The sequence below is a fragment of the Streptomyces sp. NRRL S-1022 genome, from assembly GCF_000720135.1.
Classification (GTDB): Bacteria; Actinomycetota; Actinomycetes; order Streptomycetales; family Streptomycetaceae; genus Streptomyces.
The window spans coordinates 1-56,514 of sequence record NZ_JOIU01000020.1; the positions used below are offsets into that span (position 1 = coordinate 1).

A 56,514-nucleotide genomic window follows, 5' to 3' on the forward strand; every position below is an offset into this window, starting at 1 on the left:
CTACGAGCACAAGGTGTTCGTGCAGGGCGCGGTGTGGAACATCGACTCCTTCGACCAGTGGGGCGTGGAGCTGGGCAAGGTCCTCGCCAAGCGCGTCGAACCGGCCCTCACCGAAGGCGCGGACGTGCCGGGTCTCGACCCGTCCACCAGGGCCCTCGTCGCCGCCTACCGCACTCTCAAGAACGCATCGGAGAACTGATCATGCAGCTCGGTCTCATCGGTCTCGGCAAGATGGGCGGCAACATGCGCGAGCGGATCCGCCGCGCCGGCCACACCGTCGTCGGCTACGACCGCAACCCGGAGGTCTCGGACGTCAAAAGCCTGGCCGAACTGGTCGAGAAGCTCGACGCGCCCCGCCGTGTGTGGGTGATGGTCCCCGCCGGCACCGCCACCCAGACCGTCGTCGACGAACTCGGCGACCTGCTCTCACCCGGCGACACGGTCATCGACGGCGGCAACTCCCGCTGGACGGACGACGAGAGGCACGCCGCCGCCCTCGGCATCAAGGGCATCGGCTTCGTCGACGCCGGTGTCTCGGGTGGTGTGTGGGGCCTGGAGAACGGTTACGCGCTGATGGTCGGCGGCGACGAGCAGCACGTGAAGCCGCTGCAGCCGATTTTCGACGCGCTCAAGCCGGAGGGCCCGTACGGCTACGTCCACGCCGGGCGGGTCGGTGCCGGGCACTTCTCCAAGATGGTCCACAACGGCATCGAGTACGCCATGATGCAGGCCTACGCCGAGGGCTGGGAGCTGCTGGAGAAGGTCCACTCCGTGGAGAACGTCCGCGAGGTGTTCCGCTCCTGGCAGGAGGGCACGGTCATCCGCTCCTGGCTGCTGGACCTCGCGGTCAACGCGCTGGACGAGGACGAGCACCTGGAGAAGCTGCGCGGCTACGCGGAGGACTCCGGCGAGGGCCGCTGGACCGTGGAGGCCGCCATCGACAACGCGGTACCGCTGCCCGCGATCACCGCGTCCCTGTTCGCCCGGTTCGCCTCCCGGCAGGACGACTCCCCGCAGATGAAGATGATCGCCGCGCTGCGCAACCAGTTCGGCGGCCACGCGGTCGAGAAGAAGGACTGACCCGACGTGGGGGACCTCCTGCTGGTCCGCCACGGTGAGACGGAGTGGAGCCGGTCGGGACAGCACACCAGCTGGACCGACCTGCCCCTCACGGAGCACGGCGAGGAACAGGCCAAGTCCCTCGCCCCGCTCCTCACCGGCCGGACCTACGCCCGCGCGCTGGCCAGCCCGCTCGGCCGCGCGCTGCGCACCGCCGAACTGGCGGGCATCCCCGGGGTCGTCACCGACCCCGACCTGCACGAATGGGACTACGGCGGCTACGAGGGCGTCACCACCGCCGCGATCCACCGCTCCCGGCCCGGCTGGGACCTGTGGACCGACGGTGTGCCGCCCGGTCCGCAGGGGCACCCCGGCGAGTCGCCGCAGCAGGCCGGCGCGCGCGCCGACCGGGTCCTGGCCCGGCTGTCCCCGGCCCTGGCCGAGGGGGACGTGGTGCTGGTGGCGCACGCGCACTTCCTGCGCGTGCTCACCGCCCGCCGCCTGGGTCTGCCGGCGGCCGAGGGCCGGCTGTTCCAGCTGGCCACCGGCACGGTCAGCCGCCTGTCGACGGAACACGACCGCCCGGTGATCGCCGAGTGGAACGTCCGGCCGTAGCCGGACACCGCATCCCCGTGTGCCCCGGCCCGCCGCCCCGGCGGGCCGGGGCACACGGCGTCCGGGGCCCGGGAACGGGGGCCGGGGGCCGGGAACGGGGGCCTGGGCCCGGGAACGGGGGCCTGGGCCCGGGAACAGGGGCCGGGGCCCGGGAACGGGGGCCTGGGCCCGGGAACAGGGGCCGGGGCCCGGGAACAGGGGCCGGGGCCCGGGAACAGGGGCCGGGGCCCGGGAACGGGGGCCGGGGGCAGAGGCCGAGAACGGGGGCCGAGAACGGGGCCGGGGGCAGAGGCCGGGAACGGGGGCCGGGGGCGGGGCACCGCCGTCCGGCCGGCCCGGAGCAGACCCGGCCGGCCGTCGGCGCCCTGCTTCTACAATCACCGGCACGCGAACGAGCGCGCCGCCCGGCGCCCCCGGCCCGAAGGACAGCGATGACCAGCGTCGACGAACCGCCACGACCCGGCGGGCGGGTGCGTGACGCGGCCCGCACCAAGGCCGAGATCCTCGACGTGGCCACGCAGGAGTTCGCCCGGGCCGGCTACGACGGCGCCCGCGTGGACGAGATCGCGGCCCGTACCCGCACCACCAAGCGGATGATCTACTACTACTTCGGCGGCAAGGAGCAGCTGTTCACGGCCGTGCTGGAGCGGGCCTACGGGGTGATCCGGGACGCCGAGCAGCGTCTCGACGTCGAGTACCCGGACCCGGTGGCCGCGATCCGGCGTCTGGCGGAGCTGACCTTCGACCACCACGAGCGGCACCCGGACTTCATCCGGCTGGTCAGCATCGGGAACATCCACGGTGCCGAGCACGTCGCGGCCTCCGAGGAGCTCGGCCGGCTCGGCTCCCCGGCGCTGGAGGTGATCCGCCGCATCCTCACCGCCGGGCAGGAGTCGGGGCTGTTCAGGGCCGGCGTGGACGCGGTCGACCTGCACGCGGTGATCACGTCGTTCTGCTTCTTACGGGTCGCGGGCCGGCAGACGTTCGGCGCGCTGTTCGGCCGGGACCTGGTGGACCCGGCGCGGCGCGAGCACTACCGGACCATGCTCGGGGACATGGTGATCGCCTACCTGACGGCGCAGCGGCCGGCCGGCTGACGGGTCCGCGCACGGACGCCCGGGCCGGGGCGGGTCAGGGGCGCACGGCCGCGTCGAGCAGCGGACCCAGTTCCGTCACGGCCGTGGTGAGCGGTCGTACGTCCTGTTCGGCGCGGGCCATCAGGATCGCGCCCTCCAGGGTGCTGATCATGACAGTGGCCAGGGAGTCGGCACGGTCCGCCGGGACGCCCAGGTCCGTCAGCGCGGCGGCGACCGGGCTCCGCCAGGTCGCGAACGCCGTGGCCGCCGCCTGGCGGGTCGTGCCGCCGGCGGCGGCGCAGTCGACCGTGGCGGCGGCGACCGGGCAGCCGGCCGCGAAGCCGGCCGCCGTGTACTCGTCGGTCCACTGCGCGGCCATCGCCGCGAACAGCCCGCTCGGGGAAGGGTGTTCGAGGTCCGCGAGGAAGCGGGCGACGCGCTTGCCGGCGTACCGGCCGGCCCACTCGACCGCCTCGTTGACCAGCTGTTCCTTGCCGCCCGGGAAGTAGTGCTGGAGGGAGCCGCGCGGTGCGTCCGCGTGGGCGGCGACCTCGCGCATGCCGGTCGCGGCGACCCCGCCCCGCCGCATCAGCTGGGCGGCGCTGAAGACCATGCGTTCCCGCGGTCCGCGCCGCGCCTCGGTCATCGTGGCTCCTCCGTCCCCGTCACCGCCTCACTCTATGACCGACGTCATAGCGACGGCTACTATGACCACCGTCATAGTCGGCCCGCGGCAGCGGAGGACGTCCCATGCAGGTCGGATTCATCGGTCTCGGAGTGATGGGCCGCCCCATGGCCCTGCGCCTGGCGACCGCCGGCACCCCCCTGGTGGTCTGGAACCGGACCCCGCAGCGCGCCGAGCCGCTGCGCGCGGCCGGCGCCGAGGTCGCCGCGGACCCCGGCGAGGTGTTCGCGCGGGCGGAGGTGGTGCTGCTGATGCTCGCCGACGAGGCGGCGGTGGACGCGGTCCTCGGCCGGGGCACGCCGGGCCTGGCCGCGCGGGTCGCCGGCCGGACCGTCGTCCACATGGGCACGGCCTCGCCGGAGTACTCCCGCGCCCTGGAGGCCGACGTCCGCGCGGCCGGCGGCCGGTACGTCGAGGCGCCGGTCTCCGGCTCCCGGGTGCCGGCCGAGGACGGACACCTGGTGGCCATGCTCGCCGGGCAGCCGGCCGCCGTGGAGGCGGTACGGCCGCTGCTGGCGCCGATGTGCCGGGAGGCGTTCGCCTGCGGGCCGGTGCCGGGCGCGCTGCTGATGAAGCTGGCCGTGAACATCTTCCTGATCACCCAGGTGACCGGGCTCACCGAGGCCTTCCACTTCGCCGAACGGCAGGGCCTGGACCGCCGGCTGTTCCTGGACGTCCTGGACGCGGGCCCGATGGCCAGCGCGGTGTCCCGGATGAAGGCGCCCAAGCTGCGCGAGCGGGACTTCGCGGTGCAGGCGGCGGCGCTGGACGTGCTGAAGAACAACCGGCTCATCGCCGAGGCCGCCCGCAAGGCCGGCCTCGCCTCGCCGCTCCTGGACGTCTGCCACACGCTGTTCGAGGAGACGGTGGCGCGGGGCCACGGCGGCGAGGACATGGTCGCCGTGCTGCGGGCGATCGAGGCGCGGACCGCCGGGGCACCGTGAGCGGCGCCCCGCCCGCGGCTCAGCCCTTCGGGATGCCGTACGCCCGCTCGACGCGCAGCCGCACCACCAGGCGGCGGTCGCGGACCATCGCGGCCCGGTAGTCGTCCCAGTCCGGGTGTTCGCCGAGGACGTCCCGGTAGAGCCGGACCAGTTCCTCCACCGTGCCGTCGTGCGGGTCGGCGGCGACCGGGCTCAGTTCGGCGCTGCCCTCGGCGACGGTGTACGCCCAGCGGTCGTCGCTGGTGACGTGGTACGAGGCGCGCGGGTCCCGGCGGAGGTTGCGGGTCTTGGCGCGGTCGTCGGTGACCGAGATCCGGATGATGCGCTCGTCGGGGTCGTAGGCGTGGCTGACGTTGGACAGCTGGGGGCGACCGTCGCGCCGGAGGGTGACGAGGACGCCGGCGTGGCCTTGGGAGAGCAGCCCGAGCAGCGCGTCCTGCGAGGAGTCCTGGGTCATACCCGCGTCAACCCGCCCGGACACCCCGCGCATTCCCTCCCGGACGACGTTCGGTAGACAGTGTCTACGACCGGCTGGTAGACAGGGTCCATGAGTGACTCCGACGCGGGCCTGCGGGCCCGGCTGGTCGACGTGGGCGTGGAACTGCTGGCCGCCGAGGGACCGCAGGCGCTGACCCTGCGGGAGATCGCCCGGCGCGCGGGCGTCTCGCACGGGGCGCCGCGCCGCTACTTCCCCGCCCACCGGGACCTGCTGTCCGCCATCGCCCGGCGGGGCTTCGCCGAGCTGTCCGCGCGGGCGCACGCGGTGCTGGAGCGGGAGACCGGCGGGCCCCGCGCCCGGGTGGCCGCGCTGGCGCGGACCTACCTCGCGTTCGCGCGGGAGCGGCCCGGCATGTACGAGCTGATGTTCCGTCACGATCTGCTGGACGGCGCGGAGTCGGGGCTGCGGGAGACCAGCCTTCCGCTGTTCTCGCTGCTGGCGGAGCTGGTCGGCGCGGCGGACCCGGCCGCCGACGCCCGGCGGGTGGCGGCCGCGCTGTGGGCGAACCTGCACGGGATCGCCCAGCTGTGGCGCTGGCGCAGTCTGCCGCTCGCGCTCGGCGACGAGGACCCCGGGGCGCTGCTGGACACCGTGCTGAGCGCGCACCTCGGTCCCGGGGACGGGCGGTGAACCGGTCCTGGACGCCGGTGGGCAGCGCGGCGGGCGGGGTGGCCGTCGCACTGGACGGTACGGTCCTCACGGCCGTGCAGCCCAGCCTCCTCGCCCCGGCGGCCCTCGCCGCCCTCGCCCTGCCCGCGACCCGTGCCCTCCCGGACCGCTCCGGCGCCGAGCCGCCCGCCCGCACCCCGCACGAGCCGGCCCCCCCACCCGGGCCCGCGCCACGCTGAGCGGCGCAGCCGGAAACCCCCCGGCCTCCGCGACACCCCGCAGGCACCGGTCCTGCGCGACGATGAGGGAGGGTGCGGACGACGGGACCGGAGGAGAACGGTGGCGCAGCTGCGACAGGACGTGGAGCCGGGACAGGCGGGACTGGACGCCGGGGCGCTGGACCGCCTGGACCGGTACTTCGCAGGGCACGTCGACGCGGGACGGCTGCCCGGCTGCCTGGTGTCCGTGGCCCGCGGCGGCCGGGTCGCGCACCTGACCGCGTACGGCCTGCGGGACGTGGCGGCCGGGCTGCCGGTCGAGGCGGACACGCTGTGGCGGATCTACTCGATGACCAAGCCGGTCACCGCGGTCGCGGTGCTGCTGCTGGCCGAGGAGGGCCGGCTGTCCCTGGACGACCCGCTGGAGCGGCACCTGCCCGCCTTCGCCGGTCCCCGCGTGTACGTGGCGGGCTCGGGCGCCGGTGTCCGCACCCGCCCGGCCGCCGGCCCCGTCCTGATCCGGCACCTGCTGACCCACACCGCGGGCCTCACCTTCGGCTTCTACCACCGCCACCCCGTGGACGCGCTGTACCGCGAGGCGGGCCTGGAGTACTCGGTGCCGCCGGGCAAGGACCTCGCACAGACCGTCGAGCTGTACGCGCGGCTGCCGCTGCAGTTCGACCCGGGCACCCGGTGGAACTACTCGGTCGCCTCCAACGTGCTGGGCCGGGTGATCGAGGTGGTGTCCGGGCAGCCCCTGGACGCGTTCTTCGGTGAGCGGATCCTGCGCCCGCTCGGCATGACCGACACCGGCTTCCACCTCACCCCCGGACAGGCGCCCCGGCTGGCCGAGCTGTACGGCGAGACCGACACGGGCGGGATCGAGCCGGTGCCGGGCCTGCCGGTGCACGAACGGCCGCGGTTCCTGTCCGGCAGCGGCGGCCTGGTCTCCTCCGCCCACGACTTCCACCGGTTCATGGAACTGCTGCGCCGGGGCGGCGAGCTGGACGGCGTACGGCTGCTGGCCCCGCGCACGCTCGCCCTGATGACCCGCAACCAGCTGCCGGGCGGGGCCACCATCGGCTCGTTCGGCACGCCGGTCCACCGGGAACCGGGCAACGACGGCCTCGGCTTCGGCTTCAACGTCTCCGTCGTCACCGACCCGGCGCGCACCCTCGCCCCGTCCCACGCCGGCACCTACGGCTGGACCGGCGTGGCGACCACCGCGTTCTGGGTCGACCCGGCCCACGACCTGACCGTGCAGTTCATGACCCAGGTGCGCCCGAAACGGCTGAAGGTCTTCCCCGAGCTGCGGCGGCTGGTGCACGAGGCACTGGCGGACTGACCCGGCGGCCGGCTACTGCTCCAGCGTCAGCCTGAACTCCATTCCCTCCCCGGCGAGTTCCGCGAGCCAGCGGTCCGCGAGCCGGGCCGACCCCGCCGCCCGGTGCAGGCCGGCCGGGAGGCTGCCGTCCAGGATGTGCCGGACGCCGAGGGCGAGCGGGCGGGAGACGCAGCGGGCCATCGCGGACTCCCCGGCGTCACCGGTGGTGTCGAGCAGGTAGGCGCCGCTCCAGGGCCGGCCGCCGCCCGGGTCGACCTCCAGGCGGACGGAGAGCACCACCCGGTCGCGGTCGGCCCCCGTCGTCGGGTGGGCCGCCGCCAGCTCGCGGGCCAGCGCCGCGATCCGCTCGTCGTCGCCGGCCGTCAGCTCCTCGAAGACCGGCTGCCACGCCGTCAGCCAGCCGTCCAGCCGCAGGGTGCCCCGCACGAAGGTGTGCGGGGTCCAGGCGGCGGGCAGGCCGTACTGGGCGAGGAACGGCAGGCTGTCCCGGTTGGGGTACGCCTCGAAGGTCTCGCCGCCCACGACGAGCGGCCGGGTCGCCTCCCAGGGACGGCCGGCCGTGACCTCGGCGCCGTCCTCCAGGTACCGCGCGGGTGAGCGCAGGGCGTTCAGGACGCCTAGCGGGGCCCAGCTGAAGCGGTACCGGAAGGCGTTCGGTACGGCCGGGACGCCGCCGCAGTAGGAGGTGAGCCGGTAGGCGGCCGGGGTGTGCGCGCCGATCCGCGCCCGGGCCCGGCCGATCAGGCTGTGCGCGAAGAGGTGGTCGATGCCCGGGTCCAGGCCTGCCTCGGTGAGCACGACCACGCCCGCCGCCCGCGCCGCCGGCACCTGCTCCGCCAGCTCGGGCGACACATAGCTGGAGCACGCGAAGTGCGCCCCGGCGCGCACGCACGCGGCGAGCAGCCCGGCGTGCCGCGGCGCCGGCAGCATCGACACCACGGTGTCCCCGGGCTCCAGCGCGGCGGCGAGGGCGCCGGGGGTGAGGGCGCGGGGCTCGGCGCGGCCGGTCAGGCCCAGGCCGGCCAGGGCCCGGGCCGCGCGGCCGGCGGTGCGGTGCCACAGCAGGAGCCGGCCGGCGGAGGAGCACAGCGTGGCCGGTCCGCTGCCGGTGGACAGGCCGGCGCCGACCCAGTGGACGGTGCCGGTCGCCGGGACCCGGCCGGTCATGAGCGCGACTCCCGTTCCTCGGTGCCCAGTTCGCGGCAGGCCTGGTGGAACCGGTCGAGGCAGCGGCCCCAGGCGCCGCCCGGTCCGAAGGCGAGCAGCTGCGGCAGCAGGGCCGCCGAGAAGTCGGTGCTGGACTCCCGGGGCAGCAGGGACGGCAGGTTGTCGATGGCGATCAGGTCCAGCGGCGGTTCCCCGCGCAGCCGGCGCACCGGCTCGGTCCAGTCGGTGGTGCGGTCGTAGACGGGCAGCACGTTGAACGGGGAGCCGACGTCGCAGGTGACGTCGCACAGGGTGCGCAGCCGGCGGGCCGGGGAGTCCAGGTCCTCCTCGCGCAGGAAAGGCGGGACGGGGCCGGTGGCGAGGACGGCGTTCACCAGCACGTCGTGCCCGAGCAGGGCGCGCCGGTCCAGGTCGCGGGTCTCCGCCAGGTCCCAGCGGGTCGCCTCGACGCCCGCCGTGCGGAAGGCGGCGTCGGCGCCCCGCCCGCTGCGTCCGAGGGCGCCGATCACCAGCGCCGTGAACTGCGGGTCCCCGGGCCGGGGGCGCAGGCCGGCGTCCAGGTCGTCGCGGGTGGTGGGGGTGAGCGGTGCCGTCAGCCGGCCGCGGTGCCGGAGCACGGCGAGCGCGGCGCCCAGGTAGCCCGCCCAGAAGCCGAAGGCGGCCAGCCGGCGGCCCTCGTCGTCGACGAGGTACTCCAGGTCCAGCAGCGCCCCGCCGCCGGCCGCGAACCGGCGCAGCAGTGCGGCGGCGCCCGGCTGCCGTTTGTAGGCGTGCCCGAAGAGGATGTGCCGGTGCGGCAACTCGGGCGGCTCGCCGGGGAGTTCCTTCAGGCCGAGGATCACGGCGTCCCGGGGTGCCGTCACCCAGGAGCCCGCCGGGGCGCGGCGGCAGCCGGCCGCCTCGTACTCCTCGACGGGGAAGATCCGCTGCGGGGACTCCTCGACGGTCAGCGTCACCCCGCCGTCGACCAGCCGGCGGGCGTCGGCGGGCACGACGGGCGTGCGCCGTTCGGTCGTACGGGACTCGTGGCGCAGCCACAGATGAAGCCGGCTCATACCAGGTTGGCCTCCGGACGCGGGGCGCCGGACGCGAACCGGCCGGCGCTCAGGGGGCTGATGTCCAGGAAGGGTACGCGGCCGAGGTACAGGTCGCGGACGACCTCGCCGACGGCCGGTCCCTGGAGGAAGCCGTGGCCGGAGAAGCCGGTCGCATACAGAAACCTGGATACCGTCGACGCCTCGCCGATCAGGGCGTTGTGGTCCGGGGTGTTCTCGTACAGGCCGGCCCAGCCGCCGGTGCGGCGCAGCTCCAGCAGGGCGGGTGCGCGCTGCCGCATCGCCTCGGCGAGCCGCGGGATCCACCGGTCGTGGGTGCCGGTGGCGAAGCCCGGCTTCTCGTCGGGGTCGGACATGCCGAGCAGCAGGCCGGGGCCTTCGCGGTGGAAGTACAGGCTGGTGGTGAAGTCGATGGTCATGGGCAGGGTGTCCGGCAGGCCGGGCACCGGTCCGGTGACGGCGATCTGCCGGCGCAGCGGCTGTACCGGCAGGTCCACGCCCGCCATGGCGCCGACCGCCCGGGACCAGGCGCCGGCCGCGCAGATCACCGTGCCCGTCGCGATCCGGCCGAGGGTCGTGACGACCGCGGTGACGGTGCCGCCGCGCAGTTCGATGCCGGTGACCTCCGTGCGGCGCAGGATGCGGGCGCCGTGGGCGCGGGCGGCGCGGGCGTAGCCGTGGACGACGGCCTCGGGGGTGCAGTGGCCGTCGTCCGGGGAGTACGCGGCGGCCAGCAGCCCGTCGGTGCGGATCAGCGGGGAGAGCCGGCGGGCCTCCCGGGGGCTGAGCAGGCGGCTGGGCACCCCGAGGGAGTTCTGCAGCCGCACGCCCGCCTCGAAGGAGGCCACCTGGCCGGGCGTGGAGAGCAGGAACAGGTAGCCGGTCCGGTGCAGCCCGATGTCCTGTCCGACCTCCTCCTCGAAGCGGCCGAACGCCTCCAGGCTGCGCGCGCCGAGCCGGATGTTCAGCTCGTCGGAGAACTGCGCCCGTACTCCGCCGGCGGCCCTGGAGGTGGAGCCGGCGGCGAGTTCGTCCCGTTCGACGAGGACGACGTCGCGTACTCCGGCGCGCGCCAGGTGCCAGGCGATGCTCGTGCCCATCACCCCGCCGCCGACGATGACCGCCTCGGCCCGAAGGTCCACCCGCCGCCTCCCTCACCGTGCCGCACGCACCTCGTCCGATTCCTGTCCGGCCGGCGGCCCGCCCAATCGGCGGCCGGGCGTCAGGAGCCGTGGGCGACGGCGTCCAGGTGCGGCAGGTGGTGGTCCATCCGCTCCCGCTTGGTCCGCAGGTAGGTGATGTTGCTCTCGCACGGCTCGATCAGCAGCGGCACCTGCTCGGCGACCTGGACGCCGTGCCGGACCAGCGCCTCCCGCTTGCGCGGGTTGTTGGACATCAGCCGTACCGAGCGCACCCCGAGGTCGCGCAGGATCTCGGCGGCCACGCGGTAGTCGCGGGCGTCGACCGGCAGGCCCAGCGCGAGGTTCGCCTCCACCGTGTCCAGGCCCTCCGCCTGCAGGGCCATCGCGCGCAGCTTGGCGAGCAGGCCGATGCCGCGGCCCTCGTGCCCCCTCAAGTAGACGACGATGCCGCTGCCTTCGGCGACGACGGCGCGCATCGCGGCCTCCAGCTGGTCGCCGCACTCGCAGTGCCGGGAGCCGAACGCGTCCCCGGTCAGGCACTCCGAGTGGAGCCGGACCAGCACGTTCTCGGCGCCGATCTCGCCGTACACCAGGGCCACTTGCTCGTCACCGCGGTCGTGGTCCAGGTAGCCGACCGCCTGGAATTTCCCGTACACGGTGGGCAGCGGTGCATTCACCACGCGTTCGGCGCCCGGACGCCGCGGGGACTTCGTGCCGATCACGCCGATGTTGACGCCGGTGTTTTCTGTCATGATCTGATTCCTATAGCAGAGACGAAAGGCCGTGGAAAGATGAGTGGTTCGGGCGCGCGGGCGGTGTACGGGGCGGTGAGCGGCGTGATGCCGACGGACACCACGCAGGATGTACGCAGCCGGGGGGCGGGCGTTTCAGCACAGGTCGCCGTCCTTCCCGTGGGGAGTTTCGAACAGCACGGTCCGTTCCTTCCGCTGGCCACCGACACCCTGGTCGCCTGCGCCGTCGCGCGGGAGATCGCCGCCGCGTACCCGGTGCACCTCCTTCCACCGGTGACCGTCTCCTGCTCGCACGAGCACGCGGCCTGGCCGGGGACCGTCAGCATCTCCGCCGTGACCCTGCACGCGGTGGTCACGGACATCGCGGCGTCGCTGCGCCGTTCGGGCGTGGACGCGCTGGTCGTGGTCAACGGGCACGGCGGGAACTACGTGCTGGGCAACGTCGTCCAGGAGGCCTCCGCGCGCGGGGAGCGGATGGCGCTGTTCCCGGCCGCCGAGGACTGGGAGGCGGCACGGGAGCGGGCCGGGGTGGTCACCTCGCTGCTCACCGACATGCACGCGGGAGAAATCGAGACCTCGATTCTGCTGCACGCTCACCCCGAATTCGTCCGCCCTGGTCACGAGTCCGCCGATTTCACCGTCGACGACCGTCGTCATCTGCTCACCGTGGGAATGTCCGCCTATACCGAATCGGGCGTCATCGGCCGTCCTTCGCTCGGTTCGGCGGAAAAGGGAAAGGCACTGCTGGCGAGCCTCACGGAATCCTTCGAGCCGTATCTCGCGCTGCTCACCGCGCCCGCCGAACGCACGTAGCGCCGGGCGGACCTGCGGCCGGGACCCGTGGGGGCGGCCCCGGCCGGCAGGCCGTCACCGGGCACGGGGGTGTGCCCGGGGGCGGGGGGTGCGGTGCGGGTGCGTGCGGTCTCGTACCAGCGCCAGGCCAGGACGGCGGCGCCGGGCAGGCTCGCCACGAGGCTCAGCACGCCGTAGACGACGGCGACCGCGACGCCGGTGTCCGCGCCGAGCCCGGCCGCGCCGAACGCCCAGGCGGTGACGCCCTCGCGGGGGCCGAAACCGCCGACGTTCAGCGGCAGGCCCATGGCCAGCAGGGCGAGCACCGCGAGCGGCAGCAGCGCCGTGGCGGGGGCGGCGGAGCCGGCGACGCGGGCCGCCACGACGAACATGAGCAGGTGCCCGGCCAGGACGAGTGCGGAGGACAGCGCGACGCCGGGGCCGTTGTGCCGCGACGCCAGGCCCCGGCGGGCCTCGCCGAGCGTGCGGCGCAGGGCGCCGCCGCCCGTGCCGGCCGGCGGGCGGTTCATCCGGATGGCGAGGACGACGGCGAGCGCGCCGACGGCGGCCAGGGCCGCGAGCGGGGCGAAGCCGCGGACGTCGGCGCGCACCGGGGACGGCAGGGTCAGCAGTACCGCCGTACCGGCCACGGCCAGCGCGAGCTGTCCCGCGACGCGTTCGAGCACGACCGCCTTCACCCCGCGCCGCACGTCGCCCGCGCTCCGTCCGTGCCGGACCGCCCGGTGCACGTCGCCCAGGATCCCGCCGGGCAGGGCCGCGTTCAGGAACAGCGCCCGGTAGTAGTCGGCGACGGCGGGGCCCAGCGGGAGCCGCAACCGAAGCCCCCGCGCCACCAGTTGCCACCGCCACGCGCTGAGCACGGTGGTGACGGCGCCGATCGCCAGCGCGGCCGCCACCGTCCCCGTGTCGATCCGCCGCAGCCCGTCGACCAGCGCGCCGGTACCGAGCCGCCACAGCAGGAACCCGAGGATGCCGGCCCCGGCGACGGTACCCAGCCGGGTGCGCAGCGCGGGCCCGCCGCGGCGCCGGGGGGCCGGGGCCGGCGGGGCCCCGGCCGCCGCCTCGCCGGCGGCCTCCTCTCCGGCCGGCGCAGCGGATACGGGGGGCGCGGGGGGCATGGGCACGGGGCGCGTTGCGGGCGCGGGGACGGCGTCGACGGCGGTCGCGCGCCCGTGGGCCGCGGTCGCCGGGTGCACGCGCGTCGGGGACGCGTCGGCCGGGTGCACGCGTGCGGGGGCCGCGTCCGCCGGTGCCTCGTGCGCGGGGACACCGTGCGTCGCGTGCGCGGGGACACCGTGCGCCGGCGTCGCGCCGGCACCGGGGCCGGCCGCCGGCGCGGGGCCCGTACCCCGCGTGGCTGCCGGGCCGGTTCCCGGTGCCACGCGCGCGCGTGCCGTACCGGCCCCCGGCGGCACCCTCGTTCCCGCCGTCGTGGCCCGGCCGGTCACGGTGTGCCGCCCTTCGGGCGGGGCAGGGCGAGGAGGTCGCTGTGGTGGAGGGTGACCCGCAGGGTGCCGGACGCGCAGGCGGCGAGCCGTTCGTCCAGGTAGCGCCCGGCGCGTTCGCGCAGCTCAGGGCGCTGCTCAACGGCCGCGCCCACCCAGCCGCGCAGCCACTGCTCGGTGAGGGCCCGCTGTCCGGGGCCGAGCCGCCAGGGGCTCGGGTGCAGCCGGACCGTCGCCCCGCGCTCGGCGAACGCCTCGCAGGTCACGGTGACCGCGTCCGGGCCGAGCAGCCCGTCGAGGCGCTGGTGGGCGTTGAACGCCTCGGCGATCTCGGCGTCCAGGGGGTCCCCGGGGGTGAGGTCGACGCGTCCGGCGACGGACAGGGTGAGCAGGGCCGGGCAGCCGGCGCCGGTGCAGGCGTCCGCCAGGGCCTCGACGTGCTCGCGGGTGAGGACGTCGAGCAGCGCGGACGCGGTCACCAGCGAGGCCCCGGCCAGCGCGTCCGGGGTGAGCCGGGCGACGTCACCACGCCGGGTCTCCACCGTGACGCGGCTGCCGTCGGCGGCGGAGCGCGGGGAGGCGACCGCGGCGAAGTGCAGCAGGTAGGGGTCGCGGTCGTGCAGGATCCAGTGCTGCGGGCCGTCCAGGCGGGGCGCGAGCCAGCGGCCCATGGAGCCGGTGCCGCAGCCCAGGTCGTGCACGACCAGTCCGCCCGGGCGGCCCGGCAGGTTGGCCAGCCGGATCCGCAGCGGGTCGAGGAGTTCCGGCGAGCGGGCCGCCGCGTCGGCGCTCTCCCGCAGCTGGAGCCACTCGGGCGCGTACCGCGGCGGCTCCTGCGCGTCCTCGTCCCGCAGCCGTACGGTGGCCCGCTCGCCGGGGCGGCCCACGGGACCGGCACCGGCGATGACCGAGGCGCCGGCGCCGGGTTCCCCGCCGTCCGCCGCCGGTTCGTCCTCGCTGCGGGCCCTCGTGGTCTTCCGCACCGGCTCCCCCTCCCCCGGCCCCGGCTGAGCCGGGATCAGCCCCTGCGAACCGGGCCGGGCCGGCGCCGCTCCGTCCTTGCGCACCGTGCTCATGCCGTCCTCCTCGGGGGTTGGGGGAGCCGCCCGAGGACTCCCGCCAGGCTGCGGGCGGTGGTCGCCCAGCCGTCGAGCGCGGCGCGCCGCGCGCGGGCCGCGGCCTTGAGGCGGCGGCGTACGTCGGGTTCGCCGAACCAGCCGCGCAGTTCGGCGGCGAGCGCCGCCGGGTCCTCCGGCGGGACGAGGATGCCGGGCACCCCGCCGTCCGGTGCGCGGCCGACCGCCTCGGGCAGGCCGCCGACGTCGGTGGCGAGGACCGGGATGCCCCGCGCGAGGGCCTCGGTGACCGCCATGCCGTAGGTCTCGGCGTAGGAGGTGAGGACCATCAGGTCGGCCGCGGCGTAGGAGGCGTCGAGGGCGGCGCCGGAGCGCGGCCCGGTCAGGTGCAGGCGGTCGGCGAGGCCGTGCCGGGCGATCAGTTCCCGCAGGTGGGCGACGTACGCGGGGTCGTGGCCGAGGCCGCCGACGCACTCGCAGGTCCAGGGCAGGTCCCTTACCGCCGCGAGCGCCTCGACCAGCCGGTGCTGGCCCTTGCGCGGGGTCACGGCGGCCACGCACAGCAGCCGGGTGACGCCGTCGGTGCCGGGCGCGAGGGGCGCGATGTCGGCGCCGGGCGCGGCCGTGTGCACCCGGTCGGGGGCGAGGCCGTGGTGGGCGACGAGCCGGCGGACCGCCCAGTCGCTGGTGGCGACGACCGCGCCCGCGGCCCGCAGCACCGCCCGTTCGCGGCCGTCCAGGTCGGCGGCGACGGCCGGGTCCAGGCCGGTCTCGTCGCCGAGCGGCAGGTGGACGAGGACGGCGAGCCGCAGCCGTGCGGCCTCGGGGACGACGATCTCGGGGACGCCGCAGGCGACGAGGCCGTCGAGGAGCACGACCGTGTCGTCGGGCAGGTCCCGCAGGGTGCGGGCGAGCCGCTCGCGGGCCGCGCCGTCCGGGCGCGGCCAGCCGCCGGGCACGGCGTGCCGGACGGGCTGCCAGCCGAAGCCGGGCAGGTCCAGGCAGACCCGGCGGTCGTAGGCGTTGCCGCCGCTGGGCGCGGCCGGGTCGTCGACGCCGCCCGGCATCACGAAGTGCACGGTGCGCAGGGACATGGGGATGATTCCGGCTTTGTCGGCGGCGGCGGGCTGCGCGGGCACGTAGGTGAGGCGGGCCCGCTCCACGCTCAGGTCGGTCACAGGTCACGCTCGTAACTCGCCCAGGCGATGTGCGACTCGTGCAGGGTGACGGTGATCGCCGCGAGGCCCTTGGCGCCCTCGCCGAGGGCGCCCTTGCCGATCCGCTCGGCGAGCCGGTCGGCGATGACCTTGGCGAGGAACTCGGTGGACGTGTTGACGCCCTTGAAGTCGGGTTCCTCGTCGAGGTTGCGGTAGTTCAGTTCGGCGGTGACGGCGGCCAGTTCCCGGGTGGCCAGGCCGATGTCGACCACGATGTTGTCCTCGTCCAGCTGCCGGCGGCGGAACGTCGCGTCCACGAGGAACGTGGCGCCGTGCAGTCGCTGCGCGGGCCCGAAGACCTCGCCGCGGAAGCTGTGGGCGATCATGATGTGATCGCGGACGGTGATGCTGAACAACGGACGACCCTCCAGGTGCGGCGCGTCTGGTCCCCCGGCCTTGCCCGCCGGGGGATGCCGTGTAGTACGGCTCTTCGCTTCCCCGTGTTCAGCGGTTCCTCACTCTTTTCTCAGGTCAGGCCGCTCTCCGGGTACCGCACCCGGTGGCACAGGGCGGGGATCTCACCGGACGCCAGCCGGGGCATGACGGACGGGAGTTCCTCGAAAGCGCTCTCTGAGGTGATGAGCGCGTCCAGCGCGGGGTCGGCGAGCAGGTCCAGGGCGAGCGCCATCCGGTCGGCGTAGGTACGGCCGGCGCGGGCGGCCGGGGAGACGGTGCCGACCTGGCTGCTGCGCACGGTGAGCCGCCGGGAGTGGAAGGCCTCGCCGAGCGGCAGGGCCACGCTCCGGTCGCCGTACCAGCTCAGTTCGACGACCGTGCCCTCGGGGGCGAGGAGTTGCAGGGCGCGGGTGAGGCCGGCCTCGGTGGCGCTGGCGTGCACGACGAGGTCGCAGTCGCCGAGGGCGTCGGCGGGCGCGGCGAAGTCCACGCCGAGCGCCTCGGCGGTCGCGGCGCGGGCGGGGTCGGCGTCGACCAGCTGGAGGCGGACGCCGGGGAAGCGGGCGAGCAGCGCGGTCACCGCGCAGCCGACCATGCCGCCGCCGACCACCGCGATCCGGTCGCCGATCAGCGGGCGCGCGTCCCACAGGGCGTTCACGGCGGTCTCGACGGTGCCGGCCAGGACGGCGCGTGCGGCGGGCACCCGTTCGGGCACCACGGTGACGGCGCTCACCGGAACGACGTAACGGCTCTGGTGCGGATACAGGCAGAAGACCGTACGGCCGGTCAGCTCAGCCGGGCCCCGCTCGACCACGCCGACGCTCAGGTAGCCGTACTTCACCGGGCCCGGGAAGTCGCCCTCCTGGAACGGCGCCCGCATCACGGCGTGTTGGCTGCGCGGCACCCCGCCGCGGAAGACGAGCGTCTCCGTGCCCCGGCTCACCCCGGAGTACAGCGCGCGCACCAGCACCTCGTCCGCGGCGGGCTCCGCGAGGGTGACGTCGCGCAGCTCTCCGTGGCCGGGCGAGCGGAGCCAGAACGCGCGGGCCGACCGGTTCATCGGCATCCTCCTGAACGATCGGGAAGTTGTTCACGTACCGAGTTGTGCACAGGCCGCGCACAGTACGCGGCGTTGATCGACTCTGTCACTCGGCCGGAGGATGTGCGGTGGCCCTGAACAACACGTATGACGCGAGGCTCCAGCAGGAGACCGCTGTGGGAGCGGGCGTGCAGATCCTGCTGCTGGCCCTGCTCGGCCCGGCGATCGGCATGGGGCCGGTCGGCTGGCTGACGGGACTCGTGTTCGCGTTCGCCACCTGGGCGGTCCTCTCCCGTGCCGTGCACCGGTCCCGGCTGCGCTCCTTCGGTCCCGCGAACCGGGTCACGCTCGGCCGGTCCGTCCTGGTCGGCGGGGTGACCGCGCTGGTCGCGGACTCCTTCGAGAGCGCGCCGCCGGTGACGCTGCTGGTCGCGCTGACCGCGGTGGCGCTGCTGCTGGACGGCGTGGACGGCAAGGTCGCCCGGCGCACCGGGACCTCCTCCGCGCTCGGCGCGCGGTTCGACATGGAGGTCGACGCGTTCCTGATCCTGGTGCTGAGTGTGTACGTGTCGGCGCAGCTCGGGCCGTGGGTGCTGCTGATCGGCGGGATGCGGTACGGGTTCGTCGCCGCGGCCCGGATCGCGCCGTGGCTGACGGCGCCGCTGCCGCCGTCGTTCGCCCGCAAGACCGTCGCCGCGGTGCAGGGTGTGTGCCTGCTCGTGGCGGGCGCGCAGCTGCTGCCCCGTCCGGTGAACCTGGCGATCGTGCTGCTGGCGCTGGGGTCGCTGGTGTGGTCCTTCGGCCGGGACGTCGCGTGGCTGTGGCGCAACGCGCGGATGACGGTGGCGGTGCCGGTGCCGGTGCCGGCCGAGCAGCCGCAGCTGCTGGAGCTGGCGGCGCGCTGAGCGGCGGCACGCACAAGGGCCCGGACCGGTTGCCGGTCCGGGCCCTTGCGCGTGCCGTCGCGGGTGCCGTCTACGGCCGCGCGTTCCGGCCGCGGACGAGCGCGAAGGCGGCCGCGGCCAGGCCCAGTACGCCGACGGCCAGCCCGGCGGCACCGAGTCCGCGGGCGGTGGAGTCGCTGGTGCCCGACGCCTCGGCGGGAGCGGGGGCGGTGGTGGCGTGGGCGCCGGCGGCCGTCAGCTTCAGCGCCGGCGCCGGGTTCTCCGGCTCGTCACCGCCGGCCGCCGGCTGCTCGATCCAGCGGGCGACCTTGCCGTCGGAGTAGGTCTGCAGCGTCTTGAACACCAACCGGCCGGTGTCGCCCGGCAGTTGACCGAAGGCCACGGTGAAGTCCTCGTACTGCCCGGCGCCGATGCGGCCTCCGGTGAAGGTGATCTCGGAGGCGGCCTCGGTGACCGTGCCGTCGTCGGTCTTCACCGGTGTCTTCAGCCTGCTGGTGGTGACCTTGGCGGTCCAGCCGTCCTCGGGGTGGACCAGGACGCCGAGGACGGGGTGGTCGGTGGGCAGGAACACCTGGACCTTCGTGGTGGCGGCCGTGTCCTCCTCGTTCGGGACGCGGAAGGTCAGCACGCCGTCGGTGGCGCCCCGGGGGTAGCTCTCCGGGTGGACGGTGACGTGCGCGGAGGCGGCCGAGGCGCCGAGCAGCACGGAGGCGGCGGCGAGCGCGGTGACGGCGCCGGCGCGGCGCAGGGCGGTGCGTGTCGTGGACATGAGTGAGGGGATCTCCGTACGGGTGGGATGTGCCGGTGACGGGTTCGGGTACGGGATCGGGGGCGGGGGTCCGCGCCGGTGCACCGCGTGCCGCAGCGGAGTCCGGCGGGGCGGCGCGGCGACGGCCGGCCCGAGCGGCGCCGGGCCGGCGGACGCGGGCAGCGGGGCGCCCCGCCACCAGGCGGCCAGGGCCGGCACGAACGCGGCGGCCCGGCGCAGCAGCGACCACACCGCGGCCTCCCCCCGCCACAGCCACCAGGAGGCGGCCAGAGCGGCCGTCAGGTGGGCACCGGTGGCGTGGGCGGTGAGCAGGTGGACGGCGAGCAGCCGGGCGCCGGCGGGATGGGCGGTGAGCAGGCCGGTGCCCGTGGCGTGCGCGGTGAGCAGGCCGGGGGCGTGGGCGACGTGCACGGTGAGAGGGCCGGGACCGGCGGGGTGAGCGGTGAGCAGGTGGGCGCCCGTGGGGTGGACGGTGAGCAGCCCGGTGCCGGCGCGTTGAGCGGTGAGCAGATCGGTGCCCGTGGCGTGCGTGGTGAGCAGGCCGGGGGCGTGGGCGGCGGGGTGCGGGTGGGCCGGCAGCGTGGCGTGCGGGTGGTGGCGCGCCGGGCCGGCACCGGTGCGGTGGGCCGCGCCGAACCCCAGGTGCAGGGCCCCCTGGGTGACCAGCATGGCCGCACCGATGCCGGGCAGCGACCGCTCCCGCCCGCCGAGGACCCACCCGGGCCCGAACACACCGGCGAAGGCGGCCGCATCCGCCCACCACGGCGGCATGACCCCCACGGCGGCATGACCCCCACGGCGGCCCGGTGCCCGGCGGCGGCGAGCAGCACGCACACCGCCGCGAACACACCGGCCCGCACCCCTCGCACCCCCGCGGACACACCCATGGCGAGCGATCCTTTCACGGCCGCGTGGTCCGCACACGGGCGACGGCAGCCGGCCGCCGGCACCCGTCCGCATCGTGCCCCCGCCCGCGCGGCGTTCCGCCGGGGGCGATTGTCACTGCCAGGCGATAGCCTGACAAAACGCTTGCGACACATGTGTCTTCAGACCACGGGGGGTGTCCATGCACGGCCGCGACCACGCATTGCCTCAGGACTGCCCGGGTGATCACCCGGGCATGTCGACCGAGGCCGGAATCGACGTCCAGCGGCAACTGGAGTCGCTGATCCAGGACTTCCGGACCAGCGATTCCCCGATACCGGTCATCGTGCTGCACGCCGAGGACGCCGCCGACGACGACCGCGTCACCGAACTCGTCGACGAGCTGTGCGAAGGACAGCAGCGCCACGGGACGCGCCTGGCCGTCGCCCCGACCGAGCCGCCGCCGGGGGACGTCGACCCCCTGGCCAGGGCCACGCGGCTCCTGTGGGACCTCGGCGACTCCAGGAAGTGGGGCGGCCGGTCCGCCGCGTACCGGCCCTACGCCTTCCCCCGCCTCAACCTCGTCCGCGCCCTCCAGGAGGCCACCGACGACCCGGAGATGCGCGAGCACTGGCCGACCGTCCCCGCCGGCACACCGGACGGCAACGCGCAGCGGGAGCAGGCCCAGACACACCTGCTGCGCATCCTGGCCCGGCAGCGCTGGCGGCCCCGCAGACCCGCGCGCCGGCACCGGCAGCTGCTCCTCAACGACGTGCAGCAGTTCCTGCCCATGGGCGTCCTGGGCGCGTTCACCGCGCTGCTCACCCGCCCCGAGTGGTACGTCGCCGTCCTGGCGGGCATCGGCCTGATGATCCTGCTCGCCGGTCTCAACCACGTCCCCGGGCGCGCTCCCCTCTTCCTGTGGCTGCGCAGGGAGAGCCGCTGGTTCCTGACCACGACGTTCCTCCAGTCCGCCGCCCGCCGCCGGTCGACCAGCGTGCGGCTGCTGCGGCCCGTCCGCTCCTGGAGAGCCATAGCGGCACGCACCTACGACGTGGCCGAGGCGATGCGGGCGGGCGGCCCGTTCCCGCTCCAGCTGTACGTGCTGGCGCTGTTCGAGGACCTGCGGGACAACCACCGGCGCGGCAGCTGGGACCTGCGCGGTTTCAAACGGACCCGCCCGCCCGTGCTGTTCCTGCGCCGGATCAGCCGGGAGAACGGCGGCGTCGAACTGGTCAGGGCGGTCAGCGACGTCCGCAGCAGACGCAGCGAGCTCGACCCGCTGCTCATCGTGGCGGGCGTGGCGGCCGGCGACGCCGCACTGCTCGACCGCGGCACCGACACCGCCCCACCGGCCGGCCGTCCGGTGCCCGCGGGCCTGCAGCAGCGGTTGCGGCACTGGTACGACGAGTGGGCCGGGAACCTGAGGGCCGACCAGTCGCCGAGCCGGACGAACGCCCTGCCCTGGGTGCTCAGGGTTCCGCTGCCCCGCGACGAGCTGGTGCCGCTGCGGCAGACGGACTGGCGGTGCGTGCGGGCCAGGCACCGGCCGCCCCTGGCCCGCGTGGTGTGGTCGGCGTACACCCTGCTCCTCGTCCTCGTCCTCGCCGGCACCACGGGTGTCGTCCACTCACTCGAACTGCACCGTACCTACTGCTCGGCGGGGCTGCTGAGCGCCGACCGCGACACCGTACGGCGTCCCGCGCCCGGCGGCGGCACCGAGTGCGTCGGCATAGCCACCGGAGACATCCGGTTCGGCGCGTACCTGCCCGGCGGAGCCGACGAGGAGGGCCGCAGGCTGCGCGAGCTGGAGAACCTGGTGCGCGCCGAGAACGCCGACGTGCTGCGCCACCACCGCGGCACGTACGTCACCGTCGTGTACGCGGGACCGCTCAGCTCCTCCGCGACGGACTCCTCCCTGGTCAAAGGCGCCGAGGAACTGGCCGGCGTGTACCTCGCCCAGCGTGTGGTCAACGAGAACTACACGGTGAAACTCCGGGTGCTGCTCGCCAACGGGGGTGTGGACATGCGGCAGCAGCGCGTGACGGCGGACGCGATCGCCGCGTACGCCGACCGGGACCCGACCCTCGTCGGCGTGGTCGGCTTCGGCCGGGACCTGCAGAGCAGCCTCGACGTCACGCGCCGGCTCCAGGCGGTGGGGCTCCCCATAGTCTCCGGCACCAACTCGGCGACGTACCTGCCCAAGCAGTTCTCCAACTGGTTCAGCCTCGCGGCGCCCGACGAGCACCAGGCGCAGGCGCTCGGCCTCGTCGCCCGGCAGCTGCGCGCCCGGGAAAAGGACCCGTACGCGCTGGTGCTGGCCCGCGACACCTTGGACACGCAGGACCGCTACACCAGCGAACAGGCCCTGTACGGCGGGAGGATGCTGCGCCGGGAGCGCTTCCGGCTGCTGCCCGAGCGGCGCTACCGGGTGGCGAACGGCAAGCCCGAGCTGCGCCTGCACGCGGAGAGCATCTGCCAGGGGAAGACGGTTCCCTCGGTGATCTACTTCGCCGGACGGGTCGAGGACATCGGCCCGCTGATGACCCAGCTGGGCACCGAACCGGGCTGCGCGAGCCGGGAGATCTCCATCCTGACGGGCGACGACCTGAGCAAGGCCAGGTTCTCCGGCACGGGCGGCCGCGACGGCGTGGCCCCCCGGATCACCCTCTACCACGCCGCCCTGGCCGAACTGAAGGAGGCCGCGTCCACCACCGCCTTCTACGAGGACGCCGCGAAGTACCTCCCCTGGCTCAAGGGCAAGGAAGTCACCTACGACGCCCCCGGCTTCGCCAGCGGCCAGACGGCCCTCGCCCACGACGCCACCCGTGCGCTGTACTGGGCGGCCAGCCTCGGCGACGTGCACCAGAGCCGCGCGGCGACCTGGGTCAACCTCAGGGGCGTGAAGCTCGACGGGATGGCCACCGGAACGATCGACTTCACCGACGCGCCCCTGTACGGCGAACGCCACGGCCACAGCATCGTCCTCAAACGGGTCCGCAGGACCCCGCGCGGTGTCTCGGAGTCGGAAGTGCTGTGCAGCCGGCCGGCCGGCAGCACCAGGCCGCTCAGCGTGAAGGAGTGCTCCATCGGATGACCGGCACCGGCCCGGGCCGAAGGGCGGCCCGGGCCGCTTCACGAAGGTTGTTACGCTCACCGGATGAGTATTCCGGGACCCGGCGAGATCCGTGCGCTGCACGAGAAGTACGCGCCCACCGCCGAGGCGTTCGCCGTCGTGCACACGCACTGCGAGATCGTGTGGAGCATCGCCGAACAGCTCCTGTCCGACCCCCGCCTGCGCCACCTCGACGCCGGCCTGGTCCGCGCCGGGTGCCTCCTGCACGACATCGGCGTCTACCGCCTCTACGACGACAACGGACGGCTGGACCACACGCAGTACATCCGGCACGGACTGCTCGGCCACGAGATCCTGGAACAGGAGGGCTACCCGGAGCCGCTGCGCCGGTTCTGCTCCCACCACACCGGCGTCGGCCTCACCCGGCACGACATCCTGAGCCAGAACCTCCCGCTGCCTCCCGCCGACTACCTCGCGGTGACCGGCGAGGAGCGGCTGGTGATGTACGCGGACAAGTTCCACACCAAGTCCCGCCCGTCGGTGTTCCTCACCCCCGACGAATACGCCGCCCACGTCCGCCGCTTCGGCGAGGACAAGGTCACCGCGTTCCAGTCCCTGCGCACGGAGTTCGGCGACCCGGCCCTGTTGCGGGCGGTGCCGTCCGGTGGTACGTCGGTCGGCACGTGATCGAGGGTCGCCGTCCCACCGGTGCCCCTCGGTTCACAATCGGCCTCGCGACGCACATGAGCCAACACTCACTGCACAGCCACCGCAGGGGTCGGCAAGGACGACAAGGCGGGTGCTGCGGCTGCGCATGTGGCGGGCAGTCGGCCGTCATATGGTGGGAGACCACCGGGCCGCGCTGCCCGAGTTCGAGGCGCCGGCCGGACTGAATGACGTCCTCGACATCGTCCGCGCCCGTCGACGGCGGCGTGAGCGAGAGCGCGGTGGAGCTGCGTCGCGACATCGGCATGCTGCTGCTCGCGCAGGGCGGACGGCGGACGCCTTCGCCGTCCCGGACCCGCTGCACGCGGACCTGTGCCTGGTGTTCGGCCCGGACGACGAGCTGACCGCCGAGGTGGCGGAGACCCTGGCCGTGATCCGGCTGGATCTCGACGGCGACGGGCCCGGCTGTCCCGCCTGACCCGAGGCACCGCTGTTGCGGCCGCCTCGGCCGGCGTCCGGTCCTGTTGCCGGGAACTGCCTGAGTTCGTCCGGGCGAGGGCAGGTACCACCGTCGCTGTCCGGATCGGCTACAGTCTGCTCACTTCGCGGCAAGGGGTACGGGGGGAAGCAGTGCAACTCGGCACATGCTCGGTTTGTCGGCTACAGCTGCCCGTGAGCAAAGGACTCATCGTCTCCCACAAGGTGAGAGGGCAGGCGTGTTCGGGATCCGGCCGGGCGGCTGCGGTCCCGCACCCGGTGGAGAGCGACACCCCGACCACCGGTGCCCCGGCCGGCGACGCCTCGCCCGCCGGCGGCGCTCCGCCCACCAGCGGCGGCAGGAACACGCTGCGGCGCCCACCGGTGGACGCCCGGGTGGAAACGGCTCAGCTACTGCTCACGGCCCTGGGCGTCGTCGCTTTCCTCGTCGCCCTCATCTGGCTGTTCTTCTCCGATGTCGTCCCGCTGATCGCGCTGGCGGTTGCCGCTGTCGCGGCAATCGCCGTGCGGGTCCTCGACGCCACCCCGGCGGGTCGGCGCAACACCGCCCGGAACGAGGCCAGAACGGCCCGACAGGCCGAATTGCGCGAGAGGAGGGCCGCCCGCACCGAGCAGAAGCGCCAGCAGGAGCGGCAGGACGCTCTCGCACGCGAGGCGGCCGAAGCGGCCCGGGAACTGCAGCGCGCGGTACGTCAGCTGCTCGACGGCTTGCCGGAGCGTGGAACGCCACAGGACGAGGCGATCGCGTACTGCCTGTCGAGAACCGGCGCGGCACGCGACCCACGCGTCCGGGCCGAGGCGGAGCAGCTCGCGCGACGGTATCTCGCCGTCGACGAGCGCATCCTGTGCGTCGCCCAGGCGGTGGCCACCGGGACCGGGAAGCGCCGGGCGTTGTTGGTCCTCACCGACCGCTCTGCCGCCGTGTCGGACAGAGGCACCTCCTACCGGTACGACCCTGATCCCGATGATGTGACCGAAGGCTGGGGACTGCAGGTCGGAGAGTTGCTCTTCTCCTTCCTCGACAACCCCCGGTTGCCGATCGCCCTCGCGGCCCGGGAAGAGGCCGCGGCCCTAGCCGCACCGGCCTCGCCCCCGGCGGGCCGGCCCGAGCCCCGGTTGATCCGCACCGCGCGGGAGTCAGAACTCGTCGCCGTCGACTGGATGCGTTACCTGGGCTTCACCGATGCCGTGGCCACGCCCGTCGGCGCCGACGAGGGAATCGACGTCATCTCCGAACGGGGCCTGGCGCAGGTGAAGATGGAGGGCAGCCGCACCACCCGCCCGACCGTCCAGCAACTCCACGGCGTCGCCACTGCGAAAGAGAAGAAGGCCTTGTTCTTCTCAATGGCCGGCTACACCCCGCCGGCCCTCGCATGGGCCTCGGAACACGGCATCGCCCTCTTCCAGTACGACCGCCAGGGGACGCCCCAAGCGGTCAACACGCCCGCTCTGCGGCTGCTGGAGACGGCCGACGCACGAGCGTCCCAGCCGGCCGGGGCCGAACACGGCGGCGACACGTAGCCCGCGGGTCCTGCGTCCTCTTCCGTCCGCTGCGCCAGCCATGGCGGAAATGCCTCCGGGTCGCCGGTCCGGGACGCCGGGCGCGGTAGGGACCGGCCGGGCCCGGCTCTCCGCGGAAGCACAGGCACGGACCCGCGCCGTTGATCACGGAGCCCCACGCCTCCTGAGCTGCCCGATCGCCCAGCTGGAGGACGAGCTGGACGCGCTGGTCGCCCGGGTGCGGGCGTGGATGGACGCGGGTGTCGGCGCCGGGGAGATCGAGGTCAGTGCCCGCTTCGACAAGACGTGCGCGAAAGCCGTCATGCCCAGCAGGATCGGCGCGACTCCGCGCGGCGGGTCGAGCACCAGATCCATCGCCGGCCCCTCGGTTCTTCACGGCTCGTCTTCTCAGGATGTCTTAGTGCATCGTCAGCCCTTCTGCTCCACCCGCACCCAGTCCACCTCCGCCTGCACTCCCCCGCCCGCGATCCGGTCCACGCTGGACTGCGGCAGGCCCCAGTAGGGGGTGGTGACCTTGTTCCAGCCGGCCGGGTAGGCGCCGCCGAGGGCGAGGTTCAGGATGACGTACTGGTTGTGGTCGTAGACCCACTGGCCCCGGGTGGACTCCAGCTTGTTGCGGGTCGTCTCCTGGACCAGGCGGTCGTCGACGAAGAACCGCATCGTCGTCGGGGTCCACTCGACCGCGTAGGTGTGCCACTGGTCGGCCGTGCCGCCGCCCGGATACGTCTGGCGGGCACCGATGTTGCCGTCGGCCGAGTAGCCGGGGCCGTGCAGCGCCGTGCTGGTCCAGTCGGGGTAGCCGATGTTCTCCATGATGTCGGTCTCGCCGGAGGCGGGCCAGGAGACGGACGGGTCGTCCACGTTGCTGCCGAGCAGCCAGAACGCCGGCCAGAACCCGTCGCCGACCGGCAGCTTCATCCGGGCGCTGACCCTGCCGTAGGTGAAGTCGAAGTGGGTGTTGGTGTCGACGCGGCCGGAGGTGAAGTCGTAGGTGCCGCCGCCCGCCCGGGTGCAGCCCTTGCAGTACTTGGCCCGGAGGATCAACTCACCGTTCTCGGTGCGGATGTTGTCCGTGGAGTCGACGTACGCCTGGGACTCTCCGTTGACCGGGCCCATCTCCGTGCCGGTGCGCACCACCCGCCACTTGGAGCGGTCGAGTGCGGCGCCGGTGAAGTCGTCGAAGAAGGTGGTGCGGTAGGTGCCCGGCTGGTCGGCGGGCAGGGCCGGGTAGGCCGCTGAGGCGCTGCCGCCGGTGCCCCAGACCTGGAACTCGTACAGCGAGTAGCCGAACTGGGCGGTGGCGGGGGCCGGGTTGTAGAAGGACCGGCGCTCCTTGCCGAGCATGCGGACGTAGCGGCCGGTGACCGGTGCGGGGAGGGTGACGGTGTCGTGCAGGCCCACGGCCTCGGACGGGGACTTCACGTTCGCGCGGCGGGCGGCCACGTCGGCGGCCGAGGGCTGGTACACCGTGCGCCAGGTACGGTTGTCGTCGGAGACCTGGAGCTGGTAGTCGACGGCGTAGGCCGCCTCCCAGTAGAGGTCGGCGGAGGAGATGGCCGAGGGGGCGCCCAGGTCGACCGAGACCCAGCGGTCCGCGTTCCAGTCGCTGGACCAGCGGGTCGCGTCGTCCTTGAGGTTGGCGGGCCAGCCGCCGTCGGTGACGAAGGCGGGTGAGTTTCCGGCGTGTTGGTAGAGGTTCGAGTACGCCGGGTGGTTGAGGGCCAGGTTGGTGCGGGTTGTCGACGCCGGGGCGGGCTCGCCGCCGTAGACCTTGAAGCTCCACAGCGAGTAGCCGTAGGGCGTGGCGCGTTCGAGGCCGCGCAGGCGGACGTAGCGGCCGGTGGCCTCCTGCGGGTAGGTGTGCGCGGTGACCGTGCCGCCGGTGCCCGCGGTCTCGGTGTAGAAGGGCGTCCAGTCGGTGCCGTTCCGGGACACCTCCAGGACGTAGCGCTTGCCGTACGCCGCCTCCCAGTCGAGGACGACTCGGTCGACGCGGATCACCGAGCCGAGGTCGACGCGGATCCAGGCGTCGTCGGCGAAGTTGCTGGACCAGCGGGTGGCGCCGTTGCCGTCGAAGGCGAGGCCGGGCACGGTGCCGGCGTTCTCGCTGCCGGAGGCGGAGACGGCGGCTGGGTTCACCTGGTAGGCGGCGGCTGCCCGGTCGGTGTCCCAGGCGCTGGCCGCGGGGGCCGCGGAGGCGGGGGCGGCCAGGAGCGGTCCCGAGGACAACAGGGCCGTGGCGGCGAAGGTGGCGAGCAGGGAGCGGCGGACACGGGTCGGCATGCGGCTCTCCTCGTGGGGTGGAGGTTGCACGTACTCAGACTGGACATGTACATGACATTCCAAGGTGCCGACCGGCGGACACGGGTTCCCGTCCGTGTCCGCCGGCCGTCCGGGCCGGGCTCAGGCGGCCCGGCGACTCAGGCCGCGGTGGACGCGGACGATGTCCGCGTACCGGTGGCCGCTGCCCTTGATGGTGCGGACCTGGGTGCGGTAGTCGACGTGGACCAGGCCGAAACGCTTGTCGTAGCCGTACGCCCACTCGAAGTTGTCCAGCAGGGACCAGGCGAAGTAGCCGGCCAGCGGGGCGCCCTTGCGGGCGGCGGAGGCGCAGGCGGCGAGGTGGCGTTCGAGGTAGTCGCGGCGCTCGGGGTCGTCGACGCTGCCGTCGGGGCGGACCACGTCCGGGAAGGCGGAGCCGTTCTCCGTGACGTAGATCCGCCGGGCGCCGTACTCCTCGGTGAGCCGGAGCAGAAGCGCCTCGATGCCGGAGGCGTCGATCTCCCAGTCCATGCCGGTGCGCGGGACGCCGTCGCGGTGGACGGAACGGGCGTACGGCGCGGGCCCGTCGGGGTCGTCGGTGACGTAGGCGGGGAAGTAGTAGTTCAGGCCGAGCCAGTCCAGCGGTGCGGCGATGGCCGTCAAGTCGGCGTCTTTCAGCGAGAGTTCGACGCCGTAGGTCTCCACCATGTCGGCGGGGAAGCCGCGGCCGTGGACCGGGTCGAGCCACCAGCGGTTGACGTGGCCGTCGTGCCGGCGGGCCGCCGCCAGGTCCTCGGGGCGGTCGGAGGCCGGGTGCACGGTGGAGAGGTTGTTGACGATGCCGACCTGCGCTCCGGGGGCGGCGGCGCGGATCGCCTGGGTGGCGAGGCCGTGACCGAGGAGCAGATGGCCGGAGGCGCGGACGGCGGCGGTGAGGTCGGTCCAGCCGGGGGCCATCGTGCCCTCCAGGTGGCCGATCCAGGCCGAGCAGGACGGTTCGTTGAGGGTGGCCCAGAGGGTGACGCGGTCGCCGAGGCGTCCGGCGACGACGGAGGCGTACTCGGCGAACGCCAGGGCGGTGTCCCGCTCCGGCCAGCCGCCGCGGTCCTGGAGCACCTGCGGCAGGTCCCAGTGGTAGAGAGTGACGGACGGGGTGATGCCCGCCTCCAGCAGCGCGTCCACCAACTCGTCGTAGAAGGCGAGGCCCTTGGGGTTCACCGGGCCGGTCCCGCCGGGGATCACGCGGGGCCAGGCCACGGACATCCGGTAGGCGTTGACGCCGAGTTGCCGCATCAGCCCGATGTCCTCCCGCCAGCGGTGGTAGTGGTCGCAGGCGACGTCGCCGTGGTCGCCGTTCGCGACCTTCCCGGGGGTGTGGGAGAAGGTGTCCCAGATCGAGGGCGCACGGCCGTCCTCGGCGACGGCGCCCTCGATCTGGTACGCCGCCGTGGCCGTTCCCCACAGGAAGTCACGGGGGAAGGCGGACAGGTCGATGGGTTCGGACACGGAAGTCCCTTCGGGATCAGGGGTGGGGGTCACTTGACGGCACCCGCCGTCAGACCCGCGACGAGATAGCGCTGCAGCAGCAGGAAGCCGGCCACCACGGGCACGCTGACGACCAGCGAGGCGGCCATGATCTGGTTCCAGTAGACGTCGTTGAGGGTGGAATAGCCCTGGAGGCCGACGGCGAGGGTGCGGGTGGTGTCGTTGGTCATGACCGACGCGAACAGCACCTCTCCCCAGGCCGTCATGAACGCGTAGACGGCGACCGCGACGATGCCGGGGACCGCGGCCGGCACGACGACCCGGAACAGGGCGCCGAGCGGGCCGCAGCCGTCCACCAGCGCCGCCTCGTCCAGGTCGCGCGGCACCGAGTCGAAGTAACCGATCAGCATCCAGATGGAGAACGGCAGCGAGAACGTGAGGTACGTCAGGATCAGCCCGCCGCGGGAGCCGAACAGGGCGATGCCGGTGGCGTTGCCGATGTTGACGTAGATCAGGAACAGCGGCAGGAGGAACAGGATGCCCGGCAGCATCTGCGTCGACAGCACGGTGACCGTGAAGACGCGCTTGCCGCGGAACTCGTACCGGCTGACGGCGTAGGCGGCGAACACGGCGATGACCACCGAGCAGACGGTCGCCGCGCCCGCCACGATCAGCGAGTTCGTGAAGTACCTCGCGAGCGGCACGGTCGACCAGATGTCGATGTACGGGCGGACCGTCAGCTTGCTGGGCAGCCAGCGGAACCGGCCGGTGACGTCGGCCAGCGGCTTCAGCGAGCTGGACACCATCACGTACACCGGGGTGAGCACGAAGGCGGCGAGCAGGGTCAGGAACACCCGCCGCGACCACAGGAACGAACGCGGCGGCGCCATCGGCGACTCAGGCATCGGCGGTCCTCCGTCCGCGCGAGGTCAGCAGCAGGTATCCGCCCGTCACGACCAGCAGGAAGAGCAGCAGCAGGACGGACATGGCCGAGCCGGTGCCGAAGTTCCAGGTGACGAAGGAGGATTGGTAGATGTGCACCGAGATGAGGTCGGCGGCCTCGGGAGCGGCCTTGCCGAACAGCACGTACGGCGTGTTGAAGTCGTTGAACGTCCACAGGAACAGCACCAGGACCAGCACCTGGTTGACCGGGCGCAGCGACGGCAGGGTGATGCGGCGGATCTGCTGCCACATCCCGGCGCCGTCCAGTGCGGCGGCCTCGTACAGCTCCCGGGGGATGTTCTGCAGGCCGGCCGTCACGATGAGGAACGCGAACGGCCAGCCCTTCCACACCGACACGGTCAGCAGGGCGTAGAAGCTGTTGCCGCCGATGAGCCAGAACGACGGTTTCCCGGTGAGGTGCAGCTGGTCGTGCAGCACGTGGTTCACCAGGCCGTTGTCGTGCTGGAACATGAACACCCAGGTGATGACCGCCGCGTAGACGGGCAGCGCGTACGGCACCAGGAACAGCGCGCGCAGCAGGCCGCGGCCGCGGAAGGTGTCCTGCATGAAGACCGCGGCGGCCGTGCCGATCAGCCAGCACAGGCCGACCGACAACAGGGTGAAGCCGACGGTGACCCCGAACGACTGCAGCAGCGCCTGGCCCACGGGAGCGTCGAAGTCCACCGACACCCGGTAGTTGTCCAGGCCTCTCCACGGAGCGGTGCTCCAGTCACGGATGTAGAACTGCGTGAGCTCCTTGAAGCTCATCACGATGCCGATCACCATTGGCACCAGGTGCACGAGGAGTTCGAGGAGCAGCGCGGGCAGGAGCAGCAGGTACGGCAGGGAGACGCGGCGGATCCACCCGGCGCGGCGGCGTGGTGCGCGCGCCGCGCCGGGGGACGTCTCGCGCACCGGTTCCCTCAGTGCGGTGGTCGTCATGGTGGTCACGCCGCCGGCATCTGCTGCTGGGCCTTCTCCAGCTTCGCCTTCACCGAGTCGGTGGTCACGGCGCGTCCGGCGGCGGCGTCGGCGAACAGCTCCTTGACTGCCGTACCGACCGTCGTCTCGAACTGCGACTCGGACGGCACCTGCGGCAGCGCGGCCGCGCTCGTGGCGAGGGTGTTCTTCAGCACCGCGGTGTCGGGGGAAGCGAACGCCGGGTCGTCCTGGGCGGACCGGACCGGCGGGACGGTGCTGTAGGCCGTGTTGAGGATCTTCTGCTCGGCGTCGGACGTCATGAACTTCACGAACTTCGCGGCGCCGCCGAGGTTGTGGGTGTTCTTGAAGACGGCGATGTTGATGCCGGCGACCATCGAGTTGATCTGGGTGCCCTGCCCGGGGGTGCCGGAGCGGACCGGGACGGGGGCGATGCCGTAGGCGTCCTCGCTCATGCCCTGCGACTTTAGGTTGGCGGCGGCGGACTGCCACAGCAGCATCGCCTGCTTGCCCTTGGCGAAGTCGCTGACGGACTGGTTCTGCGCGTACTCGGCGTCGCCGGCCGGGACGACCTCGTCCTTGGCCATCAGATCCACGTAACTCTTCACCGCCTCGACGACCTTGGGGGCGGTGAAGTCGGGTTTGCCGTCGGCGGTGAAGAAGTCGGCGCCGTGCTGCTTGGCGAAGACGAAGACGTGGTGGATGTTCTCCGAGAGGTTCGCCCCCTCGGCGCCGAGCACGGACTTGCCCCGGGCCTTGATCTTCTTGCCGTCGGCGATCAGCTCGTCCCAGGTGGCGGGCGGCTTGCTGATCCCGGCGTCGGCGAAGATCCTCTTGTTGTAGTAGAGGGCGTACGCCATCGAGTACAGCGGCACCGCCGCCGGGTCCTTGCCCTGCACGCCCGTCGAGCCGAGCGCGGACTCCACGAAGCGGTCCCTGCCGCCTATCTTCGCGAAGTTCTGCTCGTCCCACGGCAGCAGCGCGCCGGTCGCCTGCAGCGAGGCGCTCCAGGTGTTGCCGATGTTCAGCACGTCCGGGCCCTGGCCCGAAGTGGTCGCGGTCAGGATCCGGTTGAGCAGGTCCGACCAGGGCACGACCTCCAGTTTCACCTTGATGCCGGTCTGCTTCTCGAACTTGTCGAGCTCCGGCTGGAGAACCTTCTTGTCCACGGCGATGCTGGCGCCCTGGTTGGACGCCCAGTACGTCAGCGTCTTCGGCGAGTCGTCGGACCCGCCGCCGGTGGACGACCCGCCTCCGCAGGCCGTGGCCGCAAGGGCGAGAGACAGGGTGACGGCGCCTACGGCCGCGGCTCGGATCCTGCGCATGGCTCCCGGGTCCCTTCAGGGATTGCACTCATGGCTTAATTTAGGACGTGAGTTAATCCCGCCGAAGGGCGATCGTCAAGGGATTGGGCGGGGGGATCGGGGGTTTGTTGAGGGCCCGGGGAGGGGCGGGGGTGCAGGTTGGGGGCGGCCGCAGGTTCCGGGCCTCGGTCGGGCGCGGGTCCGCGGGCGGGCACGGACGCCGGTCTACGATCTACGGTCGCCGGTCGGCGGGATACCGGTCGGCGGTCGACGGTCGACGGGATGCTGGTCGGCGGTCGGCGGTCGGCGGGATACGGGTGTGCGGTCGACGGTCGGCGGGATACGGGTGTGCGGTCGACGGGATGCCGGTGCGCGGTCGACTGTCGACGGGATACCGGTGGACGGCCGGCCGTTCAGCCCCGGCTCACCGCCTCCGGCGCCGCGGGTTGCACCGCTCCCGTCGTCCCGTGCTCCCCCGCCGTACGACCACCACTGTCACCGCCGCCCAGTTCCGGCAGAACCGTGAGGAGGCCGACGGCGGCCAGGGCGGCCCCGAGCCAGAGCGGGGCGCGCAGCCCCCAGGTGTCGATGGCGACGGCACCGAGGGAGGAGCCGATGACGACGCCGAGCGTGATGAAGGAGGAGTGGACGGTGTTGACGAGCGGTCCGGCGTTGCCCGCCCGCTGGACCCGGGTGACCATCGCCGGGGTCATGGTGACCCCGGCCAGGCCGATGCCCAGCATGCAGACCACCGCGGGCACGGCCATGCCGGCGAGGACCGCGAGGCCGGCGAGGAAGACCAGGCTGAGCAGCGGGCCCACGGCGAGCACCGGCAGGGTGTACCGGTCGGCGAGCCGGCCGACGACCGTGTTGCCGACGACGGCCGCCGCCCCGTACGCGATCAGGAGCAGCGGGACGGTACCGGCGGAGAATCCGGTGAGCCCGGTGAGGATGGGCGTGAAGTAGCTGAAGGCGGAGAACGTGGCGCCGATGATGAGCGTGCTGCCGGCCAGCGCCAGCCACAGCCGTGGCCGCGTGAAGACACCGGCCTCGGCGCACAGACCGCCGCTCGGCGCGGCAGCCACTCTGGGCACCCCGGCCAGGGTGGCCGCGGCGGCGACCAGGGCGAGCACCGAGACGGCCCAGAACGCGGCGCGCCAGCCGAGCCGTTCACCGATCAGGGTGGACAGCGGCAGTCCGAGGAGGGTGCCGAGCATCAGGCCGTTCATGGCCACGGCGACGGCCCGGCCGCGGATCTCGGGGCGGGTGAGCCGGGCGCACAGCGATATGGCGACACCGAAGAAGGCCTGGGAGGCGACGCCGGTGACGACGCGGGCGGCCAGCATCGTGCCGTAACCGGTGGCGGTGGCGGCGAGTACGTTGCCGGCCAGGAACACGGTGAGGAGCACCGGCAGGGCGGTGCGGGGCGGGAGTTTCATCACCGCCACGGTGAGGACGGGCCCGCCGGCGGCCATCGCGGCGGCGAACGCGGTGATGAGGTAGCCGATCTGCGGGACGGTGGCGTGCAGTGCGGCGGCCATCTGCGGCATCAGGCCGGCGACCGCGAACTCGCTGGTCACCATGGCGAAGATGCCGAGCGCCAGGACGTAGACGGCACGGGGCACGGGAGACTCCTTCGAGTCGGACGGCTAGGTGTTGTGGATCGGTCGGTTCAAAATCGCCGCGCAAGAGACCTAGTTTTGGATCGGTCAGTTCAAAAGTAGGGCGGCCGGAAACGGCGTACCCCATGGGGAGGTCAGCCGGTCAGAGCGTCCAGCGCGACCTCGGCGATCGCTTCCAGAGCGGCCCGGTCGGCGCCGCCCTGCGCGGAGACCCGCAGGCCCGCGATCGTGGCGTTGAGGAAGCGGGCCAGGTCGCCCGCGTCCCGGGCCGAGGTGATGCTGCCGTCACGCCGGCCGGCTTCGACGGCCGCGCGCAGGGCGGCCAGCCGGCGGGCCGTGTCCCGTTCGAGCATCCCGGCCGCGGCGGCGTCGCGGCCGGCCAGTTCCACCGTCGTGTTCACACTGAGACAGCCCAGGCTCCGGCCGCCCGGCCGGTTCTGCGCGTCGCCGTCGAGCACCAGGGCGAACAGCGCGCGGATCCGGTCGCCGCCGCTCGGCCCGGGATCCTCCAGCACCGCAAACTGTGCCGCGTTCATGGCGGTCATGTAGCGGTGCAGGGCGCGCTGGAACAGATCGTGCTTGCTCTTGAAGGCGTTGTAGATGCTGCTGCGCCCCAGCCCGGTGGCGGCGCACAGATCCTGGGTGGAGGTGGCCTCGTAGCCCTTCTCCCAGAAGGTGCGCATCGCCGCGTCCAGGGCCCGCTCCTCGTCGAACGTCCTCGGTCGGGCCATGAGCCGACCCTAACCGTTTTGGATCGGCCATTGCAATACAGCACTCGGAAAGGGGTGCCGGCCCGCGCCGTGAGTCGCGACGACTCGTGGCGAGGGCCGGCACCGCGGACCGTACCCTTACCGGACCGGTGCCCCTGCCGGTGCCTGCGCGTACCCGGCGGGCCGGGTGGTGAAGGCGCCCCGGCCCTGGGTGCGGCTGCGCAACCGCGTTGCGTAGCCGAACAGTTCGGCCAGCGGCACGGTCGCGGTCAGTACGGCCGCGCCGCCACGGGTGTCCGAGCCGCCGACCCGGCCGCGGCGGGCGGCCAGGTCACCGAGCACCCCGCCGACCGCGTCCTCCGGCACGGTCACCGTGACCTCGGCGACCGGTTCGAGCAGCACGGTCGTGCACGCCCGCAGGGCCTCGCGCAGGCCCAGCCGGCCGGCCGTGCGGAAGGCCGTGTCGGAGGAGTCCCTGACATGGGTGGAGCCGTCGGTCAGCGTGACGCGCAGCCCGGTCACCGGGTGCCCGCCGAGCGGTCCCTCGGCGAGCGCGTCCCGGCAGCCGGCCTCCACCGCGCGCACGTACTCCTGCGGCACCCGGCCGCCGACCACGGCGGACCGGAACACGAAGCCGGTGACGCCCGCTTCGGGGCCGAGCGGCTCCACGTCCAGGACGACATGGGCGAACTGCCCCGCGCCGCCGTCCTGTTTGACGTGCCGGAACACGAACCCTCGGACGCCCCCCACGACGGTCTCCCGGTACGCCACCCGGGGGCGGCCCACCGTGACCTCCGGCCCGCCGTCGCGGCGGATCTTCTCCACCGCGACCTCCAGGTGGAGTTCGCCCATCCCGGACAGGACGGTCTGCCCGGTCTCGGCGTCGGTGCGCACCACCAGCGAGGGGTCCTCCTCGGCGAGCCGGGCGAGCGCCGCGGCGAGCCGCCCGGTGTCCGTGCCGCGCCGCGCCTCGACCGCCACGGACACCACGGGTTCGGCGGCCACCGGCGGTTCCAGCAGCAAGGGGGCCCCGGGGTCGCACAGCGTGGCACCGACCCGGGCCGACTTCACGCCCGCCAGTGCGACGATGTCACCGGCGACTGCCCGGTCCAGCTGGACGTGCCGGTCCGCCATGACCCGCACGATGCGCGCCACCCGCTCGGTGCGCCCGCTGCCCGGGTCCCGCACGGTGTCCCCCTTTTCGAGGGTGCCGGAGTACACCCGCACGTAGGCCAGCCGGCCGGTGGTGCTCGCGTTCACCTTGAACACCAGTCCCGCGAAGGGCACTTCGGGATCGGCGGCACGCGACTGCCCGGCGTCCTCGCCGACACCGCGCACGGCGGGGACGTCCAGCGGCGACGGCAGATAGGCCACCACCGCGTCCAGCAGCGGTTCGATCCCGCGGTTGCGGTAGGCGGAGCCGCACAGCACGACGACGCCGTCACCGGTGCGGGTGAGGTCGCGCAGGGCGGCGGTGAGGGTCGCGGCGGAGAGCGTCTCGCGGTCGCAGAACTCCTCCAGCGCGGCCGGATGCCGTTCCGCGACGGCCTCCTCCAGCGCGCGCCGCCGCCGTACCGCCTCCTCCCGCAGCCCCTCGGGCACCGCTGTCTCCCTGGCCGTACCCTCGCCGTCGTCCCACACCAGGGACCGCATCCGCACCAGGTCCACGACCCCGGTGAAACCGTCCTCGGCGCCGATCGGCAGCTGGACGACGAGCGGTACGGGGTGCAGCCGGTCCCGGATGGAGCCGACGGCCCGGTCGAGGTCGGCGCCCGCACGGTCCAGTTTGTTGACGAACGCGATCCTCGGGACGCCGTGCCGGTCGGCCTGCCGCCACACCGACTCGCTCTGCGGTTCGACGCCGGCGACGGCGTCGAACACGGCGACCGCCCCGTCGAGGACACGCAGCGACCGTTCGACCTCGTCGGCGAAGTCGACGTGGCCGGGGGTGTCGATGAGGTTGATGCGGTGGCCGTCCCAGGCGCAGCTGACGGCGGCGGCGAAGATGGTGATGCCGCGGTCGCGTTCCTGCGGGTCGAAGTCGGTGACGGTGGTGCCGTCGTGCACCTCGCCCCGCTTGTGGGTGGTGCCCGTCGCATACAGGATCCGCTCGGTGACGGTGGTCTTGCCGGCGTCGACGTGGGCGAGGATGCCGAGGTTGCGGACGGCGGCGAGGGTGTCGATGTGAGTGCGCACGGCCCGGTGCCTTTCGGGAAGTGGTGCTGGAGCAGGGCGGCGCGATTCCCCGTGTGCCGAGGACGGCGGACGCCGCGGCGGCGGCCCGGAGGGTGCCGGGCGGGCGGCCGGGGTGTCAGCGGGGCGACACGGGCATCCGGTACCGGCCGCGCAGCGGGCACCGGACGGACGAGGACACCAGGATCACCTCGGTCCGCGCAGGGGGAACGACGGCGGCGGTACGGTCACGCACGGCCCGGCTCCCCTCGATCGTCACGGCTCACGAAGCGCGCCGCCCTGGTGCGGGTGCGGCGCGCGGTGCGTGGCGAGTCTAGGAAAACGATCAGGTGGTGGGATAGCGATTTTCCGCCGGGGGCTCGCTGCCGCGACAACGAAGAAACCCCATGGCCGCAGCCATGGGGTTTCTGCCGGTGTCCGAGGGGGGACTTGAACCCCCACGCCCGATAAAGGGCACTAGCACCTCAAGCTAGCGCGTCTGCCATTCCGCCACCCGGACCAGGTGTCTGCCGCCTTGCGGGGTGTGTTCCCCGCGGCGACATGGACAACAATACCAAGGTTTCGGAGTGCGTTTCACCTGCGTATCCGCCTGCGGGGCGGGTGCGGAGCGGCGGATTGCCGACGGTATACAGTCCGCGAGATCCTGCATACGGTAGGTGAGAGACAGGCTCCCGTCTGCTCCCGGGCCGGACCGCCGCGGTCAGGACTCCTTGCGGTGGAGGTACGAGTGGCGGGTGCGCTCGGTGTGTTCCCGCATGAGACGGGTGGCCAGCTCCGCGTCGTGCGCGCGAATGGCCAGCATCAGATCGGAGTGCTCCGACCAGGCGGTGCCCCCGCGCAGGCGGGCCACCGGCGTGTAGTACCAGCGCACCCGGCGTTCGACCCGCGCGGCGAGTTCCGACAGAACGGCGTTCCCGGCCAATTCCATGATCTTGGCGTGGAAGGCGGCGTTCAGCGCCACGGCCCGGTTCACGTCGTCGGCCGCGACGGCGGTCCGGCCCTGCTCCACGATCAGCCGGAGTGCCTGGACACCCGCCTCGTCGGCGTTCAGGGCGGCCAGCCGGGCCGCCTCCGCCTCCAGCAGGGTGCGGACCGTGAGCAGCTCGTCGGCCTCCGCCTCGGTCGGCTCGTGCACGAACGCTCCCTGCGCCGGCCGCAGATCCACCCAGCCCTCGGTGTTGAGCCGCTGAAGGGCTTCTCGCACGGGCTGACGGGAGACGCCGAGGTGTCCGGCGAGGTCACTCTCCACGAGGTGCTGGCCGGGTTGCAGGGCACGGGTGGTGATGAGGTCCAGCAGCGCCTCGTACACGCGTTCTCGCAACGGGCCCGGACGTTCCAGCCTGGGCACCGCCCCCAGCGGCAGTCCGGTCGACAACATCGCGGTCCCCCTCCTGGGCAGGCCCGGGCGCGCGTGCGCTGGACGCTCAGCACCAATGGTCTTTTGTCTGCAGTCCGCGATGCACCGTATTCAGGAGACGGTGCACACCATCCCGGACTCAGGGGCAGCGTACGACCTGCCCGGCGTACGACAGGTTGCCGCCGAAACCGAACAGCAGCACCGGATCACCGGTGCTGAGCGCTCCTCGCTCGACCAGCTTGGAGAAGGCGAGCGGAATACTGCCGGCGGAGGTGTTGCCGGATTCGGTGACATCGCGGGCGATCACCGCGTTGACGGCGCCGAGCTTCACGGCCAGCGGCTCGATGATCCGCAGGTTGGCCTGGTGCAGGACGACCCCGGCGAGGTCCTCGGGTGCCACACCCGCCTTCTCGCAGGCTTTGCGGGCGATGGCCGGCAGCTGGGTGGTGGCCCAGCGGTAGACGCTCTGCCCCTCCTGCGCGAACCGCGGCGGCGTCCCCTCGATCCGTACCGCGTGCCCCATCTCCGGCACCGACCCCCACAGCACCGGCCCGACCCCGGGCTCCTCCCCCGCCGCGCATGCCGTCAGGACGGCCGCCCCGGCTCCGTCGCCGACGAGGACGCAGGTGGAGCGGTCGGTCCAGTCCGTGACGTCGGACATCTTGTCGGCGCCGACGACCAGGGCCCGGGTGGCCGCACCGGCCCGGAGCGTGTGGTCGGCGGTGGCCAGGGCGTGAGTGAAGCCGGCGCACACCACGTTGACGTCCATGGCGGCGGGCTGCGGGATGCCGAGCCGGGCCGCGACCCGGGCGGCGGTGTTCGGGGAACGGTCGATCGCGGTGGAGGTGGCGACGAGGACCAGGTCGATGTCGCCCGGGGAGAGGCCGGCCGCGGCAAGCGCCTTGGCGGCGGCGTGCGCGGCCAGTTCGTCGACGGGCTCGTCGGGGCCGGCGATGTGCCGGGTCCGGATGCCCACGCGGGAGCGGATCCACTCGTCACTGGTGTCGACCATGCCTGCGAGCTCGTCGTTGGTGAGCACCTTGGCGGGCTGGTAGTGACCGATGGCGGCGATGCGTGAGCCGTTCATGCAGGGGATCCCCTCGTGCCGTGGGTAGCGGGATCCACAGTCTGATCAGTGACTCACGGGTACGAGGGCAGGTGAACCCACAGGAATCGGGCGCCGGGATTGTCGGCTCTCCTCAGACTGCCCGACGTACCCGCGGCGGCGGCGCCCTACGGCCTCCCGGGCGGACCAGGTCGACCGGGCAACCGGACTCCGCCTGGCTTCCCATGTGCAGGACAATGTGTTCGTGGAGGTCACCTCGGGCACACGACGCCCCGGTGACCCACGGCACCCTCTGCATCAAGGGCCGCTTCCGCTACCAGTACCTACAGAACCGGGGCTGATCAGAACATGGGACGAGTCACGGAACGACGCAAGGTCCTCCGCATCCGGGACGGCGCGGTCTCCACCCGGCCGGACACGCTCGTCGCCGAGGAGCCCCTGGAGATCCGGCTCGACGGCAAGCCGCTCGCGATCACCATGCGCACCCCCGGCGACGACTTCGCGCTGGCGGCGGGCTTCCTGGTGAGCGAAGGAGTCCTGGCTACGGCATCCGATCTGCAGAATATTGTCTACTGTGCCGGGGCGACCGCAGACGGTACGAACACCTACAACGTCGTCGACGTGAAGACGGCGCCCGGTGTCACGCTCCCGGACTTCAGCCTGGAGCGGAACGTCTACACCTCCTCCTCCTGCGGTCTGTGCGGCAAGGCGAGCCTGGACGCCGTCCGTACGACCGCGCGCTGGCCGATCGCCGACACTCCCCCGCTCCGGGTCACCCCCGAGCTGCTGGCGAGCCTTCCCGACCGGCTGCGGTCGGCGCAGCGGGTGTTCGACCGGACCGGGGGCCTGCACGCGGCGGCCTTGTTCAGCGAGGACGGAGAGCTGCTGGACACCCGCGAGGACGTGGGCCGGCACAACGCGGTCGACAAACTGGTCGGGCGGGCGCTGCAGAACGGCGGACTGCCGCTGTCCCGGACGATCCTCATGGTCTCCGGCCGCGCCTCCTTCGAGCTGGCCCAGAAGGCGGTGATGGCGGGCGTCCCCATGCTCGCCGCCGTGTCGGCGCCCTCGTCGCTCGCGGTGGACCTGGCCGCGGAGACCGGCCTGACCCTGGTGGGCTTCCTGCGGGGCAGTTCGATGAACGTCTACGCGGGCGAGGACCGGATCGCCCTGCAGGAGTCGGCCACCCCCAGCTGACCTCTGTGCTTCCGCGCCGTCCTCGGCCGGCCGACGCGTGGCTCCGTCACCCCTGCGTGCCGGAGATCCGCTGCAGCAGGTCCATGAACTGCTCGCGTTCGGCGGCCGACAGGGGGGCGAGCAGTTCGTCGTTGGCCCGGCGGGCGGCCTGTTCGCAGCGTACGAGCAGCCGGGCGCCGTCGTCGGTGAGTGAGACGGCGTTCTTGCGCCGGTCACGGGGATCGGGGGCCCGGTCGACCAGGCCGGCGGACTGCAGATCGTTGAGGATGCCGACGACGTCCTTGGGGTCGAGGCTCACGCTGCGGCCGAGGTCGACCTGGGCCACCGGGGCGAGGTCCCGGACGGCGGAGAGCACGACGTGGTGCCACATCTTCAGCCCCTCGGCCGCGAGGGCCTCGGCGACGAGGACGCGGCCCCGTGCGGCGGCTCGCCCGAGGAGCCAGCTGGGCAGGGAGCGGATCGCGGGCAGGGGTGCTTCGGCCATGACGGCAGCCTATCCGAAGAATCATTGGACTTCCCAACGAATCTCCCCTACCGTTGGGACTCCCAACGATTTCATGGGTATGCCCCATGCTGAGCGCGCCGGCTCGCCCGGCCCCAGGAGGTTGTCATGCGCCGTGTCCGGTACGAGTCCACCGGCGGACCCCTGTTCGTGGAGGAGGCCCCCGTTCCCCAGCCCGGCCCCGGGGAACTGCTGGTGCGCTGCGCGGCGGTGGGGATCACACTGCCGATGGTCCGGAAGGTGGCCGAGGCCGCGGAGCCGGTGACACTGGGGGGTGAGGTCGCGGGTGAGGTGGTCGCGGCCGGCGAGGGCGTCACCCGCTTCCGCGTCGGCGACCGGGTGACCGGACTGTGCTTCGGGTACGGGTACGCCGAGTACGCCGTGCTGCACGAGGCCATGACCTCACCGATACCGGACGACGCCGACGCCGTGACCGCGGTCGCGCTGGTGCGCAGCGGCCTGGTGGCGCTGGGCGCGCTGGAGGCGGCACGGCTCGCACCGGGAGAGTCGGTCCTCGTCACGGCGGCGGCGAGCGGCGTCGGGCATCTCGCCGTGCAGCTGGCACGGGCGCGGGGCGCGGGACGGGTGGTGGGGGCCGTATCCGGTCCGGCGAAAGCGGACTTCGTCCGCTCACTCGGCGCGGACGACTATATGCGGTATGACGACGACAGCTGGGGGGATCCGGTCGACTGTGTACTGGATGCCGTCGGCGGTGACCTGCTCACCCCCGCCCTCGCCGCGCTCGCCCCGCACGGACGCCTGGTCGCCTACAGCTCCGGCGGCGGCACGATCCAGGCGTACGACCTGCTGGTGGGTGCCAAATCGGTGATCGGCTTCCAGATGGCGCTGATCGCCCGTGGCCGGCCGGACCTGTACGAGCAGTGGCGGCAGGACCTGTGGCGGCTGTTCGCCGAGGGCGCCGTGAAGCCCGTCGTCCACGGGGAGTTCGCCCTGGAGGACGCGGCGGCCGCTCACCAGGTGATCACGTCCCGGACCAACCTCGGCAAGGTCGTTCTGCGCCCATAACCGTCTGCACGCTTCTTGTGACGTGCACCACCCCCAACTACCGTCGATGGGACGGACGTTGGACGTTGGACGTGGGATGTCGGGATGTCCGGATGTCCGTCCGATGAAGGGCAGGTCGCACCGTGCCGTCACGTATTCGCACCCGTCTCAGATCCGCGCTCGTCCTCACGGCCGTCACCGCTGCCGGCCTGCTCGCCCCGCTCGTCCCCGCCCACCCGGCCCAGGCCCAGCCGGCGGGCGGCACGGCACCGCGGTTCGAACAACAGGCGCTGTTCAAGGCCGCCCAGGACCCCGGCTACGCCTGCTTCCGCATCCCTGCGGTCGTCAGAACGGTCGACGGCACGCTGCTGGCGTTCGCCGAGGGCCGGGTCCTCAACTGCGGGGACGCGGCCGACATCGACATCGTGCTCAAACGCTCCACCGACGGCGGCCGCACCTGGGAGCCGTTACAGGTGGTCAACGAGGGCGCCGGTGACACGCACGGCAACCCGGCACCGGTCGTGGACCGCGCCACCGGCCGCGTCTGGCTCGCCGAGACCTACAACACGGGCCGTACGGACAGCGCCGGCTGCCCGGTCCCCTGCGACCGCACCCCGCATCTGCAGTACAGCGACGACGACGGCCGGACCTGGTCGGAGCCGCGCGATCTCAGCCCCGAGATCCTGCCCGCCGACTGGAACTCCTGGTACGCGACCGGCCCTGTCCACGGCATCCAGCTCACCCGCGGCCGGTACGCGGGACGCCTGGTCTTCGGGGTCAACGCCGAGACGTGGAACGGCAGCAGGGTCACCGCCAACCACGCGGCACTGATCGTCAGCGACGACCACGGCGGCCACTGGCGGACCGGCGCCACCGACACCTGGCCCATCGCCGCCGACGGCACCTTCCGGCAGAAGCCCTCCGAACTGACCCTCGCCGAGCGCGGGGACGGCTCGGTCCTGGTCAGCGGCCGGGAGCAGGACGGTACCGACCTCGGTCACCGTACCCAGGCCGTCAGCCGCGACGGCGGCACCAGCTTCACCGCCCCGTTCCGCGACCTGCCCGACCTCTACACCCCTCAGGTGCAGGGCTCGCTGCTGCGCCTGGGCCACCGTCTCCTGCTCGCCTGCCCCGGCGACCCCGACCGGCGGCGCACCATGATGATCCGTTCCTCCTACGACGGCGGCCGGACCTGGGACAGCGTCGACCGCGGCACGGTCGTCAGCACGGACTGGTCCGGCTACTCCGACCTGGTGCGCGTCGACTCCGGCACGGTCGGCCTGATGTACGAGGGCGGCGCGGTGGACGCCCGCGACGAGATCCGCTTCGCCCGCTTCACCGAGGACTGGCTGGCCCCGCGCCGCGGCCCCGACCCCGTCACCGCCGACTTCGCCCCGCACGCCCGCCCGGCGGCGGTGCTCGGCGACCCGGAGGGGACGGACGGGGTGTCCGGCAAGGCGCTGGAGTTCGACGGCACGGACGACGCCGTACGCCTGCCGTACCGCGCCGGCCTCCCCCTGGGCACGGACGACTTCACGGCGTCGCTCTGGTTCCGGTACACGGCGACCACCGGGGAGCAGCCGTTGCTCTGGATGGGCGGGATCGGCACCAGCCAGCCGCAGGTGTGGCTGCGCGGGGAGCCGGCGAACCACCGTGTACAAGCGCTGATCACCGTGCGGAACGGCGCCAGTCCGCCGCAGACTGCATACGTTCGCACGGATATCGCATACAACGACGGCCTCTGGCATCACGCCGTACTCCGCCGCGGCGACGGCCGGCTGTCGTTGTCCGTCGACGGTATGCAGTCTGCCGTCGCCGATGTACCGGGTTCCGTCAGCCGCAACTCCCCCTTCGGCGTCCACCTCGGTCAGCGTATGGACAGCCGTGCCTACTTCACCGGCGCACTGGACGAGGTGCGTGTCTGGGACCGGGCGCTCACCGACGGGGAGCTGGCCGACAAGGACGTTCTGCGGTCACCGAAGGACACGGTCCTCTGGCTGCCCCTCGACCGGGTGCGCGGCTGACCTGTCGGGCGTGTCCTCGGCCGCCTCGGGATCGCGGGCGTGCCGCTTGGCGATGACCGCGCACACCATCAGCTGCATCTGGTGGAAGAGCATCAGCGGCAGGACGGCGAGGGAGGCGTGGCTGCCGAAGAGGACGCTCGCCATGGGCAGCCCGGAGGCGAGGGATTTCTTCGACCCGGCGAACTGGATGGCGATCCGGTCCTCCCGGCCGAAGCCGAGGGCCCGGGCGCCGTACCAGGTCAGGAGCAGCATGACGGCCAGCAGGACGGCCTCGACACCGAGCAGGCCGGCCAGCCGTACGGGGCTGACCTGGTGCCAGATGCCCTGGTTCATGCCCTCGCTGAAGGCGCTGTAGACGACCAGCAGGATGGAGCCGCGGTCGACGAGTCCCAGGACCTTCTTGTGCCGGGTGACGAAGCCGCCGATCCAGCGCCGCAGCAGTTGCCCGGCGAGGAACGGCACCAGCAGCTGGAGCACGATCTTCACCAGTGAGTCGGTGGAGAACCCGACCCCGTCGCCCCCGAGCAGTCCCGCCGCGAGCAGCGGGGTGATGACGATGCCGGCGAGTGAGGAGAAGGACCCGGCGCAGATCGCGGCGGGCACGTTGCCCCGGGCGATCGAGGTGAAGGCGATGGACGACTGGATCGTGGAGGGCACCAGCGTCAGGAAGAGCAGGCCCTGGTAGAGGGGCTGGGTCAGCAGGACCGGGACCAGTGCGCGGGCGGCGAGCCCGAACACCGGGAAGACGACGAAGGTGCAGATCAGCACGGTGACGTGAAGCCGCCAGTGCCTGAGTCCGTCGAGTGCCTCGCGGGTGGACAGCCGGGCGCCGTAGAGGAAGAAGAGGAAGGCGATCGCGGCGGTGGAGGCGCCGGAGGTGACGTCGGCGGCGGTACCCCGGGCGGGGAGGAGCGCGGCGAGACCGACCGTCCCGAGCAGCAGGAGGACGTACGGGTCGATCGGCATCCGACTCGGCCGGCGCAGGCGTTTCACAGTGCTCCGATTGCGATGGGTGACGGGCGTTTCCGGGGCCGTGGGACCCCTCTCCATCGTCCTCTTGCGGCGGCCGATCGGGAATGCCGCACACCGCTCTCACTGCCATCACACGTCACGATGACCGCGCTAGGCTCGGGTGGTGTGTACGACCCCACGCACTTGCGCACCTTCCTGGCGGTCGCCCAGACGTTGAACTTCACGCAGGCGGCCCGGCGGCTGGGGCTGCGCCAGTCCACGGTCAGCCAGCATGTGCGCCGGCTGGAGGACGCGGCCGGCCGGCAGCTGTTCGCCCGGGACACCCACTCCGTGGAGCTGACCGAGGACGGCGAGGTGATGCTGGGGTTCGCCCGCCGGATCCTGGAGGTGCACGAGCAGGCCACGGCGTTCTTCACCGGCACGCGCGTGCGTGGCCGGCTGCGTTTCGGCGCCTCGGAGGACTTCGTGCTGACCCGGCTGCCGGAGATCCTGGAGGGCTTCCGCTACGACCATCCGGAGGTCGACCTGGAGCTGACGGTGGAGCTGTCGGGGACCCTGCACGAGCGGCTGGCCGCCGGGAAGCTCGACCTGGTGCTGGCCAAACGGCGTCCGGAGGATCCGCGCGGTGAGCTGGTGTGGCGCGACGACCTGGTGTGGATCGGCGCGGAGCGGCTGCGGCTGGAACCCGACCGGCCGGTTCCGTTGATCGTGTACCCGCCGCCGGGCATCACCCGGGCCCGGGCACTGGAGGCGCTGGAGCGGCAGGGCCGTCCGTGGCGGATCGTGTGTACGAGCGGCAGTCTCAACGGGCTGATCGCGGCGGCCCGCGCCGGTCTCGGCGTGATGGCGCACTCCCGGCGGCTGATCCCGCCGGGCCTGTTGCGGCTGCCCGACCGCGCGGGTCTGCCCGATCTGGGCAAGGTCGACTTCGTTCTCGTCCACGGCCGCCGCCGGGGGCCGGCCGAGGCTGCCGCGAACGCGCTGGCCTCGGCGGTCCTGGCGGGCGGCGAACGACTGCGGCGCAGCGGCGGCTGACCGCGGCCGGCGGCCCGACCAGCCCTGCGGGGACAGCCCGGCCGGCACCGCACGGACAGTCCGACCTGCGCCGCCCGGAAGCCCGACCTGCACCACACGGGCAGCCCGACCAGTACGAGGCAGGGGCGGCCCGCGCGTGGGCCGCGGTAATCGGCGCGTACAGATTCGGTGGAGATTACGGGACCGAAACTTACTGACCCGTCAGTACGGTGTCCGGCCCTTCCCCATGTGCGGGCATTTCGTGACCGTCGTCCAGGTGGAACGTGAGGTTTGCTCGGTTTCCGTACCCCTCCCGGATACCGACCGGGTGGGGTAGCTTTCACCGCGCTGTGCGGTGCGTGGGCCAACGTCACTGAGGCGCGAGAGACGGGGAGCGAGGTTGCGGGAGTTCACCAACCCTCCGCTGACGTCGGCGCCGCCGGCGGGCGGTCTGGCAGACGTCGTCTTCGACCATGCCCTGACCGACCCGCTCCACATCGCGCTCGGCCGCAAGGACTCCGGCGGACAGTGGCGGGACGTGACCTCCGCCGAGTTCCGCGACGAGGTCATGGCCCTCGCCAAGGGCCTCCTCGCCCGCGGTGTCCGGTTCGGCGACCGGGTCGCGATCATGTCCCGCACCCGCTACGAGTGGACCCTCTTCGACTTCGCCCTGTGGACCATCGGCGCCCAGGTGGTGCCCGTCTACCCCACCTCCTCGGCCGAGCAGTGCTTCTGGATGCTCTACGACGCCGAGGTGTCCGCGGCGATCGTGGAGCACGAGGACCACGCGATGACCATCGCCACCGTCATCGACCGGCTGCCGCAGCTGCGCCAGCTGTGGCAGCTGGACTCCGGCTGCGTCCAGGAGCTGTACGACGCCGGGGCGCACCTGGACGACGAGGTGGTGCACCGGCACCGGCAGGCGGTCACCCCGGACTCGGTCGCCACCGTCATCTACACCTCCGGCACCACCGGCCGCCCCAAGGGCTGTGTGATCTCCCACGGCAACTTCATGTTCGAGGCGGACACCGTGATCCAGCGGTGGGAGCCGGTGTTCCACTCCAAGAAGGGCGACGAGGCGTCCACGCTGCTGTTCCTGCCGCTGGCGCACGTCTTCGGGCGGATGGTGGAGGTCGCCGCGGTCCGCGGCCGGGTCCGCTTCGGGCACCAGCCGCAGCTGCACGCCGCCGCCCTGCTGCCGGACCTGGCCGCGTTCCGGCCGACGTTCATCCTCGCGGTGCCGTACATCTTCGAGAAGGTGTACAACGCCGCCCGCCGCAAGGCCGAGAAGGAGGGGAAGGCCGGGCCGTTCGAGAAGGCCGTCGACATCGCCGTGAAGTACGCGGAGGCGGTGGAGGCGAAGGCGTGGGGCGTCGGGCCGGGCCCATCGGCCGGGCTGCGGATGCAGCACCAGCTGTTCGACAAGCTCGTGTATGCAAAGGTCCGCGCGGCGATGGGCGGCCGTATACGGAATGCGATGTCCGGCGGATCGGCCATGGACCGCCGGCTGGGGCTGTTCTTCGCCGGCGCCGGCGTCCAGATCTACGAGGGCTACGGCCTGACCGAGTCGACGGCCGCGGCCACCGCGAACCCGCCCGAGCGCACCCGTTACGGCACCGTGGGCCAGGCCGTTCCGGGCGTGACCGTGCACATCGCCGACGACGGGGAGATCTGGCTGAACGGCGGCAACGTCTTCCAGGGCTACCTCAACAACCCCAAGGCCACCGACCAGACCCTGCACGACGGCTGGCTCGCCACCGGCGACCTCGGCTCCCTCGACGAGGACGGCTACCTGACCATCACCGGCCGCAAGAAGGAGATCCTGGTGACCTCCGGCGGCAAGAGCGTCTCCCCGGGCGTGCTGGAGGAGCGGGTCCGCGAGCATCCGCTGGTCAACCAGTGCATCGTGGTCGGCAACGACCGCCCCTACATCGCCGCCCTGGTCACCCTTGACCAGGAGGCGGTCGAGCACTGGCTGCAGATGCGCGGCAAACCCGGACTGGCTCCCGCCGAGCTGGTCCGCGACCCCGACCTGGAGACGGAGGTACGGCGGGCGGTGGTCGCCGCCAACACCCTCGTCTCCCAGGCCGAGTCGATCCGCACCTTCCGCATCCTGGCCCAGCCGTTCACCGAGGAACACGGGCTGCTGACACCCTCGCTGAAACTGAAGCGGAAGGCGATCGAGAAGGCGTACGCGTACGAGGTCGACGCCCTCTACCAGAGCTGACGTCTCGTCGGCGCCCGCCGGCCGAGGACGCGGGCCTGCGCCTGCGCCTGCGCCTGCGCCTGCGCCTGCGGTGGAATCTCCCGTACGGCCCCCACGAGGTGACGACCAGGGCTTCACCAGACCTTTTCCTCCGGTGTACCCGCGGATCACGTGGTCAGGAATGCACGGCGGCCCGTGATCGTTGACGATAGGAGTACCACCTGTCGACAACCGAAGGATCAAGAGGCTCGTGAGCAGCAAGGTCCCCCCGATCATCCTCAACAACGGCGTCGAGATGCCCCAGCTGGGCTTCGGCGTCTGGCAGGTGCCGGACGCCGAGGCCGAGCGGGCCGTCGCCACGGCGCTGGAGGCCGGGTACCGCAGCATCGACACCGCTGCGATCTACGGCAACGAAGAGGGCACCGGCAAGGCCATCGCCGCCTCCGGCCTGCCCCGCGAGGACATCTTCGTCACCACCAAGCTCTGGAACAGCGACCAGGGGTACGACTCCACGCTGCGCGCGTTCGACGCGTCGCTGGAGAAGCTGGGGCTCGACTACGTCGACCTGTACCTGATCCACTGGCCGCTGCCGTCCCGGGACACGTACATCGACACCTACAAGGCGTTCGAGAAGCTGCACGCCGACGGCCGGGTCCGCGCCATCGGCGTCTCCAACTTCCTTCCCGAGCACCTGCGGCGGCTGATCTCCGAGACCTCGGTCGTCCCGGCGGTCAACCAGATCGAGCTGCACCCGCACCTGCAGCAGCGCGAGGCGCGCGAGCTGCACGCCGAGCAGGGCATCGCCACCGAGGCGTGGTCGCCGCTCGGCCAGGGCAAGGGCCTGCTGGAGGTGCCGGCGGTCGTCGCGATCGCGCGGAAGCACGACCGCACCCCGGCCCAGGTCGTGCTGCGCTGGCACCTCCAGCTCGGCAACATCGTGATCCCGAAGTCCGTGACGCCGTCCCGGATCAAGGAGAACATCGAGGTGTTCGACTTCAGCCTGGACGACGAGGACCTCGCCGCGATCAGCGCCCTCAACGAGGACCGGCGCCTGGGTCCCGACCCCGCCACCTTCGACATGGCCTGATCACCGGCCGTACGGCACCGCCGGACCGTCCTGCTCCGGCCACGGCCACGGCCGGGCGCCCCGCTGCCGCGCGGGGCGCCCGGCCGGGCACGGTCGGGCGTGACGGGCGTGACGGGCGTACCGGAACGCACGTACCGGGCGGCGCGGCTCACTCGAAACGCACGTCGGCGTACAGCACCTCAAGCTCCTCCAGGCCGACGACGTCCACGTGCGCCTTGGCCGACGTCTCGTGACGGACGGTCGCCAGGGCCGCGCGCGAGCCGGCGAGGGAGGCACGGTCGACGAACAGCGTGCTCCCCAGGGCACGTCCCCGTTCGCGGTCGATCAGCAGGCAGACCCCGGCCAGGCCGTGCAGCGTCTCGGCCCGCGGCACCACCGTGGCCCGGAAGGTGTCGACGACGAGATCCGCGTCCCGCGGGTCGAACTCCATTCTCGTCGCGCGCAGTCCGCCGCCCTGGCGCGGGTGCACGATCTGGTGGAACACCGCCGCCTCGTAGGAGGCGACGGCCAGGGTGCCCGCGAACGGCTCCAGCAGTCCCGCGCGCCGCTCGCGCATCACCTCGTCGCTGTTGTGCCGCGCCTCCTCGGTCTCCCACCAGCTGACGGTGAGGAGTTTGCCGAGTTCCCGGTCGGCGAACACGCCCGCGCCCCGGTATCCGGGGCGTTCCTCCAGCAGGTCCCGCCCCTGGCTGTTCAGTGACCGGACGGCCGTGTCGAGCAGCGCCGGATCACCGGTCGCGTACACCGCGCGTACGAACATGAGCCCTCACCTCCGGGGTGCGAAGACCACCGACAGTGCCGGACGAAGCGCGAAGTTTCCGCTCTGTCCAGTCTCTACGGCCCGGTAAGTCACCGCAATACGCACAGGTTTCGGCCGTTCGCAAACCGAGGGTTGACGGGGGCATGTCCAAAGCGCCACGGTGTACGGCACCCGGTAAGGAAACTTTCCTAACAGAAGGGGTTCCCCGTGCGCCTCCGTACACTGACCCTCGCCGCGGCCTCCGGCACCGCCCTGCTCGCCGCCGGACTCCTCCCCGCGCACGCCTCCGCCGCCGCCTCCCCCAAGTCCGCCCAGGAGGGCACGGTCAGCGCCGCCGACCTGCTCGCCAAGGTGACGTCGTGTTCACAGATCTCCAGCGGCAAGTACAGGACCGACGAGGAGACCTCGGCCACGGTCCCCGTGTGCGGCAAGAACGGCGCGGTGTTCTGGAAGGCCGACATGGACATCGACTGCGACGGCCAGCGCACCACCAACTGCAACGAGAACCGCGACCCCTGGTACCAGGACGACACCGCCTTCCACCAGTCCGACGGCAAGCCGCTGAAGGCGGAGACCCTCCCGTACGTCGTCGTGCCCAGCACCAGCGGCATCTGGAACTACTCCAGCGCCGGCATCAAGGGCGGCGGCGTGGTCGCCGTCATCTACAACAACAAGGTCGAGTACGCCGTCGTCGGCGACACCGGCCCCACGCAGATCATCGGCGAGGCCTCGTACGCCACCGCGAAGGCGCTCGGCATCGACCCCGACCCGGCCACCGGCGGCGCCGACTCGGGCGTGACCTACATCCTGTTCAAGAACTCCCAGGTCTCCCCCATCGAGAGCCACAGCGCCGCGGTCACCCTCGGCGACAAGCTGGCCAAGCAGTTCCTCGCCGGCAACTGACGCGGCACGCCGATCGGTCGGCCGCCGGCATCGCCCCCTGCCGGATCGGGGAATCCTCACCCGGCCGGGGGCGACCAGTGGTGACACCGGTCCCGGACCGAACGGGGCTATCCGCGGACCGCCGTGTGCACGGTGTACGCCCCCAGCACGAAGACGTCCGGCCGTACGTGCACGCTCGCCGGGTCGGACGGGTCGAGGAGCCGGCCGAGGGTGGCGCGGTCCTCGGCGTCCAGGGCGTCACCGATGCCGTCGCGCAGGCGGGACAGGTGTGCGGCGACGCAGGCGCGGGCCCGGTCGGGGGCGGGGGCGGGCAGATCGAGCAGGAACGTGCGGGTGCGGGTGTGCTTGAGGCCCGCGGCGGCCAGCAGCGCGGGCCAGTCCTCGGTCTCGGCGACCGAGCCCGGCAGGTCGGCGCGCATGCGGGCGAACCAGTCCTCCTCCAGCACGTCCAGCCGCGCCTGCAGTCCCGGGCGGCCGATACCGAGGTCGCGGGGCAGGAAGCGGGAGGGCAGACCGCCCTCGAGCAGGGCGAGGGTGCCGCCGGGGGCGAGCCGTTCGGCGAACGCGGCGAGCGCGGCCCGCTGGTCACCGAGGTGGTGCAGACTGCGACTGGCCCACAGCAGGTCCGCCGGGTAGTCCAACTCGGTGAGCACCTCGGGCAGTTCACCGGCGAGGGTGCCGAAGCGGTCGGCGACGCCCTGACGGGCGGCGCGGGCGCGGGCGCGGTCCAGCAGCGGAGCGGCGGCGTCCACCGCCACGACCCGGGCCCCGGGGAACGCCTCGGCGAACAGGCAGGAGACCACACCGGGACCGCTGCCCGCGTCCACGATCAGGCCCGGCTCGGTCACCTCCTGACCGAGCCACGCCATCACCCGCTCGTAGACGGGGGTGATCAGCTCAGCCTGCGACTCCAGCAGGGGACCCAGTTCGCTCCAGTCGATGTCCGTACCGTGACCGTGACCGTGACCGTGGCCGTGCCGGTGCCCCTGCTGGTGCTCGGTGTCGTGGTGCTCGTGGTGGTCGTGCGCCATGGTGGTCAGCCTCTCTTCCGGGTGCGGTCAGGGTGCGACGGCACACCGGACGGAGGCCAGCGGTGTTGCCGATGCGGCAAAAACAGGACGTGCCGCGGCAAGTTCCGGTGGAGCGGGCATCCACGTGCGGCGGCAGGCGACTCTCCTGCTCGCCGGGGGACGCGTGATCCGCCGGGGCCCGACCGTGGAGGTCCGGCCCCGGCGGAGGTTCACCCGGCTACGGCAGCGACAGCGGCTACGGCAGCGGCGGGTAGGCGTTCTGCATCAGCTGCTGGAACTGGGCGGAGAACCAGTGCCCGGACAGCGGCGCGTTCGGCAGGGCGCCGGAGAGGCTGTTGTTGTTGCGGGCGTTGCCGGTGTACGTCGGGTCGCACATCCGGTCGAAGCCCTTGCCCTCGTCGTTCGCGATGGCGCTGCTGGAGCCGTCGGACTCGCCCGGGGGCTTCATCCACACGTAGGCGTCGATCCCGGCGGCCGGGCCGGCCTGGGGGCGTTCGCCGAGGCCGGCGCCGGCCTGGTTGCACCAGTTGCCGATGTGGATACGGCGGTCGTAGCGGCCGCCGTCGACGTAGGTGTCGACGCTGGTCTTCGCGCCCGGGCCGGCCGGACGGGCGGTGCCGCCCCAGCCGTTGCGGGAGGTGTCGATCAGCATACCGATGGTCGAGTTGAAGCCGACCGACACCAGCTGGTTGCGGAAGGCCTGGGCGAAGGACAGCTCGTCGACGTAGCGGTTCCAGTCGACCCACTTCGACTGGCGGACCGAGGTGCCGTTGACGGTGTCGTTGACGGTGAAGTTGTTCTCCTTCAGGGCGCTGTAGTTCGCCGTGTTGGTGATGAAGCCCTGTACGTCGTCCACCGTCGCGCCCTCGCTGGTGGCCGCCTGCTTGAACAGGCTGGCCGCCGGGGCGAAGTTGTCGTCCCAGCCCAGCCAGCCGTGGTGGCCGGCGTCGAGGTAGTTGTAGACGTTGGGGATGGCGCCGAGCTTCGCGAGGGCGTAGCCGACGCCCTTCACGTAGTTGCCGTTGGCGAGCATGGTGTCGCAGTTGGGCGTGGCGGTGGCCCGGCTGCCGGTGTTGGTGACGAGGTTAGGCAGCGAGTCGATCTCGATCGTGTTGACGATCCGGAGGGAGGCGTACTTCGGGTCGGACAGGATCGCCGCGATGGGGTCGATGAACTGCGTCTTGTACTTGTCGATCTCGGTCGGGCCGAGTTCGCCGTTGGAGGCGAGGGCGGCGCAGTCGCGGCCGGGCAGGTCGTAGATGACGAGCTGGACGACCTCTTCGTTGCTGCCCTTCTGCTTGAGCGCCTCGTCGAGGTGGGCGCGCAAACCCATGGCGCCGCCCGCGCCGTTGATCGCGGCGATGCGGTCGAGCCAGACGCCGGTGGGCTGGTTGGAGATGCGGCTGCCGCCGGGTTCGGCGGCGGCCTTGGCCGACCACTCGGGGTTCACGTAGACCTTGGCGCCGGCATAGGGGTTGTCGACGCGGCTGCCGGTGCCGCCGCCGTTGCCACCGCCTCCGCCCCCGCCTCCGCCTCCGCTGCCCCCGTCGTCGACGTTGCAGGTGACGCCGTCGAGGGTGAAGGTGGCGGGCACGGCGTTGGTACCGCTGTAGGTGCCGTTGAAGCCGAAGCTGACCGAAGCGCCGGTGGCCAGGCTGCCGTTGTAGCTCTCGTTGGCGGCGGTGACCGCGGTACCGCTCTGGCTGAGCTTCGCGTTCCAGCCGCTGGTGACCTTCTGGTTGCCGGCGTACGACCACTTCACCGACCAACTCGACTTGGCCGCACTGTTGTTGGTGACGGTGACGGCGGCGGTGAAGCCGGTGTCCCACTGGTTCTGCACCTTGTAGTCGACGGTGCAGGGGACGGCGGCGGCCGTGGCGGACGCCGGCTGCGTGGTGAGCACCGCCCCAAAGGCCCCGGCGACCAGCGCCAGGGCGGCGAGCAGTGATGTTCTGGTACGGCTCATGAGTGCGGGTTCCTTCGGTGGTCCGTGGGAGCTACGGGTTGAGGGCGCGCAGGTGGTCGCGCAGACCGGCGCCGTACGCGGTGGGTGTGCCGTCGTAGGCGGAGATGAGGGAGGGGCCGGAGGAGCAGTCCCAGGTGTTCCAGGTCCAGCCGAGGTAGGACAGGCTGTGGTCGTCGAACCACTTCACGACCTGGTCGACGAACCCGTGTGAGCAGGTGTTCTCGCCGATCTCGCCGGCGATCAGGGGCACCTGGGCGGCGACCGGGGCGAGGGTGGAGTTCCAGCAGCTCTCGCTGGAGCAGGTGTTGAAGTTGTAGACGTGGTAGGCGGCGGCGAGATTGCCGGCCGGGTCGGTGGGCTTGTATGCAGTCCACTGGCTGAGGTCGTTGGAGTACGCCAGCCCGCCGGCCATGATCACGTTCTTGGCGCCGGTGGACCGGATACTGTCGACGAGATCCTGCATACCGGCGACCTCGTACGGGATCCCGGGGCAGCTTCCCCCGTCCCGCCAGCACTTCCAGGCGTCCGTGGCACTGGAGGTCGCCCGGTCCGGGTAGGGCTCGTTGAACAGGTCGAACACCGCCGCCTGGTCGCCCTTGAAGGTACCGGCCACCGACGACCAGAACGACGGGCTGTACTGCATGTCGGGCATCGGCTTCTGGCAGGTGGCGTGCACGTCCGAGCAGCCGGCCGAGTTCCCGGTGTACTGGCCGTAGGACCAGTGCAGCTCCAGGATCGGGGTCATGCCGTGCGCCTCGACCCGGGACACCAGCTCCTTGACCGCGGCGATGTAGTTCGCGCCCCCGTACTCGGGCTTGATGCCGGCCAGGCCCAGCCAGCACTCCTCGTTGAGCGGGATGCGGACCGCGTTCGCCTTCCAGTCGGCGATAGCCTTGACGGCCGCGTCGTCGACGGGACCGTCCCAGATGCCGTAGCCCTGCACGCACATGAACTCGCCGCCGGAGCGGTTGACGCCGAGCAGGCGGCGGGTGCTGCCGCCGGGGTCCACGAGCCTGTTGCCGGAGACGTGCAGGGCGGGCGCGGTGCCGCCGGAGGGGGGTGGGGTCGTCGGCGGCGGTGTGGTCGGCTCGGAGTCGACGTTACAGGTGGTGCCGTTGAGCTTGAACACGGCGGGCGCGGCGTTGCTCCCCGACCAGGAGGCGAGGAACCCGGCGCTGACACTCGCGCCGGCGCCGAGCGTGCCGTTCCAGCTCTCGTTGGCAGCGGTCACCGTGGTACCGGACTGGGACCACTTGGCGGTCCAGCCCTGGGTGACCTTCTGCCCGCCGGCGAAGTCGAAGGTGAGTTTCCAACTGCCGAGGGCTGCCTGATTGTTGGTGATCTTCACGGAGCCCTGGAAGCCGTTGTCCCACTGACTGGTGACGGCGTACTCCACCGTGCAGGCGGGCGTGGCTCCCTGGGCCGAGACCACCGGCACGACCACGCTCGTGACGAGCGCGACCGCACCGGCGGCGGCTAAAAGTACTGAACGCGGGGGGTGTCGCATGAGCGACTCCTTGCAGCTTGGCGCGTCGTGACGGACGCGTCGACTGAACGGAATCGCTCCCACTGGTGCGAGGGACGGTAGCGCCAAGTGGTCGGAATGCCTAGGGGAGTTGCTCGACTTTCCCACAACCGAATCTGTCGAATCTTTTCGACTCTTCAATCATCTTGACCGCCCTTGGGCTCATCCCCACTATGGGAGCGCTCCCACTGGTTCAAGCCTTGACTTCTCCCCTAGCCGTACGCCCGCAAGGAGGAACCAGCACGATGGATCCCGGACGTAAGCGCAGAGCTGCGCGTCGACTGTGGACAGCGGTGGCGGCCGCGTTCGCCCTGCCCCTGTCGATGCTCGCCACTGGTCCGACTCCCGCTCAGGCGGCGGGCGTTCAGTGCAGTGTGGACTACAAGACGAACGACTGGGGTTCGGGTTTCACGGCCGACCTCACGATCACGAACCGTGGTACGGACGCGATCGACGGCTGGACGCTGTCGTACGGCTACACGGGTAATCAGAAGCTGAGCAACGGCTGGAACGGGACCTGGTCGCAGTCCGGCCAGACGGTGACGGTGAGGAACGCGTCGTACAACGGGACGATCGCGGCCGGTGCGGCGATCTCCACGGGTGCGCAGTTCACCTACAGCGGTGCCAATACCGCTCCGGTGTCGTTCACGGTGAACGGTTCGGTGTGCGTGGGTGCGCATCAGCCGCCGGTGACGGTGCTGACCAGCCCGGGTGCGGGTGCGGTGTTCACGCAGGGGGCTGCGGTGCCGTTGGCGGCGACCGCGGCGGCGGCCGACAACGCCAGTATCAGCAAGGTGGAGTTCTACGACGACACCACGCTGCTGGGTACGGACACGAGTGCGCCGTACACGCTGTCCGCTTCCGATCTGGCCGTGGGCGGTCATTCGCTGGTGGCGAAGGCGTACGACAGCCTGGGTGCCTCGGCCGCCTCCACCCCGGTGGGGATCACGGTCGCCTCCGGGCCCGCTCTGGTCGTCTCGCCCGGCCAGCT

Annotated in this window: 49 protein-coding genes, 1 tRNA gene and 3 pseudogenes (1 of these 53 only partly in view); 23 read left to right on the forward strand and 30 right to left on the reverse strand. The window is 72.6% G+C overall.

Annotated features, from left to right (window positions below; genetic code table 11):
- The 4 genes and pseudogenes from IG05_RS42560 to IG05_RS0127345 form a co-directional block, all read left to right on the forward strand.
- Positions 1-199 (forward strand): annotated as a pseudogene (locus IG05_RS42560) (glucose-6-phosphate isomerase); the annotation flags it as partial.
- 2 nt (positions 200-201) lie between these two features.
- The gene (gene gnd, locus IG05_RS0127335) at positions 202-1,080 is read left to right on the forward strand and encodes a phosphogluconate dehydrogenase (NAD(+)-dependent, decarboxylating) (RefSeq protein ID WP_030346667.1); all 879 of its coding nucleotides are present in this window, start codon (positions 202-204) and stop codon (positions 1,078-1,080) included.
- A 6-nt stretch (positions 1,081-1,086) separates the two neighbouring features.
- Positions 1,087-1,674 (forward strand): histidine phosphatase family protein, encoded by a 588-nt coding sequence (locus IG05_RS0127340; protein WP_030346668.1) that lies wholly within the window; start codon positions 1,087-1,089, stop codon positions 1,672-1,674.
- Positions 1,675-2,105: 431 nt separating this feature from the next.
- Positions 2,106-2,771 carry a TetR/AcrR family transcriptional regulator gene (locus tag IG05_RS0127345; RefSeq protein WP_030346669.1) on the forward strand — a complete coding sequence of 222 codons (666 nt, stop codon included), beginning with the start codon at positions 2,106-2,108 and terminating at the stop codon, positions 2,769-2,771.
- A 34-nt stretch (positions 2,772-2,805) separates the two neighbouring features.
- Here IG05_RS0127345 and IG05_RS0127350 read toward each other — a convergent pair whose 3' ends face one another.
- The gene (locus IG05_RS0127350; protein ID WP_030346670.1) at positions 2,806-3,396 is read right to left on the reverse strand and encodes a TetR/AcrR family transcriptional regulator; all 591 of its coding nucleotides are present in this window, start codon (positions 3,394-3,396) and stop codon (positions 2,806-2,808) included.
- 104 nt (positions 3,397-3,500) lie between these two features.
- Between IG05_RS0127350 and IG05_RS0127355 the strand changes: the two genes are divergently transcribed.
- Complete coding sequence (locus tag IG05_RS0127355; RefSeq protein WP_030346671.1) at positions 3,501-4,379, forward strand: NAD(P)-dependent oxidoreductase; 879 nt, start codon at positions 3,501-3,503, stop codon at positions 4,377-4,379.
- Between the two features lie 19 nt (positions 4,380-4,398).
- Here the strand turns inward: IG05_RS0127355 and IG05_RS0127360 are convergent, their stop codons facing one another.
- The gene (locus IG05_RS0127360) at positions 4,399-4,836 is read right to left on the reverse strand and encodes a PPOX class F420-dependent oxidoreductase (protein WP_030346672.1); all 438 of its coding nucleotides are present in this window, start codon (positions 4,834-4,836) and stop codon (positions 4,399-4,401) included.
- 90 nt (positions 4,837-4,926) lie between these two features.
- On the opposite strand from IG05_RS0127360, the gene IG05_RS0127365 reads away from it, so the two are divergent.
- From IG05_RS0127365 to IG05_RS0127375, 3 genes are all read left to right on the forward strand, one after another.
- A complete protein-coding gene (locus tag IG05_RS0127365) occupies positions 4,927-5,508 on the forward strand; it encodes a TetR/AcrR family transcriptional regulator (RefSeq protein WP_030346673.1) in 582 nt (193 codons plus the stop codon).
- Positions 5,505-5,726 (forward strand): hypothetical protein, encoded by a 222-nt coding sequence (locus tag IG05_RS0127370; RefSeq protein WP_030346674.1) that lies wholly within the window; start codon positions 5,505-5,507, stop codon positions 5,724-5,726. The genes IG05_RS0127365 and IG05_RS0127370 overlap by 4 nt, the downstream gene beginning before the upstream one ends.
- A 100-nt stretch (positions 5,727-5,826) precedes the next feature.
- Positions 5,827-7,050 (forward strand): serine hydrolase domain-containing protein, encoded by a 1,224-nt coding sequence (locus IG05_RS0127375; RefSeq protein WP_030346675.1) that lies wholly within the window; start codon positions 5,827-5,829, stop codon positions 7,048-7,050.
- Between the two features lie 12 nt (positions 7,051-7,062).
- Here IG05_RS0127375 and IG05_RS0127380 read toward each other — a convergent pair whose 3' ends face one another.
- The 4 genes from IG05_RS0127380 to ribA all read right to left on the reverse strand — a co-directional run bounded on the left by IG05_RS0127380 (position 7,063) and on the right by ribA (position 11,166).
- Positions 7,063-8,217 (reverse strand): saccharopine dehydrogenase family protein, encoded by a 1,155-nt coding sequence (locus IG05_RS0127380; protein ID WP_030346676.1) that lies wholly within the window; start codon positions 8,215-8,217, stop codon positions 7,063-7,065.
- Positions 8,214-9,272, reverse strand: coding sequence for a saccharopine dehydrogenase (locus IG05_RS0127385; protein WP_030346677.1), 1,059 nt, complete (start codon positions 9,270-9,272; stop codon positions 8,214-8,216). Before IG05_RS0127385 ends, IG05_RS0127380 begins: the two co-directional genes overlap by 4 nt.
- Complete coding sequence (locus IG05_RS0127390; RefSeq protein WP_030346678.1) at positions 9,269-10,414, reverse strand: NAD(P)/FAD-dependent oxidoreductase; 1,146 nt, start codon at positions 10,412-10,414, stop codon at positions 9,269-9,271. The genes IG05_RS0127385 and IG05_RS0127390 overlap by 4 nt, the downstream gene beginning before the upstream one ends.
- A gap of 80 nt (positions 10,415-10,494) precedes the next feature.
- Positions 10,495-11,166 (reverse strand): GTP cyclohydrolase II, encoded by a 672-nt coding sequence (ribA, locus tag IG05_RS0127395; RefSeq protein WP_030346679.1) that lies wholly within the window; start codon positions 11,164-11,166, stop codon positions 10,495-10,497.
- 39 nt (positions 11,167-11,205) lie between these two features.
- Between ribA and IG05_RS45745 the strand changes: the two genes are divergently transcribed.
- Positions 11,206-11,979 (forward strand): creatininase family protein, encoded by a 774-nt coding sequence (locus IG05_RS45745; RefSeq protein WP_107051431.1) that lies wholly within the window; start codon positions 11,206-11,208, stop codon positions 11,977-11,979.
- 200 nt (positions 11,980-12,179) lie between these two features.
- Here IG05_RS45745 and IG05_RS50320 read toward each other — a convergent pair.
- The 5 genes and pseudogenes from IG05_RS50320 to IG05_RS0127430 form a co-directional block, all read right to left on the reverse strand.
- Positions 12,180-13,097 (reverse strand): annotated as a pseudogene (locus IG05_RS50320) (lysylphosphatidylglycerol synthase transmembrane domain-containing protein); the annotation flags it as partial.
- Positions 13,098-13,423: 326 nt separating this feature from the next.
- Positions 13,424-14,500, reverse strand: coding sequence for a class I SAM-dependent methyltransferase (locus IG05_RS0127415; protein WP_078894514.1), 1,077 nt, complete (start codon positions 14,498-14,500; stop codon positions 13,424-13,426).
- Entirely contained in the window at positions 14,497-15,678 is a 1,182-nt protein-coding gene (locus IG05_RS0127420) for a glycosyltransferase family 4 protein (protein WP_030346683.1), read from the reverse strand. Before IG05_RS0127420 ends, IG05_RS0127415 begins: the two co-directional genes overlap by 4 nt.
- Positions 15,675-16,073 (reverse strand): 6-pyruvoyl trahydropterin synthase family protein, encoded by a 399-nt coding sequence (locus tag IG05_RS0127425; protein WP_030346684.1) that lies wholly within the window; start codon positions 16,071-16,073, stop codon positions 15,675-15,677. Before IG05_RS0127425 ends, IG05_RS0127420 begins: the two co-directional genes overlap by 4 nt.
- Positions 16,074-16,183: 110 nt before the next feature.
- Positions 16,184-17,173: a zinc-dependent alcohol dehydrogenase gene (locus tag IG05_RS0127430; protein WP_030346685.1), complete on the reverse strand. Its 990-nt coding sequence runs from the start codon at positions 17,171-17,173 to the stop codon at positions 16,184-16,186.
- A gap of 107 nt (positions 17,174-17,280) precedes the next feature.
- On the opposite strand from IG05_RS0127430, the gene IG05_RS0127435 reads away from it, so the two are divergent.
- On the forward strand, positions 17,281-18,057 hold the full coding sequence (locus tag IG05_RS0127435; protein WP_030346686.1) for a CDP-alcohol phosphatidyltransferase family protein: 777 nt from the start codon (positions 17,281-17,283) through the stop codon (positions 18,055-18,057).
- Between the two features lie 70 nt (positions 18,058-18,127).
- On the opposite strand, the gene IG05_RS0127440 is transcribed toward IG05_RS0127435, so the two are convergent.
- Positions 18,128-18,826 carry a YcnI family protein gene (locus tag IG05_RS0127440; RefSeq protein ID WP_030346687.1) on the reverse strand — a complete coding sequence of 233 codons (699 nt, stop codon included), beginning with the start codon at positions 18,824-18,826 and terminating at the stop codon, positions 18,128-18,130.
- 1,120 nt (positions 18,827-19,946) lie between these two features.
- On the opposite strand from IG05_RS0127440, the gene IG05_RS0127445 reads away from it, so the two are divergent.
- The 4 genes from IG05_RS0127445 (at position 19,947) to IG05_RS43855 (ending at position 25,451) form a co-directional block, all read left to right on the forward strand.
- On the forward strand, positions 19,947-22,787 hold the full coding sequence (locus IG05_RS0127445; RefSeq protein ID WP_030346688.1) for a branched-chain amino acid ABC transporter substrate-binding protein: 2,841 nt from the start codon (positions 19,947-19,949) through the stop codon (positions 22,785-22,787).
- A gap of 63 nt (positions 22,788-22,850) precedes the next feature.
- Complete coding sequence (locus tag IG05_RS0127450; protein ID WP_030346689.1) at positions 22,851-23,453, forward strand: HD domain-containing protein; 603 nt, start codon at positions 22,851-22,853, stop codon at positions 23,451-23,453.
- A gap of 151 nt (positions 23,454-23,604) precedes the next feature.
- Positions 23,605-23,910, forward strand: coding sequence for a hypothetical protein (locus IG05_RS47095; RefSeq protein WP_199808391.1), 306 nt, complete (start codon positions 23,605-23,607; stop codon positions 23,908-23,910).
- Positions 23,911-24,305: 395 nt separating this feature from the next.
- Positions 24,306-25,451: a restriction endonuclease gene (locus IG05_RS43855; protein ID WP_158839029.1), complete on the forward strand. Its 1,146-nt coding sequence runs from the start codon at positions 24,306-24,308 to the stop codon at positions 25,449-25,451.
- Between the two features lie 144 nt (positions 25,452-25,595).
- Here the strand turns inward: IG05_RS43855 and IG05_RS47990 are convergent, their stop codons facing one another.
- The 12 genes from IG05_RS47990 to IG05_RS0127525 all read right to left on the reverse strand — a co-directional run bounded on the left by IG05_RS47990 (position 25,596) and on the right by IG05_RS0127525 (position 39,352).
- On the reverse strand, positions 25,596-25,805 hold the full coding sequence (locus tag IG05_RS47990) for a hypothetical protein (RefSeq protein ID WP_030346691.1): 210 nt from the start codon (positions 25,803-25,805) through the stop codon (positions 25,596-25,598).
- A gap of 54 nt (positions 25,806-25,859) precedes the next feature.
- Complete coding sequence (locus tag IG05_RS0127470) at positions 25,860-27,734, reverse strand: discoidin domain-containing protein (RefSeq protein ID WP_030346692.1); 1,875 nt, start codon at positions 27,732-27,734, stop codon at positions 25,860-25,862.
- 120 nt (positions 27,735-27,854) lie between these two features.
- The gene (locus IG05_RS0127475) at positions 27,855-29,219 is read right to left on the reverse strand and encodes a GH1 family beta-glucosidase (protein WP_030346693.1); all 1,365 of its coding nucleotides are present in this window, start codon (positions 29,217-29,219) and stop codon (positions 27,855-27,857) included.
- Positions 29,220-29,248: 29 nt separating this feature from the next.
- Complete coding sequence (locus IG05_RS0127480) at positions 29,249-30,088, reverse strand: carbohydrate ABC transporter permease (protein WP_030346694.1); 840 nt, start codon at positions 30,086-30,088, stop codon at positions 29,249-29,251.
- A gap of 7 nt (positions 30,089-30,095) precedes the next feature.
- Positions 30,096-31,082: a carbohydrate ABC transporter permease gene (locus IG05_RS0127485; RefSeq protein WP_030346695.1), complete on the reverse strand. Its 987-nt coding sequence runs from the start codon at positions 31,080-31,082 to the stop codon at positions 30,096-30,098.
- Between the two features lie 5 nt (positions 31,083-31,087).
- Complete coding sequence (locus tag IG05_RS0127490; protein ID WP_030346696.1) at positions 31,088-32,404, reverse strand: ABC transporter substrate-binding protein; 1,317 nt, start codon at positions 32,402-32,404, stop codon at positions 31,088-31,090.
- 392 nt (positions 32,405-32,796) lie between these two features.
- Positions 32,797-34,008: an MFS transporter gene (locus tag IG05_RS0127495; RefSeq protein ID WP_051790311.1), complete on the reverse strand. Its 1,212-nt coding sequence runs from the start codon at positions 34,006-34,008 to the stop codon at positions 32,797-32,799.
- 131 nt (positions 34,009-34,139) lie between these two features.
- The gene (locus tag IG05_RS0127500; RefSeq protein ID WP_030346698.1) at positions 34,140-34,736 is read right to left on the reverse strand and encodes a TetR/AcrR family transcriptional regulator; all 597 of its coding nucleotides are present in this window, start codon (positions 34,734-34,736) and stop codon (positions 34,140-34,142) included.
- Positions 34,737-34,853: 117 nt separating this feature from the next.
- The gene (gene fusA / locus IG05_RS0127505) at positions 34,854-36,911 is read right to left on the reverse strand and encodes an elongation factor G (RefSeq protein WP_030346699.1); all 2,058 of its coding nucleotides are present in this window, start codon (positions 36,909-36,911) and stop codon (positions 34,854-34,856) included.
- A gap of 411 nt (positions 36,912-37,322) precedes the next feature.
- Positions 37,323-37,407, reverse strand: a tRNA-Leu gene (locus IG05_RS0127515).
- 201 nt (positions 37,408-37,608) lie between these two features.
- On the reverse strand, positions 37,609-38,286 hold the full coding sequence (locus IG05_RS0127520) for a GntR family transcriptional regulator (RefSeq protein WP_030346700.1): 678 nt from the start codon (positions 38,284-38,286) through the stop codon (positions 37,609-37,611).
- A 118-nt stretch (positions 38,287-38,404) separates the two neighbouring features.
- On the reverse strand, positions 38,405-39,352 hold the full coding sequence (locus tag IG05_RS0127525) for a beta-ketoacyl-ACP synthase III (RefSeq protein ID WP_030346701.1): 948 nt from the start codon (positions 39,350-39,352) through the stop codon (positions 38,405-38,407).
- Between the two features lie 184 nt (positions 39,353-39,536).
- On the opposite strand from IG05_RS0127525, the pseudogene IG05_RS49500 reads away from it, so the two are divergent.
- Together IG05_RS49500 and fdhD are read left to right on the forward strand one after the other, a co-directional pair.
- A pseudogene (locus tag IG05_RS49500) lies at positions 39,537-39,672 on the forward strand (Fe-S-binding domain-containing protein); the annotation flags it as partial.
- Between the two features lie 7 nt (positions 39,673-39,679).
- Complete coding sequence (gene fdhD, locus IG05_RS0127530; RefSeq protein ID WP_030346702.1) at positions 39,680-40,528, forward strand: formate dehydrogenase accessory sulfurtransferase FdhD; 849 nt, start codon at positions 39,680-39,682, stop codon at positions 40,526-40,528.
- A 46-nt stretch (positions 40,529-40,574) separates the two neighbouring features.
- Here fdhD and IG05_RS0127535 read toward each other — a convergent pair whose 3' ends face one another.
- Complete coding sequence (locus IG05_RS0127535; RefSeq protein WP_030346703.1) at positions 40,575-41,012, reverse strand: MarR family winged helix-turn-helix transcriptional regulator; 438 nt, start codon at positions 41,010-41,012, stop codon at positions 40,575-40,577.
- 126 nt (positions 41,013-41,138) lie between these two features.
- Between IG05_RS0127535 and IG05_RS0127540 the strand changes: the two genes are divergently transcribed.
- Both IG05_RS0127540 and IG05_RS0127545 read left to right on the forward strand, forming a co-directional pair.
- Positions 41,139-42,056 (forward strand): quinone oxidoreductase family protein, encoded by a 918-nt coding sequence (locus IG05_RS0127540; protein WP_030346704.1) that lies wholly within the window; start codon positions 41,139-41,141, stop codon positions 42,054-42,056.
- Between the two features lie 122 nt (positions 42,057-42,178).
- Entirely contained in the window at positions 42,179-44,059 is a 1,881-nt protein-coding gene (locus tag IG05_RS0127545; RefSeq protein WP_030346705.1) for an exo-alpha-sialidase, read from the forward strand.
- Here IG05_RS0127545 and IG05_RS0127550 read toward each other — a convergent pair.
- The gene (locus tag IG05_RS0127550) at positions 44,009-45,025 is read right to left on the reverse strand and encodes a bile acid:sodium symporter family protein (protein WP_420707630.1); all 1,017 of its coding nucleotides are present in this window, start codon (positions 45,023-45,025) and stop codon (positions 44,009-44,011) included. The genes IG05_RS0127545 and IG05_RS0127550 overlap by 51 nt on opposite strands.
- A 171-nt stretch (positions 45,026-45,196) precedes the next feature.
- Between IG05_RS0127550 and IG05_RS0127555 the strand changes: the two genes are divergently transcribed.
- The 3 genes from IG05_RS0127555 (at position 45,197) to IG05_RS0127565 (ending at position 49,338) form a co-directional block, all read left to right on the forward strand.
- Entirely contained in the window at positions 45,197-46,066 is an 870-nt protein-coding gene (locus IG05_RS0127555) for a LysR substrate-binding domain-containing protein (RefSeq protein WP_030346707.1), read from the forward strand.
- A gap of 379 nt (positions 46,067-46,445) precedes the next feature.
- Positions 46,446-48,272: an AMP-dependent synthetase/ligase gene (locus IG05_RS0127560; protein ID WP_030346708.1), complete on the forward strand. Its 1,827-nt coding sequence runs from the start codon at positions 46,446-46,448 to the stop codon at positions 48,270-48,272.
- Positions 48,273-48,501: 229 nt separating this feature from the next.
- Positions 48,502-49,338, forward strand: a complete 837-nt coding sequence (locus tag IG05_RS0127565) for an aldo/keto reductase (protein WP_030346709.1) — start codon at positions 48,502-48,504, stop codon at positions 49,336-49,338.
- Between the two features lie 148 nt (positions 49,339-49,486).
- Here IG05_RS0127565 and IG05_RS0127570 read toward each other — a convergent pair whose 3' ends face one another.
- Positions 49,487-50,098 (reverse strand): hypothetical protein, encoded by a 612-nt coding sequence (locus IG05_RS0127570; protein WP_030346710.1) that lies wholly within the window; start codon positions 50,096-50,098, stop codon positions 49,487-49,489.
- Between the two features lie 207 nt (positions 50,099-50,305).
- On the opposite strand from IG05_RS0127570, the gene IG05_RS0127575 reads away from it, so the two are divergent.
- Positions 50,306-51,001: a glycoside hydrolase family 75 protein gene (locus IG05_RS0127575; protein WP_030346711.1), complete on the forward strand. Its 696-nt coding sequence runs from the start codon at positions 50,306-50,308 to the stop codon at positions 50,999-51,001.
- 107 nt (positions 51,002-51,108) lie between these two features.
- On the opposite strand, the gene IG05_RS0127580 is transcribed toward IG05_RS0127575, so the two are convergent.
- The 3 genes from IG05_RS0127580 to IG05_RS0127590 form a co-directional block, all read right to left on the reverse strand.
- Entirely contained in the window at positions 51,109-52,032 is a 924-nt protein-coding gene (locus IG05_RS0127580; protein ID WP_030346712.1) for a class I SAM-dependent methyltransferase, read from the reverse strand.
- 235 nt (positions 52,033-52,267) lie between these two features.
- Positions 52,268-53,998, reverse strand: a complete 1,731-nt coding sequence (locus IG05_RS0127585; RefSeq protein WP_030346713.1) for a glycoside hydrolase family 6 protein — start codon at positions 53,996-53,998, stop codon at positions 52,268-52,270.
- Positions 53,999-54,029: 31 nt separating this feature from the next.
- Positions 54,030-55,505 (reverse strand): cellulose binding domain-containing protein, encoded by a 1,476-nt coding sequence (locus tag IG05_RS0127590; protein WP_030346714.1) that lies wholly within the window; start codon positions 55,503-55,505, stop codon positions 54,030-54,032.
- Between the two features lie 263 nt (positions 55,506-55,768).
- Here IG05_RS0127590 and IG05_RS0127595 point away from each other — a divergent pair, with 263 nt between their 5' ends.
- Positions 55,769-56,514, forward strand: the 5' portion of a protein-coding gene (locus IG05_RS0127595) for a glycoside hydrolase family 48 protein (protein WP_030346715.1). The gene runs 2,170 nt beyond the window's last position; the window shows 746 of its 2,916 coding nt (coding positions 1-746); the start codon lies at positions 55,769-55,771; its stop codon lies beyond the right edge, outside the window.

Excerpts from the sequence above, each read along its gene's own strand:
- gnd (WP_030346667.1), top strand. The coding sequence starts at position 202 with ATGCAGCTCGGTCTCATCGGTCTCGGCAAGATGGGCGGCAACATGCGC.
- IG05_RS0127345 (WP_030346669.1), top strand. The coding sequence starts at position 2,106 with ATGACCAGCGTCGACGAACCGCCACGACCCGGCGGGCGGGTGCGTGAC.
- IG05_RS0127350 (WP_030346670.1), bottom strand. The coding sequence starts at position 3,396 with ATGACCGAGGCGCGGCGCGGACCGCGGGAACGCATGGTCTTCAGCGCC.
- IG05_RS0127355 (WP_030346671.1), top strand. The coding sequence starts at position 3,501 with ATGCAGGTCGGATTCATCGGTCTCGGAGTGATGGGCCGCCCCATGGCC.
- IG05_RS0127360 (WP_030346672.1), bottom strand. The coding sequence starts at position 4,836 with ATGACCCAGGACTCCTCGCAGGACGCGCTGCTCGGGCTGCTCTCCCAA.
- IG05_RS0127365 (WP_030346673.1), top strand. The coding sequence starts at position 4,927 with ATGAGTGACTCCGACGCGGGCCTGCGGGCCCGGCTGGTCGACGTGGGC.
- IG05_RS0127380 (WP_030346676.1), bottom strand. The coding sequence starts at position 8,217 with ATGACCGGCCGGGTCCCGGCGACCGGCACCGTCCACTGGGTCGGCGCC.
- IG05_RS0127385 (WP_030346677.1), bottom strand. The coding sequence starts at position 9,272 with ATGAGCCGGCTTCATCTGTGGCTGCGCCACGAGTCCCGTACGACCGAA.
- ribA (WP_030346679.1), bottom strand. The coding sequence starts at position 11,166 with ATGACAGAAAACACCGGCGTCAACATCGGCGTGATCGGCACGAAGTCC.
- IG05_RS45745 (WP_107051431.1), top strand. The coding sequence starts at position 11,206 with ATGAGTGGTTCGGGCGCGCGGGCGGTGTACGGGGCGGTGAGCGGCGTG.
- IG05_RS0127415 (WP_078894514.1), bottom strand. The coding sequence starts at position 14,500 with ATGAGCACGGTGCGCAAGGACGGAGCGGCGCCGGCCCGGCCCGGTTCG.
- IG05_RS0127430 (WP_030346685.1), bottom strand. The coding sequence starts at position 17,173 with ATGAACCGGTCGGCCCGCGCGTTCTGGCTCCGCTCGCCCGGCCACGGA.
- IG05_RS0127440 (WP_030346687.1), bottom strand. The coding sequence starts at position 18,826 with ATGTCCACGACACGCACCGCCCTGCGCCGCGCCGGCGCCGTCACCGCG.
- IG05_RS0127445 (WP_030346688.1), top strand. The coding sequence starts at position 19,947 with ATGTCGACCGAGGCCGGAATCGACGTCCAGCGGCAACTGGAGTCGCTG.
- IG05_RS0127450 (WP_030346689.1), top strand. The coding sequence starts at position 22,851 with ATGAGTATTCCGGGACCCGGCGAGATCCGTGCGCTGCACGAGAAGTAC.
- IG05_RS47095 (WP_199808391.1), top strand. The coding sequence starts at position 23,605 with ATGGTGGGAGACCACCGGGCCGCGCTGCCCGAGTTCGAGGCGCCGGCC.
- IG05_RS47990 (WP_030346691.1), bottom strand. The coding sequence starts at position 25,805 with ATGGATCTGGTGCTCGACCCGCCGCGCGGAGTCGCGCCGATCCTGCTG.
- IG05_RS0127470 (WP_030346692.1), bottom strand. The coding sequence starts at position 27,734 with ATGCCGACCCGTGTCCGCCGCTCCCTGCTCGCCACCTTCGCCGCCACG.
- IG05_RS0127480 (WP_030346694.1), bottom strand. The coding sequence starts at position 30,088 with ATGGCGCCGCCGCGTTCGTTCCTGTGGTCGCGGCGGGTGTTCCTGACC.
- IG05_RS0127485 (WP_030346695.1), bottom strand. The coding sequence starts at position 31,082 with ATGACGACCACCGCACTGAGGGAACCGGTGCGCGAGACGTCCCCCGGC.
- IG05_RS0127490 (WP_030346696.1), bottom strand. The coding sequence starts at position 32,404 with ATGCGCAGGATCCGAGCCGCGGCCGTAGGCGCCGTCACCCTGTCTCTC.
- IG05_RS0127500 (WP_030346698.1), bottom strand. The coding sequence starts at position 34,736 with ATGGCCCGACCGAGGACGTTCGACGAGGAGCGGGCCCTGGACGCGGCG.
- IG05_RS0127520 (WP_030346700.1), bottom strand. The coding sequence starts at position 38,286 with ATGTTGTCGACCGGACTGCCGCTGGGGGCGGTGCCCAGGCTGGAACGT.
- IG05_RS0127525 (WP_030346701.1), bottom strand. The coding sequence starts at position 39,352 with ATGAACGGCTCACGCATCGCCGCCATCGGTCACTACCAGCCCGCCAAG.
- fdhD (WP_030346702.1), top strand. The coding sequence starts at position 39,680 with ATGGGACGAGTCACGGAACGACGCAAGGTCCTCCGCATCCGGGACGGC.
- IG05_RS0127535 (WP_030346703.1), bottom strand. The coding sequence starts at position 41,012 with ATGGCCGAAGCACCCCTGCCCGCGATCCGCTCCCTGCCCAGCTGGCTC.
- IG05_RS0127540 (WP_030346704.1), top strand. The coding sequence starts at position 41,139 with ATGCGCCGTGTCCGGTACGAGTCCACCGGCGGACCCCTGTTCGTGGAG.
- IG05_RS0127550 (WP_420707630.1), bottom strand. The coding sequence starts at position 45,025 with ATGCCGATCGACCCGTACGTCCTCCTGCTGCTCGGGACGGTCGGTCTC.
- IG05_RS0127570 (WP_030346710.1), bottom strand. The coding sequence starts at position 50,098 with ATGTTCGTACGCGCGGTGTACGCGACCGGTGATCCGGCGCTGCTCGAC.
- IG05_RS0127580 (WP_030346712.1), bottom strand. The coding sequence starts at position 52,032 with ATGGCGCACGACCACCACGAGCACCACGACACCGAGCACCAGCAGGGG.
- IG05_RS0127585 (WP_030346713.1), bottom strand. The coding sequence starts at position 53,998 with ATGAGCCGTACCAGAACATCACTGCTCGCCGCCCTGGCGCTGGTCGCC.
- IG05_RS0127590 (WP_030346714.1), bottom strand. The coding sequence starts at position 55,505 with ATGCGACACCCCCCGCGTTCAGTACTTTTAGCCGCCGCCGGTGCGGTC.